Origin of the sequence: Polaromonas sp., from assembly GCF_012927415.1 — a bacterium.
Taxonomy (GTDB): domain Bacteria; phylum Pseudomonadota; class Gammaproteobacteria; order Burkholderiales; family Burkholderiaceae_C; genus Polaromonas.
In genome coordinates this window covers 1-45,893 of sequence record NZ_JABBPF010000213.1, presented here as the reverse complement: position 1 = coordinate 45,893, position 45,893 = coordinate 1, and the positions used below count along the sequence as shown (strand labels likewise).

46 protein-coding genes and 1 pseudogene are annotated in these 45,893 nt (G+C 60.2%); 21 read left to right on the top strand and 26 right to left on the bottom strand.

Annotation, left to right across the window (positions count from 1 at the left end; all coding sequences use genetic code 11):
* Together HHJ19_RS17635 and HHJ19_RS17630 are read right to left on the bottom strand one after the other, a co-directional pair.
* The coding region (locus HHJ19_RS17635) for a DHH family phosphoesterase (protein WP_296909159.1) at positions 1 to 1,008 on the bottom strand (1,008 nt) is incomplete at its 3' end.
* 46 nt (positions 1,009 to 1,054) lie between these two features.
* The gene (locus HHJ19_RS17630) at positions 1,055 to 2,050 is read right to left on the bottom strand and encodes a hypothetical protein (RefSeq protein WP_296909158.1); all 996 of its coding nucleotides are present in this window, start codon (positions 2,048 to 2,050) and stop codon (positions 1,055 to 1,057) included.
* A 33-nt stretch (positions 2,051 to 2,083) separates the two neighbouring features.
* On the opposite strand from HHJ19_RS17630, the gene HHJ19_RS17625 reads away from it, so the two are divergent.
* Positions 2,084 to 3,340, top strand: a complete 1,257-nt coding sequence (locus HHJ19_RS17625) for a lipoprotein-releasing ABC transporter permease subunit (protein WP_296909157.1) — start codon at positions 2,084 to 2,086, stop codon at positions 3,338 to 3,340.
* Entirely contained in the window at positions 3,333 to 4,013 is a 681-nt protein-coding gene (gene lolD, locus HHJ19_RS17620; RefSeq protein ID WP_296909156.1) for a lipoprotein-releasing ABC transporter ATP-binding protein LolD, read from the top strand. Before HHJ19_RS17625 ends, lolD begins: the two co-directional genes overlap by 8 nt.
* A 499-nt stretch (positions 4,014 to 4,512) precedes the next feature.
* Here lolD and HHJ19_RS17615 read toward each other — a convergent pair whose 3' ends face one another.
* From HHJ19_RS17615 to HHJ19_RS17575, 9 genes are all read right to left on the bottom strand, one after another.
* Complete coding sequence (locus HHJ19_RS17615; RefSeq protein ID WP_296909155.1) at positions 4,513 to 5,061, bottom strand: sterol desaturase family protein; 549 nt, start codon at positions 5,059 to 5,061, stop codon at positions 4,513 to 4,515.
* 187 nt (positions 5,062 to 5,248) lie between these two features.
* The gene (locus HHJ19_RS17610; RefSeq protein ID WP_296909154.1) at positions 5,249 to 6,310 is read right to left on the bottom strand and encodes a VWA domain-containing protein; all 1,062 of its coding nucleotides are present in this window, start codon (positions 6,308 to 6,310) and stop codon (positions 5,249 to 5,251) included.
* Between the two features lie 21 nt (positions 6,311 to 6,331).
* Complete coding sequence (locus HHJ19_RS17605) at positions 6,332 to 7,324, bottom strand: DUF58 domain-containing protein (protein ID WP_296909153.1); 993 nt, start codon at positions 7,322 to 7,324, stop codon at positions 6,332 to 6,334.
* Between the two features lie 161 nt (positions 7,325 to 7,485).
* Positions 7,486 to 8,505, bottom strand: a complete 1,020-nt coding sequence (locus HHJ19_RS17600; protein WP_296909152.1) for a MoxR family ATPase — start codon at positions 8,503 to 8,505, stop codon at positions 7,486 to 7,488.
* Positions 8,506 to 8,514: 9 nt separating this feature from the next.
* On the bottom strand, positions 8,515 to 9,495 hold the full coding sequence (locus HHJ19_RS17595; RefSeq protein WP_296909151.1) for a trypsin-like peptidase domain-containing protein: 981 nt from the start codon (positions 9,493 to 9,495) through the stop codon (positions 8,515 to 8,517).
* Positions 9,496 to 9,622: 127 nt separating this feature from the next.
* Positions 9,623 to 10,483 carry an ABC transporter permease gene (locus HHJ19_RS17590; RefSeq protein ID WP_296909150.1) on the bottom strand — a complete coding sequence of 287 codons (861 nt, stop codon included), beginning with the start codon at positions 10,481 to 10,483 and terminating at the stop codon, positions 9,623 to 9,625.
* A 166-nt stretch (positions 10,484 to 10,649) separates the two neighbouring features.
* The gene (locus tag HHJ19_RS17585; protein WP_296909149.1) at positions 10,650 to 11,552 is read right to left on the bottom strand and encodes an ABC transporter permease; all 903 of its coding nucleotides are present in this window, start codon (positions 11,550 to 11,552) and stop codon (positions 10,650 to 10,652) included.
* 4 nt (positions 11,553 to 11,556) lie between these two features.
* Positions 11,557 to 12,663 (bottom strand): ABC transporter ATP-binding protein, encoded by a 1,107-nt coding sequence (locus tag HHJ19_RS17580; RefSeq protein WP_296909148.1) that lies wholly within the window; start codon positions 12,661 to 12,663, stop codon positions 11,557 to 11,559.
* Positions 12,664 to 12,684: 21 nt separating this feature from the next.
* The gene (locus tag HHJ19_RS17575) at positions 12,685 to 13,752 is read right to left on the bottom strand and encodes an extracellular solute-binding protein (RefSeq protein WP_296909147.1); all 1,068 of its coding nucleotides are present in this window, start codon (positions 13,750 to 13,752) and stop codon (positions 12,685 to 12,687) included.
* Positions 13,753 to 13,914: 162 nt separating this feature from the next.
* Here HHJ19_RS17575 and HHJ19_RS17570 point away from each other — a divergent pair, with 162 nt between their 5' ends.
* The 11 genes from HHJ19_RS17570 to HHJ19_RS17520 all read left to right on the top strand — a co-directional run bounded on the left by HHJ19_RS17570 (position 13,915) and on the right by HHJ19_RS17520 (position 24,693).
* A complete protein-coding gene (locus HHJ19_RS17570; protein WP_296909146.1) occupies positions 13,915 to 14,763 on the top strand; it encodes a TatD family hydrolase in 849 nt (282 codons plus the stop codon).
* A 5-nt stretch (positions 14,764 to 14,768) separates the two neighbouring features.
* Positions 14,769 to 15,344, top strand: a complete 576-nt coding sequence (locus tag HHJ19_RS17565) for a DNA-deoxyinosine glycosylase (protein ID WP_296909145.1) — start codon at positions 14,769 to 14,771, stop codon at positions 15,342 to 15,344.
* Complete coding sequence (locus HHJ19_RS17560) at positions 15,345 to 16,118, top strand: spermidine synthase (protein WP_296909144.1); 774 nt, start codon at positions 15,345 to 15,347, stop codon at positions 16,116 to 16,118.
* Between the two features lie 43 nt (positions 16,119 to 16,161).
* Entirely contained in the window at positions 16,162 to 17,964 is a 1,803-nt protein-coding gene (locus HHJ19_RS17555; RefSeq protein WP_296909143.1) for a GspE/PulE family protein, read from the top strand.
* A 149-nt stretch (positions 17,965 to 18,113) separates the two neighbouring features.
* Positions 18,114 to 18,602: a tripartite tricarboxylate transporter TctB family protein gene (locus HHJ19_RS17550; RefSeq protein WP_296909142.1), complete on the top strand. Its 489-nt coding sequence runs from the start codon at positions 18,114 to 18,116 to the stop codon at positions 18,600 to 18,602.
* A 10-nt stretch (positions 18,603 to 18,612) separates the two neighbouring features.
* Positions 18,613 to 20,124 carry a tripartite tricarboxylate transporter permease gene (locus HHJ19_RS17545; RefSeq protein WP_296909141.1) on the top strand — a complete coding sequence of 504 codons (1,512 nt, stop codon included), beginning with the start codon at positions 18,613 to 18,615 and terminating at the stop codon, positions 20,122 to 20,124.
* 370 nt (positions 20,125 to 20,494) lie between these two features.
* Positions 20,495 to 21,427, top strand: coding sequence for a DMT family transporter (locus HHJ19_RS17540; RefSeq protein WP_296909160.1), 933 nt, complete (start codon positions 20,495 to 20,497; stop codon positions 21,425 to 21,427).
* A gap of 92 nt (positions 21,428 to 21,519) precedes the next feature.
* Complete coding sequence (locus tag HHJ19_RS17535) at positions 21,520 to 22,314, top strand: SDR family oxidoreductase (RefSeq protein WP_296909140.1); 795 nt, start codon at positions 21,520 to 21,522, stop codon at positions 22,312 to 22,314.
* 27 nt (positions 22,315 to 22,341) lie between these two features.
* Positions 22,342 to 22,791, top strand: coding sequence for a hypothetical protein (locus HHJ19_RS17530; protein WP_296909139.1), 450 nt, complete (start codon positions 22,342 to 22,344; stop codon positions 22,789 to 22,791).
* 106 nt (positions 22,792 to 22,897) lie between these two features.
* Entirely contained in the window at positions 22,898 to 24,262 is a 1,365-nt protein-coding gene (locus tag HHJ19_RS17525) for a YncE family protein (protein WP_296909138.1), read from the top strand.
* Positions 24,259 to 24,693 (top strand): DUF305 domain-containing protein, encoded by a 435-nt coding sequence (locus HHJ19_RS17520; protein ID WP_296909137.1) that lies wholly within the window; start codon positions 24,259 to 24,261, stop codon positions 24,691 to 24,693. The genes HHJ19_RS17525 and HHJ19_RS17520 overlap by 4 nt, the downstream gene beginning before the upstream one ends.
* Before the next feature lie 10 nt (positions 24,694 to 24,703).
* On the opposite strand, the gene HHJ19_RS17515 is transcribed toward HHJ19_RS17520, so the two are convergent.
* Positions 24,704 to 25,603 (bottom strand): DMT family transporter, encoded by a 900-nt coding sequence (locus HHJ19_RS17515; RefSeq protein WP_296909136.1) that lies wholly within the window; start codon positions 25,601 to 25,603, stop codon positions 24,704 to 24,706.
* A gap of 144 nt (positions 25,604 to 25,747) precedes the next feature.
* Here HHJ19_RS17515 and HHJ19_RS17510 point away from each other — a divergent pair, with 144 nt between their 5' ends.
* The gene (locus tag HHJ19_RS17510; RefSeq protein WP_296909135.1) at positions 25,748 to 26,743 is read left to right on the top strand and encodes a quinone oxidoreductase; all 996 of its coding nucleotides are present in this window, start codon (positions 25,748 to 25,750) and stop codon (positions 26,741 to 26,743) included.
* Positions 26,744 to 26,964: 221 nt separating this feature from the next.
* Here the strand turns inward: HHJ19_RS17510 and lspA are convergent, their stop codons facing one another.
* From lspA to HHJ19_RS17495, 3 genes are all read right to left on the bottom strand, one after another.
* Positions 26,965 to 27,465 (bottom strand): signal peptidase II, encoded by a 501-nt coding sequence (gene lspA, locus HHJ19_RS17505; RefSeq protein ID WP_296909134.1) that lies wholly within the window; start codon positions 27,463 to 27,465, stop codon positions 26,965 to 26,967.
* Positions 27,465 to 30,311, bottom strand: coding sequence for an isoleucine--tRNA ligase (gene ileS, locus HHJ19_RS17500; RefSeq protein WP_296909133.1), 2,847 nt, complete (start codon positions 30,309 to 30,311; stop codon positions 27,465 to 27,467). The genes lspA and ileS overlap by 1 nt, the downstream gene beginning before the upstream one ends.
* A 125-nt stretch (positions 30,312 to 30,436) precedes the next feature.
* Positions 30,437 to 31,462, bottom strand: coding sequence for a bifunctional riboflavin kinase/FAD synthetase (locus tag HHJ19_RS17495; protein WP_296909132.1), 1,026 nt, complete (start codon positions 31,460 to 31,462; stop codon positions 30,437 to 30,439).
* A gap of 172 nt (positions 31,463 to 31,634) precedes the next feature.
* On the opposite strand from HHJ19_RS17495, the gene HHJ19_RS17490 reads away from it, so the two are divergent.
* The gene (locus tag HHJ19_RS17490; protein WP_296909131.1) at positions 31,635 to 32,192 is read left to right on the top strand and encodes an HNH endonuclease; all 558 of its coding nucleotides are present in this window, start codon (positions 31,635 to 31,637) and stop codon (positions 32,190 to 32,192) included.
* Between the two features lie 24 nt (positions 32,193 to 32,216).
* Here HHJ19_RS17490 and HHJ19_RS17485 read toward each other — a convergent pair whose 3' ends face one another.
* Positions 32,217 to 33,086: a tripartite tricarboxylate transporter substrate-binding protein gene (locus HHJ19_RS17485; RefSeq protein ID WP_296909130.1), complete on the bottom strand. Its 870-nt coding sequence runs from the start codon at positions 33,084 to 33,086 to the stop codon at positions 32,217 to 32,219.
* A gap of 379 nt (positions 33,087 to 33,465) precedes the next feature.
* On the opposite strand from HHJ19_RS17485, the gene HHJ19_RS17480 reads away from it, so the two are divergent.
* Both HHJ19_RS17480 and HHJ19_RS17475 read left to right on the top strand, forming a co-directional pair.
* Positions 33,466 to 34,539: a helix-turn-helix transcriptional regulator gene (locus HHJ19_RS17480; protein WP_296909129.1), complete on the top strand. Its 1,074-nt coding sequence runs from the start codon at positions 33,466 to 33,468 to the stop codon at positions 34,537 to 34,539.
* A gap of 364 nt (positions 34,540 to 34,903) precedes the next feature.
* Positions 34,904 to 35,434, top strand: a complete 531-nt coding sequence (locus HHJ19_RS17475) for a hypothetical protein (protein WP_296909128.1) — start codon at positions 34,904 to 34,906, stop codon at positions 35,432 to 35,434.
* Positions 35,435 to 35,606: 172 nt separating this feature from the next.
* Here the strand turns inward: HHJ19_RS17475 and HHJ19_RS17470 are convergent, their stop codons facing one another.
* The 3 genes from HHJ19_RS17470 to HHJ19_RS17460 are packed head-to-tail and all read right to left on the bottom strand — an operon-like array spanning position 35,607 to position 38,679.
* Complete coding sequence (locus tag HHJ19_RS17470) at positions 35,607 to 36,722, bottom strand: acyl-CoA dehydrogenase family protein (RefSeq protein ID WP_296909127.1); 1,116 nt, start codon at positions 36,720 to 36,722, stop codon at positions 35,607 to 35,609.
* Between the two features lie 29 nt (positions 36,723 to 36,751).
* Complete coding sequence (locus HHJ19_RS17465; RefSeq protein ID WP_296909126.1) at positions 36,752 to 37,948, bottom strand: acyl-CoA dehydrogenase family protein; 1,197 nt, start codon at positions 37,946 to 37,948, stop codon at positions 36,752 to 36,754.
* Between the two features lie 50 nt (positions 37,949 to 37,998).
* A complete protein-coding gene (locus HHJ19_RS17460; RefSeq protein WP_296909125.1) occupies positions 37,999 to 38,679 on the bottom strand; it encodes a YceH family protein in 681 nt (226 codons plus the stop codon).
* Between the two features lie 17 nt (positions 38,680 to 38,696).
* On the opposite strand from HHJ19_RS17460, the gene purN reads away from it, so the two are divergent.
* Positions 38,697 to 39,281: a phosphoribosylglycinamide formyltransferase gene (gene purN, locus HHJ19_RS17455; protein ID WP_296909124.1), complete on the top strand. Its 585-nt coding sequence runs from the start codon at positions 38,697 to 38,699 to the stop codon at positions 39,279 to 39,281.
* A 226-nt stretch (positions 39,282 to 39,507) separates the two neighbouring features.
* Complete coding sequence (locus HHJ19_RS17450; RefSeq protein WP_296909123.1) at positions 39,508 to 40,062, top strand: fasciclin domain-containing protein; 555 nt, start codon at positions 39,508 to 39,510, stop codon at positions 40,060 to 40,062.
* Between the two features lie 116 nt (positions 40,063 to 40,178).
* Here the strand turns inward: HHJ19_RS17450 and HHJ19_RS17445 are convergent, their stop codons facing one another.
* From HHJ19_RS17445 to HHJ19_RS17425, 5 genes are all read right to left on the bottom strand, one after another.
* Positions 40,179 to 40,550 (bottom strand): MauE/DoxX family redox-associated membrane protein, encoded by a 372-nt coding sequence (locus HHJ19_RS17445; RefSeq protein WP_296909122.1) that lies wholly within the window; start codon positions 40,548 to 40,550, stop codon positions 40,179 to 40,181.
* Between the two features lie 222 nt (positions 40,551 to 40,772).
* The gene (locus tag HHJ19_RS17440; RefSeq protein ID WP_296909121.1) at positions 40,773 to 41,534 is read right to left on the bottom strand and encodes a succinate dehydrogenase iron-sulfur subunit; all 762 of its coding nucleotides are present in this window, start codon (positions 41,532 to 41,534) and stop codon (positions 40,773 to 40,775) included.
* 29 nt (positions 41,535 to 41,563) lie between these two features.
* Positions 41,564 to 41,902, bottom strand: coding sequence for a succinate dehydrogenase, hydrophobic membrane anchor protein (gene sdhD / locus HHJ19_RS17435; RefSeq protein WP_296909120.1), 339 nt, complete (start codon positions 41,900 to 41,902; stop codon positions 41,564 to 41,566).
* A complete protein-coding gene (gene sdhC / locus HHJ19_RS17430) occupies positions 41,899 to 42,291 on the bottom strand; it encodes a succinate dehydrogenase, cytochrome b556 subunit (protein WP_296909119.1) in 393 nt (130 codons plus the stop codon). Before sdhC ends, sdhD begins: the two co-directional genes overlap by 4 nt.
* A gap of 15 nt (positions 42,292 to 42,306) precedes the next feature.
* Complete coding sequence (locus tag HHJ19_RS17425) at positions 42,307 to 42,762, bottom strand: CBS domain-containing protein (protein ID WP_296909118.1); 456 nt, start codon at positions 42,760 to 42,762, stop codon at positions 42,307 to 42,309.
* Between the two features lie 237 nt (positions 42,763 to 42,999).
* Between HHJ19_RS17425 and HHJ19_RS17420 the strand changes: the two genes are divergently transcribed.
* Complete coding sequence (locus HHJ19_RS17420) at positions 43,000 to 43,428, top strand: hypothetical protein (RefSeq protein WP_296909117.1); 429 nt, start codon at positions 43,000 to 43,002, stop codon at positions 43,426 to 43,428.
* Between the two features lie 108 nt (positions 43,429 to 43,536).
* Here HHJ19_RS17420 and HHJ19_RS17415 read toward each other — a convergent pair whose 3' ends face one another.
* The gene (locus HHJ19_RS17415) at positions 43,537 to 45,153 is read right to left on the bottom strand and encodes a peptide chain release factor 3 (RefSeq protein WP_296909116.1); all 1,617 of its coding nucleotides are present in this window, start codon (positions 45,151 to 45,153) and stop codon (positions 43,537 to 43,539) included.
* Between the two features lie 43 nt (positions 45,154 to 45,196).
* The gene (locus HHJ19_RS17410; protein WP_296909115.1) at positions 45,197 to 45,433 is read right to left on the bottom strand and encodes a DUF1653 domain-containing protein; all 237 of its coding nucleotides are present in this window, start codon (positions 45,431 to 45,433) and stop codon (positions 45,197 to 45,199) included.
* A gap of 54 nt (positions 45,434 to 45,487) precedes the next feature.
* On the opposite strand from HHJ19_RS17410, the pseudogene HHJ19_RS17405 reads away from it, so the two are divergent.
* A pseudogene (locus tag HHJ19_RS17405) lies at positions 45,488 to 45,893 on the top strand (SAM-dependent methyltransferase); the annotation flags it as partial.

The following is a 45,893-nucleotide window of genomic DNA, read 5'->3' as shown; positions in this document are numbered from 1 at the left end:
CGCTTCAATGTCACGGCGTTCGCGGTTGATGCCGTCGAGCATCTGGGCCAGCTCTTCGGCGCGCGCGGCGTCGTCAGTGAGCAGGCATTCGATGCCCAGTGTCATGTCGGCGAGGCGGCCCGCCGCATTGATGCGCGGGCCGAGTGCGAAGCCAAAATCAAAAGTGGTGGCCACTGGTGCGTCGCGGCCCGCCGCTTTAAAAAGGCTGGCGATGCCCGCAGGCAGATGACCCGCCCGGATGCGCCTGAGCCCCTGCGCCACCAGCCGGCGATTGTTGGCGTCGAGCCTGACGACATCAGCGACCGTGCCCAATGCGACCAGTGGCAGCAACGTGTCCAGCTTCGGTTGTGCGGCGGCTTCGAACACACCCCGTTCGCGCAACTCGGCGCGCAGCGCCAGCAGCACATAAAACATCACGCCTACGCCAGCCAGGGCTTTGCTCTCGAAGCTGCAACCGGGCTGGTTGGGATTGACGATCACATCCGCGTCGGGCAGCCATATTTGTCCATCCGTGAGCGCCGGCAGGTGATGGTCGGTCACCAGTACCTGCATGCCCAGCGCCTTGGCCCGGGCAACGCCGTCGATGCTGGCAATGCCGTTGTCCACCGTGACAAGCAGGTCGGCGCCGCTGGCCTTCACGCGTTCGGCAATCGGGGCGGTCAAGCCGTAACCGTCAATCACCCGGTCGGGCACCAGGTAGCTGATATTTTTTGCGCCCAGCAGATGCAGGCCGCGCAAGGCCACGGCGCAAGCGGTGGCGCCGTCGCAGTCGTAGTCGGCGACAACGCAAATTTTTTTGTCGGCGGCGATTGCGTCGGCCAGCAGCCGCGCGGCTTGCGGCGCGCCCAGCAACGATGCAGGTGGCAATAGTCTGGCCAGCCCGTCGTCAAGTTCCTCAGCGGCATGGACGCCGCGCGCGGCATACAGCTGGGCCAGCAGAGGGTGAATGCCCGCCTGCTGCAGCGCCCAGACGCTGCGCGGGGGCACGTCGCGTACCTGAATTTTCATGATGTGTGCTTGAAACCGTTTTTGGACTGATGTAATGCTATGGTTCTTATAGCTGCTGGACCACGTTCAATATGGACGTGGGGGCAAAAAAGCTTGAAATCCTGGCGAAGAAGCCTGTTTGACTGGTTTCGAAAGTCTGGGCGCTTTGCTCCCCGCAAAGAGTCAGGCGCACTGACTCGCCCGCGCGCTGGCGAGCCAGCAACTGCGTAATGGCGCCGCTATCCAGTCGTCCCCAAGCCTCGCCATAGGCGATCCAGTCCTCCTTGAAAACTGCTTGGGCCAGATCGCGTGGCGCGCTGATTTCCGCCTTGCCTGGCAGACAGGCCGCCGGCAAGTCTCCCGTGCCACTGAGCCAGAAGGAATTGACCGGCAACTGTCGATTGGCATCCCTCGCATCATTGAAGGGATGGGTGTAAAGCAGCATCTGCATTTCATTTTGCAGCCGGCGCAGTGGCGCGGCATTTGGCGAATCGGGCAGCCAGGCATCCACATTGCGCGCCAGCACCCGGTCCAGCGAGGCGGTGGGAAGCTGGCGAAAAAGCTCGCCTTCAGCCAGCCAGCGTTCGGGCGTCAGATAGTGCAGTCTGATGCCATCGGTTTCAAAATAGGCTTGCATGATGGCCAGCAGGGCGCGCGATTCGTCTTCCCGCAAGGCCAGCGCCGCCGGGTCGCTCAGGGTGGCGTGTAGGTGGCCCATGGCCCAATGACAGGGCGTGATCCAGGCCCAGGCCTTGCCCGCCTGCTCACTGCCAGGCTGCAATTGCTCGGCGGCGTCGCTCGCAGCCCAGGGGATCAGCCCGTCGGGGGTCTCGTCACTTGCGAGATCAAGAGCCTGCGCCAGGGCCCGCTCGTGCGGCGGGGAGAGTGTCGCCGCGTCGCGCGTATCCGTCTGCACGAGTGCCATGCCCTGCAGCAACCGCGCAAGCTGGGGCAGGTTTTCGCGCTGTAGTGCCTGCATGGCCGGGAGCCAGCCTTCGGCGCTGCAACTGGCAAAAGGAATGATCAGGTGGCTGGAGGGTAAAAAAGGCGAGATGACTGACATGGCTCTATTGTCCGGGATGCCACAATTGCCGACATGCAAATCCCCTACGAGCTGATTCTGGGCTGGCGCTATACCCGCGCCGGCCGCGCTACGCGGCGCAATGGCTTTATTTCTTTTATTTCGGGCGTCTCAATGCGGGGCATTGCGCTGGGTGTGGCGGCACTGATCATTGTGTTGAGTGTGATGAACGGCTTCCAGAAGGAAGTTCGCGACCGCATGCTGGGCGTGATCTCGCACATCGAGGTGTTTGCTCCGAATGGCACGGCCCTGGTCGACCCGCAGAAAACCCTGGCCGAAATCAAGGCCAATCCCGAGGTCGTCGGCGCTGCAACTTTTATAGCGGCACAAGCTCTTTTGGCGCGCGGTGAAGACATGAAAGGCACGATGGTAAGAGGTATTGATCCGGCGCTGGAAGGACAGGTGACTGACCTGGCCGTCGAGCTTGAGAAAACCGCCTTTCCAAAACTTGTCAGCGGCGGCTTTGGCGTGGTGCTGGGCGGCGAGCTGGCGCGCGCCATGGGCGTGCGCGAAGGGGACACGGTTACGCTGATTGCGCCCAGCGGTCAAGTCACCCCCGCCGGCGTGGTTCCGCGGCTCAAGCAGATGACGGTGGTGGGCACCTTCGATTCAGGGCACTTTGAATACGATTCGGCGCTGGTCATGATGCACCAGGACGACGCCGCCAAGATTTTCCGGCTCGAGGGGCCGACCGGCATTCGCATCAAGCTCAAGGATTTGCACAAGGCGCGGGACGTGGCGCAGGAACTGTCCAAAACCCTCAGCGGTGACTTGCTGATCCGCGACTGGACGCGGCAGAACAAGACCTGGTTTTCTGCGGTGGAGCTGGAAAAACGCATGATGTTCATCATCCTGACGCTCATCGTCGCCGTGGCGGCTTTCAATCTGGTCAGCACGCTGGTCATGACCGTGACTGACAAACGCGCCGATATCGCCATCTTGCGCACCCTGGGCGCCAGCCCGAAAAGCATTATGGGAATCTTCATGGTTCAGGGCGCCATGGTCGGCGTGATTGGCACGCTCTCGGGCTTGCTGCTGGGCCTGGGCATCGCTTTTAACATCGACGTGATCGTTCCGGCGCTGGAGCAGCTGTTCCACGCCAGTTTCCTGCCCAGGGACATCTACCTGATCAGCCGCATGCCCAGCGAGCCGCAGTACAGCGACATCATGCCGATCGTCGTCATTTCGCTGGTGCTGTCTTTTCTGGCAACCATCTATCCGAGCTGGCGCGCCAGCCGCGTGAACCCGGCGGAGGCCCTGCGCTATGAGTGAAGTAGTTTTGAAAGCCAGTGGCCTTACCAAGCGTTTTAGCGAAGGCCGACTCGATGTGACCGTACTCAAAGGCGTTGATCTGCAGGTGCATCGCGGTGAAACGCTGGCCATCGTCGGCGCCTCGGGTTCTGGCAAAAGCACCTTGCTTCATCTCATGGGCGGGCTTGACGCGCCGACGGACGGCCAAGTGGAAATCAAGGGTCAGCTGTTGTCGTCGCTGTCCCCCACCCAGCAGGGTGATCTGCGCAACCAGCACTTGGGGTTTGTCTACCAGTTTCACCACCTGCTGCCCGAGTTCAGCGCGCTGGACAATGTTGCCATGCCCCTGTGGATCAGGCGGCAGGCCCGCGAAAAAGCGTCGGAAGTAGCGATGAAAATGCTGGCGACGGTGGGCCTGGGAGACCGCATTCATCACCGCCCTTCCGAGCTTTCAGGAGGCGAACGCCAGCGGGTGGCAATAGCCCGCGCACTCGTGACGCGACCGGCTTGCGTGTTGGCCGACGAGCCCACCGGCAACCTGGACCGGGCCACCGCTGACAGCGTGTTTGAACTGATGCTGGAACTGGCTCGCGAGCACGGTACGGCGTTTGTCCTGGTGACGCACGACGAAGCGCTGGCGGCGCGCTGCGGGCGTCAGCTCAGGCTGGTCTTGGGAACGCTGTCGGCGGCGTAAAAGGCATTGTTTTGCCAAAGGCTGAAATACCGACGCCAGCCTTTGGTATGGGCTCTCAAAACAAGTAGTTTTCGCGCAATTTGACGGCGGCGTGTCTGCCATCGCTGAGCGGTTTGTTGCGGGCTGCCCACAGCGGCACAGCGTGACGCGGTTGCGCTCCTCGTCCACCATCCCATCCGTTGCAATCACTGGCATTTCGCCGCGCAGCCAGAGAGGTCCCCTGTATTACTGTTGCGGGTCTTCAGCGAAGCCGATAGATGCCTGCAGTTCCGGCTCCACGCAATCAGCAGCGCTCTTGTCGATGGCTGCCAACCGGCTTCAAGGGAACTGATCGCCAAGAGCCTAACTTACGAATTGACAGACCATTGTGCCTTCAGCCAGGGAAGGCGCTTGTAAAGCGCGGCGCCATTCATGTCTGTTTCAACTCAATTCAAAAATCCAAATTCTGCAAAAGTCCAGACATCATCGCGGCGTAATTGACGAAAAACAACCGATTGAATTATCGGTGTTGACTTCCAAACACGTGATCCCAAAACGCGCTGGTCACGCCATAGTGGCCAGGTTTAGCGAGAGAACTATGGTGCAGCGCATGCCAGTGTTTGCGCCGCTTCAGCCAGGCATGGTTCGCGCGCCAGTGGTGTGATGCATGGTGGGCGACCGAATACGCGAGGTAGCCAGTCAATACGCCAAATGTCAGGGCGCAGGCGCGCCACAGGCCGCCCAGAATCAGCTCGGGAAGAAACACCAGTGTTGCAATCAGCGTGGCGCTCAGGATTGTCGGTGTGCTGATCAGTGCCGCTGGACGCCGATGGTGCGTTGCATGCCAGGTGCTGAATGGGCGCAAACCGTGCAGCACGAAGCGGTGCAAGGCATACTCGATGAGCGTCCAGCTCGCCAAGCCAATTAGCGCAAAGGCCAAGATCTGAAAATGCTGCTCACGCGGCGCTGCGATCATCAGAAAAGCTGCCAGGGCCACCGAAGCGGTCCCGTACAGTGCGAAGTCGGCGCGGTACGCCAACTTGCTGTGCTCAAGCGTAAAGAAATGCATGCAGTTCATAGTTTAAATCGCCAGTCGGTATTGCATCAGCAGTGCAGAATCATTGGCGAGCCCTGGAATGGCGCGACTGGTCGTCACGCGACGGGTTTGGGCTGCAGCGTATCACTTTGGTAGCTGCTTCGGCGCGGATGAGCCGGCTTCGCTTTTTTGACCAACCGTCACGACGACGCTGCCTGCCTCACAAAATCCGATTAAACCAGAGCAGCGACAAGGCCGCCGAGGCAAGCGCCAGCGCCGCTGCCACCAGAGCCAGCAATCCCGATATTTCAGTTTTCTTTTTCTCGACGGTCAGCCTGGCGCTGAGCGTTTCATAGACCTTCTTGAGGTCGCCTGCCGTACCTGCGTAAAAGTATTCGGCTTGCGTGGCGCGGGCAATGCTTTTGAGGGTTTCCTCGTCGAGTTTGACGCGCATGGACCAGCCTTCGAAGCCGATCGTTTCGCCCTCCACCGTGCCCACGCCGACCGTGTAGACGCGCACGCCGCGGTCTGCCGCCACCTTGGCGGCGTCGAGTGAATCAATTCCAGTGGTGCGTTGACCATCGGTCAACAAAATTATCGCGGCCGACGTGTAGGAGCCGGGAGCCAGTGGTATGAATTCCTTTTTCACATTCCTGGCATCTGCGCGGTTTGCGAGAGACTGGTCCAGCGAGGTGCCGCGCGGCCGGTCGCGGCCATATTGCATCGACTCCAGATCAATCCCCGCATCGGGGAAAAGCTCGGCCAGCGACACCACAATACCGTTGCCAATAGCCGTGCCGCGCTGCAACTGGAATTTATCAATGGCCGTCGTCAGGTCTTCGCGGTTCAGGGTGGGCGGTTGCACCACGGCGGCGGTACCGGCAAAGGCAACAATACCGACCCGGACCTGGTGCGGTAACTCGGCCAGGAAAGCCTTGGCGGCGTTCTGCGAAGCGACCAGGCGGTTGGGCAACACATCCGTCGCCCGCATACTGCCCGACACATCCATGGCCAGCATGATGGTTTCGTTTTGCGAGGGCAAGGAGATTAAGGCAAAAGGTCGGGACGCAGCCACCAGCATGGCGGCAAGAGAAAGTAAAAACAGCAGCGGCGGAATATGCCTGCGAAAGCTCTGGCCTGCGCCCATGGCTTCCCGCACGATGGACAGGCTGGCGTAACGCAAAGCCATTTTTTTCTTGCGGCCAAGCAGCCAGACGTACACTGCGACCAGCACCGGAATGGCCAGCATAAGCCAGAGAAACTGGGGCCAGAGAAAGGTCATGGTGCTTCCTTGGTGTGCGCCTCAGGCGTGGCTCAGTTGGACAGGCACCCTGCGGCCCGCCGCGGCCTGGGCTCCTGACACACGGCTATGGCGTTTGCGCAAGTCGCTAAACCGCAGGATGGCGTCGACCAGATTGTCATCGGTTGAAAGCTCCAGCGTATCCACACCGGCCCGTGCCAGCGTCAGCCGCAACTCAGCTTCGCGCTGGGCCGCGATGCTGGCAAAGCGCATGCGAAAACCGGAGTCATGGGTGTCAACCAGCAATTGCTCGCCTGTTTCAACGTCGCGGATCGGAATCAGTCCCAGGTCGGGTAGCTCCAGTTCCAGTGGATCAAGCAGGCGCACGGCAAGCACATCGTGGCGTTGGGCAAGCAAGCCCAGCGGCTTTTCCCAGCCGGGTTCGCTAATGAAATCGGACACCACAAACAGTGTGGAGCGCCGGCGCACCGCATTGCTGGCGGACTGCAGCAGCTCGCTTAAGCGGGTCGCACCAGTGCTGCCGTCGTCTGCCATCGGCTGATGCTGCAGCGCGTGCAAAAGCCGCAGTACGTGGTTCCGGCCACCGCGCGCGGGAATGATGGTGTCGACACCTGAGCCATAAAGCACCGCGCCGACCCGGTTTCGGTGACGAGTCAACAGGCGCGCCAGCACGGCGACGAATTCGGTGGATACCTCTCGCTTGTGCTGCTCGCCAGAACCGAAATCCATCGACGGGCTCAGGTCAAGCAGGAACCACGCGCTCATTTCGCGATCCTCGGTGAAGACGCGAACATGCGCCTGCTGCAGTCGGGCAGTGACGTTCCAGTCGATGTGGCGTACATCGTCGTGATGCTGGTACTCACGCAGGTCAGCCAGGTCCATGCCGGTACCGCGCATCAGGGTGCGGTAGTCGCCCTGCAGCAGCCCGTCGAGGCGGCGCACGACCGACCACTCCAGCCGGCGCAGTAATTGTTCGGCGCCTTCTGCCGGCGCTGAGCCTGCAGGCAGCCGCGAGGCAAGCGACAGCCTAGGCACGGGTGACTTCCCAGTTATCGCCTGATATCTCGGGACGCACAGGCAAAATTTCCCGACCTTGCAGGTTATGGCCGCAGAACCGGTTTGGCCAGGCCGCAGGCGGGGTGGCCCCCTCAGGGGGAAGCGGCGCGTACAACGGCGGATCGTGGCGACGCATATCGTTAGGCAGCGAGTTTTTCATGGGCGAGAGGTTTGGCGGGCGGTTGCAGTCTGGCCATGATCTTGCCGATGATCTGGTCGGCCAGGAGACCTTCGGACAGCGCTTCGTAAGACAAAACCAGACGGTGGCGAAGCACGTCGGGTACCAGGTCCGTCATGTCTTCCGGCAAGGCATAACTGCGGCCGCGCAACATGGCGAGCGCACGGGCACCTTCAGTAAGGTTGATGGTGGCACGCGGACTGGCACCAAACGTGATGAAGCGTTGCAGGTCGTGCAGCCCATGTTTCGCGGGATTGCGGGTGCTGGAAACCAGCCGCACCGCATACTGCACCAGCGAAGGGTCAACATAAATGCGTCTGCATTCAGCCTGCAGGGCGGCCAGTTGCCCGGTCGTGGCTACGGCTGACACGGCAATAGCAGGGCCGGTGACGCGCTGCACTATGACAAATTCTTCCTCGTCGGTCGGGTACTCCACCAGCACCTTCATCATGAAGCGGTCTACCTGCGCTTCAGGCAGCGGGTAAGTGCCTTCAGTCTCGATCGGGTTTTGCGTCGCCATGACGAGGAAAGGCGAGGGCACCCGATGGGTTATGCCGGCAATCGTCACCTGCCGCTCCTGCATCACCTCCAGCAGCGCGCTTTGCACCTTGGCGGGCGCTCGGTTAATTTCGTCAGCCAGCAGCAGATTGGTGAAGACCGGGCCCAGCGAGGTGCTGAATTCGCCAGTTTTCTGGTTGTAGATGCGCGTGCCTATGAGATCGGCCGGCACCAGATCAGGCGTGAACTGGATGCGCTTGAATTCGCCCTGGATGGTGCTGGCCAGCGTTTTCACAGTCAGGGTCTTGGCCAGGCCTGGAACACCCTCCACCAGCAGATGGCCTTGCGCAAGAATAGCCACCATCATGCGTTCGAGAAAACGGTCTTGTCCAACTACCACGCGTTTGACTTCGTAGAGAATTTGTTCCATCAGCTGCGCGGTGCTGTCGCCGCCCGGAAAATGATCCGGGGTGGTTGTTTCCATATGGATCTTTCAGAAAGGCGGCATGCCGGCCGCAGATGCGGCGCTTTCAATCGGCACGGCAAAACCGATGCCGACAAACGTGCGCTGGTGGTTGGGGTTGTAAATGGCAGTGACGATGCCCACCACCGCGCCATCCATGGTGACCAGGGGGCCGCCGGAATTTCCCGGATTGGCCGCCGCGTCGAACTGGATCAGGTTGGTCATCTGCTGCTTGCCTTCGGGCGAGCGAAACGTGCGTTGAAGTCCGGACACGATGCCGGCTGAAGCTGAGGGACCAATGCCAAATGGATAGCCGACTGCCATGACCTGATCGCCTGGCACCAGTTCGGCGGTGGAGCGCATGGTGGCGGCTGCCAAATCGTCGGGAATTGTGTGCGCCTGCAAGACCGCGAGATCGTTTTCCGCCTGTATGCCGGTAATTGTGGCGATGGACTCCAGTCCGTCCGCGAAGGTGACCTTGATGGTTTCCGCTCCCTGCACCACATGCAGGTTGGTCAGGATGATGCCCTTGTCCACAATGACCACGCCGGTACCCACGCTGCGCTCGGCGTCTTCCTTACCGTCCTTGCCCTTGACGCTTTTGTTCAAACCCACCACGCGCACGACTGAAGGAATGATGGCGTCGTAGGCCCTGGCTGCAGGCGAGGGCAGCGGGCTGGTTTCCAGCGTTTTCAAAACGGCTGCGTCAATATCACTCTGGGTAAGCCGCAGGCCCGCGGACCGCAGCGGAAAGAAAAAACTGATCGCCAGCAACAGGGCCAGCAGGCCGACCAATGACCAGAGCAGATACAGCTGATGGTCCGCCAGACGTCTGGCAAGGCGCGACAAACTGGAAGGACGGGGATGAGAGGCCGCTATGGCAGAAGTGGCCGCATCAATAGAAGCAGGTTGCGAAAACGATGACTCGTTCCGGTCACTGCCCGTGGCAGCGCTCGCGTCGATGTGCTGCACCGGACGGCTGGAGCTGCTGTAAAGGGCGGGCCTTCGCATCCGTTCACCTGTGAGGTAAATGTCAAGAACTGTGGATCAAGCACTGCACCGTATCACGATTTTTAAATTTCTGCACGGCTCGGAGGCAGCGCCAAAAAATCGCTGTAACCGCCGGTTTCCAGTGTTTTCAAGCCGCTTCGCGGCGAACCTGCATGCGCATCAGCGCCAGCGCCAACGCGGCAGTAGCCAGCATGAGAAAAAGACTGACGGCATTGAGCACCGGGGTGGCCCCTTCGCGCATTCGACCGTACATCATGACGGTGAGCGGGGAGTCCGAGCCGACCAGCATCAGCGTGGTGTTGAAGTTTTCGAAAGACATCAGGAATGAAATGGCGGCGGCTCCGACCAGCGCAGGCTTCAGGGCCGGCAGCGTGATGGTGAAAAATACCGCTGCGCGGGAAGCGCCAAGGCTGTAGGCCGCCTCTTCCAGCGTGATGTCCAGGCGTTTCAGGCGCGCGGTGATGATGAGCGTGGCAATCGAGACGATGTAGGAAAACTGGCCTATTACTACCAGCGGCAGGCCGGGGCGCAGGAAGTCAAGTTCTAACCCCCACAGATCCTCCGCAAACTGCGCCATCCGGCTGGCAAAAGCCAGGATCGAGATACCCAGAATCACGCCCGGAATCACCAGCGGCGCCAGCATCATCAGCGACAGCGCCTGCTTGCCCGGAAACCGGCCGCGTTCGATCAAAAAGGCGTTACTGGTTCCCACCAGTAAGGTCAGCAGCGTGACCCAGCAGGCCACCACCACGCTGGTCCAAAGGCTGGCTAGCAGCGGGCCGTCGGCCAACAGGCCGGTGCGCTCGCCATGCCGGCCAAAAAACCAGTCCAGCGTGAAACCGCGCCAGGGCGGCGCGGGGTAGGGCGCGTCGTTGAAGGCAAAAACCGCCACCACCACCAGCGGCAGGAAAAGAAAGGAGAAAAACAGCACGGCGTAGGCCACTGTGCTGACGCGCAGCCAGGCAGGGCGGGGCAGGGAGGCAATCATGCCGAAACTCCAACGGCCAACGCCGTGGGTACTCGCGCGGTTGCAAACAGACTGCCCGCAACGGGGATATCCAAGTGACCGCGCGGAACCGGCTTTGCCGGGCCGCAGCGGTTTCCCCCTTCAAGCGGGGAGGACGCTACACGAAGTGAGCGGCAACGGGGGTGTGTCATGTCCTGTTCATCACTTCGCCAAACTTCTGGCCGGTGAGCTTCAGGCCCAGCCAGACGATGGCGGTGGACAGCCCCAGCAGCAAGAAGCCGAAAGCCGCGCCCTGTTCCCAGTTGAAGCGGGTAATGAACTGCGTGTAAATCTGCTCGGTAAACCAGAGCGAGTTTTTGCCGCCGAGCAAGGTGGGTGTTAGGTAATTGCCCAGCGTCAGCATGAAGACCACGATGCAGCCCGCCAGAATGCCGGGCGCGGCGTGCGGAATCACGATCTGGCGCAGGATGGACAGGCCGTTGCCGCCAAGGTCGTAGGCTGCTTCAATCAGCGCGTCATCCAGGCTTTCCAGTGCGCTGATCAGCGGCACCACCATGAACAGCATGGAGGTGTAAACCAGTCCGACCAGAATCGTCGTGTCGCGGTAGAGCATTTCCACCGGCACCTCAGTAATCCCGAGCCGGATCAGGAACGCCGGCAACACGCCCGACTCGCGCAGCAAGATCATCCAACCCAGCGTTCGCACGGTTTCACTGACCCAGAAAGGAATCAGGCACAGCACCAGCAGCAGGGATTTGGTGCGGCCACGCACCAGCTTGGCAATCGTCCAGGCAATAGGGAAGGCTAGCAGCAGCGTGATCAGCGTCGCCAAGATGGACATGAGAGCGGTGCGTACAAACGTGTGCCAATACAGCGGCTCGTCGATGAAGGTGCGGTATTGCGCCAGGCTGGGCACATACTGCCTTGGCGCGACGCGCTCGCGCAGCGAGATAATCGCCAGGTCAATATGCGGCAGCACGATCAGACCCACCAGCCAGATCAGCGCTGGGGCCAGCAGCAGCATAAGCATGAGCCTGGCCTGCAAACCTGAGGCGCCGGCGCCTCCGCTTGGTGCCGTGGTGGTAGTCATCAAATCAGGCGCTTCCGGTGGCGAAACAAACCGCGTGCCGGGGGTCAAAAGTGAAGGCGACGGTTTCACCGATGCGCAGGTCGGAAAATTTTCCGGTTTGCGGCAGGGCGATTCGAAATTCCGTGCGGCTTGTCGCCTCGCGCAGCAGCACGGCTGAGTTGGCGCCGTCAAACAGCAGGTTTTCGACCTGACCCGCATGCCGAGGATGCTCCGCTGGCAGTTCAGCCGCATGGCGAGCCAGGCTGACAGCCTCCGGCCGGACAAAAGCTTCGACGGCCTGGCCGGCGTCAACCCGACCGACAGCGCGGGCATGCAGGGCCAGCCCCTGCGCGGTCGTGAAGGACACCAGGCCATGATTGGCAACATCGGTCGGCATCGCGCGTCCTGCAAACTTGTTGTTGGCGCCGACAAACCCGGCCACGAATGGCGTTTGTGGCTGGTAGTAGAGCTGCTGCGGTGTGCCGACCTGCTCAAAACTGCCGGCGTTCATGACGGCGACATGGTCGGACAGAACCAGCGCCTCGGACTGGTCGTGCGTGATGTAGACAAAAGTCGTGCCGAACGACGACTGCAACTGCTTGAGCTCGATCTTCATGTGCTCGCGCAGCTTGAGGTCAAGCGCCCCAAGCGGTTCGTCGAGCAGCAGCAGCGTTGGCTCGAGCACCAGGCTGCGGGCAATCGCCACCCGCTGTCTTTGTCCGCCAGAAAGCTGGTCGACGCGCTTGTGCTGCATGCCGGCCAGGCTGACGCGTTCGAGGATGGCACCCACTCGTTGGGCGATTTCGGCGCGCCTCAAGCCGCGCCTGACCAGGCCATAGCCGACGTTTTCGCCGACCGACATCATGGGAAAAAGTGCCAGGTGCTGGAACACCATGTTGACCGGTCGCCGGTTGGGCGGCACGCCATTCATGGGCTTGCCGCCAATATGGATCTGGCCGGTATCCGGCTCCAGAAACCCCGCAACCATTCGCAGCAGCGTGGTCTTGCCGCAGCCCGAGGGGCCGAGGATGGAGAAAAAACTGCCGCGCTCGACGGTAAAGGACAAGTCCTTCACCGCAAGCTGACCTGCGTAGCGTTTACCGATGTGCTCGGCCTGAAGGTCGACAGGCACCGTTTGCGTCGCGGCCAGGCCTTACTGCGCGGCCTTGATGCGGTCGAGTACGCGGCCTTCGATGTCTTCGATACCAGCCGGCACTGCGGGGTACCATTTCACGTTTTTCAGTGCCGCTTCCGGGAAGCTGGCGGCGAACTGGGCCTTGAGCTTGGCGTCCATCAGCTGGTCAGCGCCTTTGGCGGCGGTGAAGTTGCCGGCGGAACCCGCCACCTTGGCGGCGATTTCGGGCCGCATGTTGAAGTTGATCCAGGCGTAGGCAGCCGCATCGTTGCGGCCCTTGGCGGGAAGCGCATAGGTGTCGATCCAGCCGAGTGCGCCTGACTTGGGCGCGATGTACTGGATCTCGGGTTTCTCGCTGTTGAGCTTCCAGCCGCCAGTGTCCCACATCATGGCGCCTACCACTTCACCGGCGCGCATGCCGTTCAGCAACTGGTCTTTGTTGTCCCAGTAAAACCTGATGTTGCTCTTGCAGGCCACCATGGTTTTGCCGACTTCGTCCATCAGCGCGCCATAGGCCTTGGGGTCGTTGTACAGCGCAAACGGATCTTTGCCCGAGGCAAAGGCAAACGCCAGCAGGGTCGGGCGTTTCAGGCGGACGGCGGTTTTGCCCTTGACATCGGGCTTGCACAGGTCGGGATAGTCGTTCATGGTGGTGAGTTTGGTGTTCACGACCAGGCCGTCAGTGCCCCAGATGTGCGGCAGGCCATAAACCTTGCCGGCCAGCGTGGTGTTCTTTTTTGTGGCGTCCAGCATGGCGGGGATGAACAGCTCGGTCTTGATCTTGGCTAAATCCATCGGCTTGTAGATACCAAATTCCTGCTGCGGTCCAGTGATGCGGTCCTGCGAGGGCTGGGCCAGATCAAAACCTGCGCCGCCCGTGGCGCGCAGCTTGGAGATCATTTCCTCGTTGTTCGACAGCGTGACCTCGACGTCAATGCCGGTTTCCTTCTTGAACTGCGCCACCACCTCTGCCGGCACATAGTCGGCCCAGCTGATCAGACGAAGTTTCTGGTCCTGTGCCCACAAGGGGCTGGACAGCGTGGACGCCACAAGACTGGCGCCAATGATCAGGCGAGATAATTTCATTTTGGTTTCCGGGTTGAGCGATGACAAACGCAAAAGAAGTCAGAGTTAAAGACCCCAAGCGGGCGAGGGCATTTCGTTCCAAAAAGCATAGCGTGTCCTTGTTTCATTTGTGTGTCAATATCTCCGGCCTAGGTACTTTTGCTCCCCTCACTGCGTGATTGAATGAACTTCTGGATTGATACACATTGTCACCTTGACGCCGCTGAGTTCGCGCCCGATCGGGCTTTGGTGCGCGCGCGCGCTGTTGATCACCAGGTCGCCCATTGTGTGCTGCCCGCGGTGGCGGTGAGCAATTTCGAGGCGGTTCGCCTGCTGGCCCACGAATTTTCCGACAGCTACGCGCTGGGTATCCATCCGCTTTGTGTGCCCGGGGCGCAGGACACTGACTTGCAGGCGCTGGACGCGGAACTCGGCCGCAGAAGGTCAGACCCGCGCTTGGTCGCGGTGGGAGAAATCGGACTCGATTATTTTGTACCTGAGCTGATGCAAAGCGCCATGCGAACGCGCCAGGAGTATTTCTACCGCGAGCAACTCAAACTGGCGCGCAAGCACCGCCTGCCGGTCATTCTCCATGTACGGCGCTCCGCCGACAAACTGCTCAAGCATTTGCGCGAACTCGTGCCAGAAGGCGGCTGGAGCGGTACTGGCCACGCTTTCAACGGCAGTTCGATCCAGGCGCGCGAATTCATCAAGCTCGGCTTCAAGCTTGGTTTTGGCGGCACCGTCACGTTTGAGTCGGCCTTGCAAATCAGGCGCCTGGCCGCCGAGCTGCCGCTGGACGCGCTGGTGATGGAGACCGACTCGCCGGATATTCCTCCGCACTGGCTTTACAAAACCGCGCAGCAACGCGCCGACGGGCAGGCGCAGGGCCGCAACGAGCCGGGCGAGTTGCCACGCATTGCCGGCGTGCTCGCAGGGCTGCGCGGTATTCCGGCTGAGGCCCTGGCGGCCGCCACCACGGCGAACGCGTTGCAGGCTTTCCCAAAACTCAGGGGTTTGCTGCAGTGCTGACCGGCTTGCCGCCGCTCATCAGCAGCGATACCCGCCTGCTGATTTTGGGCAGTTTTCCCAGCACCGCTTCGCTGGCCGCGCACCAATACTATGGTCACCCGCAAAACCAGTTCTGGCCGGTTTTGCAAGCCGTTTTTCCGTCTTGTCCAATGAGTACGGTAACAAGTAGCTATCAAATTCGTAGCAAGTGGTTGCTCTCGAAGCAGCTTGGCGTGTGGGATGTGTACGCGGCCTGTGAGCGCAAAGGCAGCCTGGACAGCCATATCCGCAACCCGGTGGTGAATGATTTTGCAGGCCTGAGGCGGCTTTGCCCCGCGCTTGAGGCGATTGCGCACAACGGCGCGGAGAGCTTCAAGCATGCGCGCCATGTGAGCGCTGCGCTGGTGGCGGGCATCGAAAGCAGCGCCGGGCCGCCCCCAGCTAGTTCAGAACCCCTGGGGGGCAGCGCATTACACGACGTGAAAGGCGTGGGGATTCTATTTCACAGGCTACCGTCGACCAGCCCGGCCAATGCGTCTTGGTCGTTCGAGCGAAAACTTGCCGCCTGGCGTGAAATTTTTGAAAAACATGGATTGGTTTGAATGTCGAAAAAAGAGATAGAAAAAGCGTCTTTGCCTTTGGATCTGCCGGAAGTCAATTTTTCCGATTACGGCGATGTGCGCTTTCTGCACCTGGGTACCGAATGGGTGCAGGGCTCCATGCTGCGCGATGCGCCTTATGACATTGAGCTGGAGTACGTGCAGCGCATGATGGCCGGCCTGCTGTTCACCGATGCCGAGTCCATCGCCAAAAAGCACGCGATGCAGCTGGGCCTGGGTTCGGCGGCGCTGACCAAGTTCTGCTACAAAAAGCTGCGCATGAAAACGACCGCGATTGAAATCAATCCGCAGGTCGTCACCGCGTGCCGCATCTGGTTCAAGCTGCCGCGCGATGATGCGAGGCTGCACGTCATTGAAGCCGATGCCGCCGCAGAGATTCAAAAACCGGTGCACCAGGACACGGTTGACCTGTTGCACGTTGACCTGTACGACCACGAAGCGGCTGCGCCGGTGCTGGACGACGCCGATTTTTATGCCCACTGCCGCGGCCTTCTCACCGAGGACGGGGTGATGACCGTCAACCTTTTTGGCCGCGATTCCAGCTATGAGCAGTCGCTGGTCAAAATGGCAGAGGCGTTTGGCCCCGAGTCGATCTGGGCGTTCCGTCCGACGCGCGAGGGCAACACGGTGGTCTTGGCACAGCGCGAGCCGAGCCGGCCGGAGCGCGCCGAGCTCCTTCTGCGGGCCGGCGTCATCGAATCGCGCTGGGACTTGCCAGCCAAAAAATGGCTGCGACTTTTCACGCCGGTGATCTGAAACGACGGTTTCGCCACGCTGCGGATGGGGTAAAGTGCTTTTCATGAGTGCCGTGATCCCCCCCAAATTCCCAGTCAGCCCCCATGGTCACAAGCTTTACACGGGGCCGCTGGACTGGCGCCAGCTGGTGGAATGGCTTGACGAGGACGGAGTGATCAGCAATGCCGAGGCGCAGCGCACCATCGCCCGTTGCTCGCAGGTGCAAAGCGCCCAGCATCCCCTGGTCAGGCTGGCCAGTGTCGGCATGACGCGGGTGGCCGATGGAAGGCCGCTGGACATTGAAACCATTTCCCGCTGGCTGGCCGGGCGCGCGGGGCTGAGTTACCTGCGCATAGACCCGCTCAAGGTGGACGTCGGCAAGGTCGCCGAAAGCATGTCCGCCTTGTACGCCGAGCGGCACAAGGTGCTGCCGGTGAAGGTGATGCCGCACGAAGTGGTGATCGCGACTGCCGAGCCTTTTATTACCGACTGGGTGTCCGAAGTTGAACGGCAATCAAAACGCAGCGTGCGTCTGGTGGTTGCCAGTCCGCTGGAAATTGCCAAGTTCACCGCCGAATTTTTCGCACTGGCCAAATCGGTCAAGGCTGCGGCCAAGGCGGGCGGCGGTTCCGGTTCCGCCAGCTTTGAGCAGCTGGTCGAGCTCAACAAGAGCAACAAGCAGCTTGACGCCAACGATCAGGGCGTGGTGCAGGTGGTGGACTGGCTCTGGCAATACGCCTTTGACCAGCGCGCCAGCGACATTCATCTGGAGCCGCGGCGCGAGCAGGGCGTGATTCGTTTTCGCATTGATGGCGTGCTGCATCCGGTGTACCAGCTGCCGATGGGCGTTCATAACGCCATGACGGCGCGCATCAAGCTGTTGGGCCGCATGGACGTGGTTGAAAAACGCCGGCCGCAGGATGGCCGCATCAAGACGCGCAACCCGCGCGGCGATGAAATCGAAATGCGCCTGTCGACCTTGCCGACGGCCTTCGGCGAAAAAATGGTGATGCGTATTTTTGATCCCGATACCACCGTCAAGAGTCTCGATGCGTTGGGGTTTTCCCAGCATGACGCCGAGCGCTGGGAGCAGTTGGTCAAACGGCCTTACGGCATTGTGCTGGTGACCGGCCCGACCGGTTCTGGCAAGACCACCACGCTGTATTCCACGCTCAAGCGGCTGGCAACCGAAGAGGTCAACGTCAACACGATTGAAGACCCGATCGAGATGATCGAGCCTTCATTCAACCAGACGCAGGTCCAGCCGCACCTGAATTTTGATTTTCCTGAAGGGCTGCGCGCACTGATGCGGCAAGACCCCGACATCATCATGGTGGGCGAAATCCGTGACCTCGCAACCGCCGAAATGGCTGTCCAGGCTGCGTTGACGGGCCACCTTGTGTTCAGCACCCTGCACACCAATGACGCGCCTTCGGCGGTGTCGCGGCTGATGGAACTCGGTGTGCCGCCCTACCTTATCAGTGCCACCTTACTGGGCGTTTTGGCGCAGCGGCTGATGCGTACGCTGTGCAGCAACTGCCGTGAACCCGATGAAAATGCCGAGCGCGAAACCCTGACGGAGCTGGTCAAGCCCTGGCAGATCAGCGGCGGCTACCGGCCCTTCAAGCCGGTGGGCTGCGTGGATTGCCGCATGACCGGCTTCAGGGGACGCATGGGTTTGTACGAGTTGCTCACGGTAACGGAGGGCTTCAAGGAAAAGATTTCAAAAGAGCCCAATATCGACGCGCTGCGCCGCCAGGCGATTACCGAGGGCATGCGCCCGCTGCGGCTGGCAGGCGCACTGAAAGTGGCAGAAGGACTGACCACGGTGGAAGAAATCCTGGCCTCCACGCCGCCGCTGTCCTGAGGCGCTGCGGCATGCGCAACCCCGGCCGAACCGGCGGTTTCGTGTTCTTCAGGGCCGCATAGGTGAAAGCCACATGCTTTTTGCCGTCAATTGAAAGCAAAATGAAAGATTGGTCCGCCGGATCAATCTTTTCAGCGAGGAGACAAACCGTGAATATCAAGAGTCAAAAAGACTTCTTTTCCGGGCTCATGTTCATGGGCATCGGGGTGGCCTTCGCATGGGGCGCCACCACTTACAACGTCGGCGAGGGTGCCCGCATGGGCCCCGGCTATTTCCCGCTTTATCTGGGCGTATTGATGACCATTCTGGGAGCGGTCATCACTTTCAAGGCGCTGGTGGTTGAAACCGTGGGCGGCGACAAAATTGGCAAGTGGGCCTGGAAGCCGCTCTTCTTCATCATTGCCGCCAACCTGGTCTTCGGCGTACTGCTTGGCGGATTACCCTCAATCGGCCTGCCCGCCATGGGAATGATCGTGGCCATCTACGCGCTGACCTTTATCGCCAGCATGGCGGAAACCGGCTGGAGGGTGAAGGCGACCTTCATTCTGGCGTCGATACTCGCCGCTGGCAGTTACGTCGCTTTCGTGCTTCTGCTCAAGCTGCAGTTCCCGGTATGGCCCACCTTCATCACCGGTTAAGGAAATAAAAATGGAACTGCTTTCCCATTTGTCGCTGGGTTTTGGCGTGGCGTTCACGCCCATAAACCTGCTCTACGCCTTTATTGGCTGCCTGCTGGGCACGCTGATTGGCGTGCTGCCGGGCATCGGACCGGTGGCCACGATCGCCATGTTGCTGCCCGCCACCTACGCGCTGCCGCCAGTCTCTGCCCTGATCATGCTGGCCGGTATTTATTACGGTGCGCAATACGGCGGTTCGACGACCGCCATTCTGGTAAATTTGCCGGGAGAATCTTCTTCGGTGGTCACCTGCATTGACGGTTACCAGATGGCCAGAAAGGGTCGAGCTGGGCCAGCGCTGGCGGCTGCCGGTCTGGGCTCGTTCTTTGCGGGCAGCGTCGGCACCCTGATTCTTGCGGCGTTTGCCCCTCCACTGACCGAACTGGCATTCAAATTCGGTCCCGCCGAATATTTCGCGCTGATGACGCTGGGCCTGATTGGCGCCGTGGTGCTGGCTTCCGGATCGCTGCTCAAAGCCATTGCGATGATCGTGCTGGGTCTGCTGCTGGGCCTGGTCGGCACCGATGTGAACTCGGGTGTTGCACGCTTCAGCTTTGACATTCCGGAGCTGACCGATGGCATCGGTTTTGTGGTGATTGCCATGGGCGTGTTCGGCTATGGCGAGATCATCAGCAACCTGGCGCAGCCAGAGAGCGATCGCGAAGTGTTTACCGCCAAGGTGACCGGTCTGTGGCCAACCAAGCAGGATTTCAAGGACATGACGCCGGCCGTGCTGCGCGGAACCTTTCTGGGTTCAGCGCTGGGCATTTTGCCAGGCGGCGGCGCCTTGCTGGCTGCCTTCGCTGCCTATGCACTGGAGAAAAAAATCAAGATGAAGCCGGGCGAAGTGCCTTTCGGCCAAGGCAACATTCGTGGCGTGGCTTCGCCCGAGTCCGCCAACAATGCCGGCGCGCAGACCTCCTTCATTCCGCTGCTCACATTGGGGATTCCGCCCAATGCCGTGATGGCCCTGATGGTGGGCGCTATGACGATTCACAACATCCAGCCCGGCCCCCAGGTCATGACCAGCAACCCTGAGCTTTTCTGGGGCCTGATCGCCTCGATGTGGATCGGCAATGCGATGCTGATCATCCTGAACCTGCCTTTGATCGGCATGTGGATCAAGCTGCTGACGGTACCCTACCGCTATCTGTTTCCGGCGATCGTGCTGTTTTGTGCCATTGGCGTGTACTCCACCAACAACAACACCTTTGACGTGTGGATGGTGGGTTTGTTTGGCGTGATCGGTTATATCTTTGTCAAGCTGGGTGCTGAACCCGCGCCCTTGCTGCTGGGCTTCATTCTGGGCCCGATGATGGAGGAAAACCTGCGCCGGGCGCTGCTGCTGTCGCGTGGTGACTGGAGTGTCTTTGTGACCCGCCCGATTTCTGCGGGCCTGCTGGCGGCGGCGGTGCTGATGCTGGTGATCGTGCTGCTGCCGGCCATCAAAAGCAAGCGTGAGGAAGCTTTTGTCGAAGACTGATTTTTAATTTTCGACCAGCTTGCAAAAAGGCACCTTCGGGTGCCTTTTTGATGTGCAGCATCAATTCGCATGGCCTGCGTCTGCGTCTGCGTCTGCGCGGCTCAGGCCGCGGCACCGTCAGCGAGCCCCGGCGCTGATAACGCATCATTTGCCGGAGCGTCCATCGTGGCCGTCGTCAGTGACGGTGGGCGCCGCGCAAAAGCTCGATGACGCCACTTCCGCTTCCGTGCCAAACTCGCATTCACGAAGCCAGCGCGGCATCCGGTTGCGGCTGTTGATCGCGGTGGCGCCGTGGCGTCAATCATGGCTGCCGTCCCGGGTCTGCGGGTCCGGCGCTTGCCGGTTTAATGAAGAAGTACCCTTGAACTCCATTTCAGAACAAAACAAGCCCCGCGTCCAGAGAGAACGGTCATTGGTAGCTACTAAAAGCATAGCGCCGGGCTTGCTGCTCGCCGGCTTTGGCGCGATTGCGTTCAGCGGCAAGGCGATCATCGTCAAGCTGGCCTACCGCCATGGCGTCGATGCCGTCACCCTGATCATGTACCGCATGCTGTTTGCGCTGCCGATTTTTGCAGTCATGGCCTGGTGGGCGAGCCGGGGCAAGGCGCCGCTCACGCGCAAGGACTGGCTGGGTGTGTTCGGGCTGGGCTTCACCGGCTATTACCTGGCCAGCTTTCTGGACTTTGCAGGGCTGGCTCATATCAGCGCCTCGCTGGAGCGGCTGATCCTGTACCTCAATCCGACGCTGGTGCTGCTGCTGGGGCTGCTGCTGTATCAGCGCCGTATCACCGCGCACCAGATCGTCGGCATGGCGATCAGCTATTGCGGGATCGCGCTGGTGTTCAGCCATGAAGTTACCCTGCAAGGCGCTGACGTGGCCTGGGGTGCCTTGCTGGTGTTTTTAAGCGCGGTCAGTTACGCGGTCTACCTGGTGTATAGCGGCGAAATCGTCAAACGCCTTGGCGCCATGCGGCTGGTCGGAATGGCGACAACAGTGGCCTGCCTCTTTTGCCTGCTGCAGTTTGTGCTGCTCAGGCCGCTGAGCGCCGCCGCGGTGGCGCCCGAGGTGATCTGGCTGTCAGTGCTGAACGCCACCCTTTGCACCGCCGTTCCGGTGCTGATGGTGATGATGGCGATTGAGCGCATCGGCGCCAGCCTCGCCGCGCAGACCGGCATGCTGGGGCCGCTTTCCACGATTCTGATGGGGGTGATAATTTTGGGCGAACCCTTCACGGCCTGGATCGCGGCCGGCACGGTGCTGGTGATTGCCGGGATATTCGTATTTACCAGGACCTTGCGCTAGTTCTCCTGGCACCTGAGCCGACCAGTGTGGCTTCTTGGCGGCCGCTATCATGAGTTGATTTTCGTCCGCTCTATGCGGATCAAGGAGCCAACATGGATTTAGGTATTTCCGGCAAGTGGGCACTGGTGTGCGGCGCCAGCAAGGGGCTGGGTTTGGGCTGCGCGCAGGCGCTGGTGCGCGAAGGCGTGCATGTACTGATCGTGGCACGGGGCGCCGGCGTGCTGGAAGCTGCCGCCAAAAAATTGATAGCTGACAGCGCCCGGCCCGCAAGTGCGGAAGTGCAATTTGTTGCCGCAGACATCACCACGGTCGAAGGCCGGGCCGCCGTCTTTGCAGTTCGCAGGGATTTCGACATTGTGGTGACCAATGCCGGCGGCCCGCCGCCTGGCGATTTCCGCGACTGGGACCGTGACGCCTGGATCAAGGCGGTCGATGCCAACATGCTGACGCCGATTGAACTGATCAGGGCGACGGTTGATGGCATGGCCGCGCGTGGCTTTGGACGCATCGTGAACATCACCTCCAGCTCGGTGAAGGCGCCGATCGATGTTCTTGGGTTGTCCAACGGCGCCCGCAGCGGACTGACCGGTTTTGTTGCGGGCGTGGCCCGCACTCCGCTCGCCGCGAAGGGTGTCACGCTCAATAACCTGCTGCCCGGCGTGTTCGACACCGACCGGATCAAGGGCATGCTGCAGGCGACTTCGGACAAGACCGGCCAGCCGGTGGAGGCGCTGGCCGATGCGCGGCGCAAGAATATTCCAGCCAGGCGTTTTGGTACGCCCGAAGAGTTCGGCGCGATCTGCGCTTTCCTGTGCAGCGTGCATGCCGCCTACATGACCGGCCAGAACGTGCTGGCCGATGGCGGAGCGTATCCGGGAACTTTTTAAGCGGGGAAAATTTCTTCAGGAAATATTTTGCAGAAATCTTACGCCGCCGACGGCAGTGGCAACAACTTCAACACCCGCCTTGCCGCCCGTGCTGACCCCTCAGTGCTGGCCCGCCAGGTCGCAAGCCTGAACGGTTTTGTCCGCCGGGCAGATCGGGTCCATGTGATGTTCAGCCCAGACGCGCGGCGTCCGGTAGAGGCTGGTGCCGAGCAGGAGCAGCAACTGGTGACCTGCCCGTCCAAGCGCCTGGGCACCGAGGTGAGGCCGAGCCTGAAGGCGGTAGGTTATGAACTGATCGGCGGCCGCTTGCTGCCAGGTGATACCGGACCTGTCGCGCAGTGGAGGCACCACGACGGCTTGGGTCAGCGACTGACGCTTTACGTCAGCCGTGAGGTGTCTAGGGTCTCAAGCGGATCGGGCCGCGACGAAACGATGCGGATGTCGAAAGAGGGTTACGACGCGCTCGGCGGGGCTTGAGCTTTCGCCATGCCAAAGCCGCTTGCACCAATTCATCCGCCCACGCCAGGCAACTCCGGATACCTTTTTAGTTTTCAACGCAAGCCAGTTTAATTAAAGGAACGTCATGAATGCCAATCGCCGCGAAATTCTTAAATACACGGCCGCCGCTGCCGCCACTGCCGCAGCATTGCCCGCCAGCTTTGCCCAGAACGCGACAGGTTCGATAGATGCCCGCGACCGCGTTTTCATCACCAATGAAGACTCCAACACGCTGGTGGTGATCGACCCGCGCACCAACACCGTGGAAACCACCATCAATCTGACCAGCTTTGATGAAGATGCGCGCCCGCCGTTTCGCTACATCACGGCGGGTATTGCCCCCACCCATGCGGCCATGATTCACAAACCGCTGTACCACGGCTGCATTGATGCGCACGGCGCCGTGCCGTCACCGGATGGCCGCCTGCTGGCCACCAGCGGGCGCGGCTCCAGCAATATTTACCTGATCGACGCGGTGGAAAAGCGCGTGATCGGCAACACGCCCAATCTGGCGGCCGGACCCACCACCAATCCGGAGCGCCTGTCCAGCGGCATCCTGCTGGGACGCGAGCCGCATGAGCCCACGTTCAGCCGCAACGGCAAAGAGCTGTGGGTCACCCTGCGCGGTGAAGACCGCATTGCGATTCTGGATGTGGACCGGGCGCTGAAGCAGTTGCGCGGCTCCGACGTTTCATCGGTGCGCCAGTTCCTGCCAACGCTCAACGGACCGGCGCAGGTGTGGTTCAACCGCGAAGGCTCGCTGGCTTTCGTGGCCAGCCAGAAGGTGGCCCAGGTCGATGTGTTTCAAGTCAACCTGGGCGCCGACGGCCACTCGCAGCCGAAGCGCCTGACCACGCTCGACATCAGCGCGCAGGACAAACTCGGTTTCACGCCCTTCATGAAAACCACACCCGACGGCCAGGAGGTCTGGTTCTCCCACAAGCTGGCCGATGCGTTGTCATGCCGTTCGACGCGCGAGGGTTTCGATCTGCTCGACAGCGTGTCCCTGGGTGCCATGGGGCGACCCAACCATGTGGAATTCGTGGCCAATGCAAAAGGCAGTGTGGTGTATGCCAGCCTCGCGCGGGTAGACGACAGTGGCCCCGGCGGCGTGGCTTCAAGCCAGATTGCGATCATCGACCGAAGTGCAAAAACCGGCGATCGCAAAATGACAGGCAGCTTTTTCAGCCACGGTCGCGAATCGCATGGCCTGTGGACAAATCCTGAAAACACCTTGCTTTATGTTGCCCACGAGCAGGACGAACTGCCCGGCACGCCAAACGCCGGCCAAACCGTTTGCAGCGCCTTCGATGTCAGCGACCCGTTCAAACCAAACTTCATCGCGCAAATTGCACTGGGCAACCTGGCCTTGCCGTCGGGCGGCCTGCGCAACAAGAAGAGCATCAACCTGGTGTACGTGCGGCCCGGGGTGAAAGGCCAGACGGCATGAACGCTGCCGCCAGGATTCGAACGCGACTCATGCTGGCCGTCATCACGGTCGTGCTGGCGGGCAACGCGATGGCGCAGCAAGCCTCTGGTCATGACCATGCCACCCTACAGGCAAACTCCGCGCCCGGGTTTCAAGCAGCCATGGAGGCGGGCATGGCCCGCATGATGCAGGACATGCATGCGCTGGACTACAGCGGCAATCCGGACGCGGATTTTCTGGCGATGATGATTCCGCACCATGCGGGCGCGGTTGACATGGCGCGGCTGGTGCTCAGGCATGGCCGCGATCCGGCCACCCGGCAACTGGCTGAGGAGATCATGGCCGGCCAGACCCTTGAGATTGAAAGCATGACGCGGCGGCTTGCCGCATTGCGCCAGCCTTCATCCGCCGGGCCCGAGTTTCCGTCGCTGGGCGGAAACCGTGGAAATTGAGTCCAACTGCCTAACGCCGCGCCGACACCACGATCCCGCCCACAATCAGCAAAAATGCCAGCCCATGATAGAGATGCGGCAATTCGCCCAGAAAAGCCGCTGACAGCAGGGCGGCAAACAGCGGTGTCAGGTTGGTGAAAAAACCGGCCATCGCCGGGCCCACCCGCTGCAGGCCCAGGCCCCAGCAGCGGTAGGCCAGCACGGCCGGTCCGATGGCGATGTAAAGCAGCGCTGCCGCCAATGGCCAGCCCCAGCGGATGTGGGCATCGACCAACGACCATTCGCCCGCCGCGAACAGGCCCGACCAGCCCAGGCCGAAAAAAATCTGTGCGAGCAAAAAGGCCGCCCAGTCGCGGCGAAGTTCAGGCGGGTCTTTCGGCTCGGTCAGCAGCCAGCTGTAAAACGCCCAGGCCAGCGTGGCCAGCAACACATACATATCGCCCGGCACCAGCCGCACTGCCAGCAGCAGTGACCATTGCCCGCGCGACAGGACCACCAGGACGCCGGCAATCGACAGCAGCGCCCCAAGCACCTGCCGGCGCGACACCGGCTTTCCGAAGCACAGCGCGCCCACCGCCAGCATCCATACCGGAATGCTGGACGCCACCAGCGTCACATTGAGCGGCGTGGAGGTTTGCAGCGCCAGGTATTGCAGGGCGTTGTAGCAGCCAATGCCCAGCAGACCGAGCAGCGACAGGCGTTTCCAGCCGGTCCACATCGCACTGCCAGGCCGCAGCACCCTCCAGGCCAGCGGCACAAGAATGACAAAGGCCAGCAGCCAGCGCAAGAAGTTCAGCGTCATCGGCGGAATCAACTCATGCACGGCGCGGCCGACCACCGCATTGCCGGCCCAGAGCAATGGAGGCAGCGTCAGCAGCAGGGCGGTGGCGGGGCTCAAGCGTTGCGTCATGGCCGTGACTGTACCAAGCTGCTTTCAAGAGGTTGCCGGTACCGGACTCTTCAGTGCTTGCCCGAAGCAGTCGGTCGTGATTCGTGGCACCATAGTTGCCCACACCTTCCATTGATCCATTGACAGACCGCAAGGAAACACCCGATGACCCAGACAACCTCCAAAGCCGTGCGTATTGACCAGCACGGCGGCCCTGAAGAACTCAAACTGGTGGAGGTTCAGGTCGGCGAGCCCGGCCCTGGCGAAATCCGCATCCGCCACAAGGCCATCGGCCTGAACTTCATCGACGTTTACCAGCGCAGCGGCCTGTACCAGCTGCCGATGCCGCTGCAACTGGGCATGGAAGCCTCGGGCGTGGTCGAGGCCGTGGGTGAGGGCGTGACCCATCTGAAGCCGGGAGACCGGGCCGCTTATGCCAGCCAGCCGCCGGGTAGCTACTGCGAAGCGCGGGTGATGCCGGCCAAATGCGTGTGCAAGCTGCCGGATGCGATTTCGTTCGAGACCGGCGCCGCCATGATGCTCAAGGGCCTGACCGCGCAGTACCTGCTGCGCCGCACCCTGCCGCAGGGCGGGTTAAAGCCGGGTGACTTCGTGCTGTTTCATGCGGCCGCCGGCGGCGTCGGCCTGATCGCCTGCCAATGGGCCAAAGCCCTCGGCCTGCAGCTGATCGGAACGGCTGGGTCGGACGAGAAATGCGCACTGGCCAAATCGCTGGGTGCGGCTTTCGTCATCAACTATGCGACGGAAGATTTTGTCGCCCGCGTCAAGGAAATCACCGGCGGCCAGGGTGTCAAGGTGGTCTACGACTCGGTCGGCAAGGACACCTTTGATCGTTCGCTCGACTGCCTTCGCCCCTTCGGCTTGATGGCGAGCTTTGGCAATGCCTCCGGCCCGGTCGCGCCGTTTTCGCCCGGCATCCTGGGACCCAAGGGCTCGCTCTACGTGACGCGCCAGACCTTGTTCAGCCACATCACCACGCGGGAAAGCACGCAGGAAATGGCCGATGACCTGTTCGAGATGGTCAGCAGCGGCAAGGTCAAGATTCGCATCGATCAGCGCTTTGCCCTGGCTGATGTGGCCGAGGCGCACCGCGCACTGGAAGCGCGCAAGACCACGGGTTGCACGATATTGACGCTTTGAAGGCGTCTGCCGCAAAAATCACTGGCAAATAACCGGCTGGCGAGCCCGACTACCTGTTTCAAGACCGTTTTGGTATCCAATCCGCTTCATGTCCAATACTTTCGGTCATGAGTAGCTATTAATTAAGTAGCAGCCAGCGCCCCGCACAGAGCACCGTGGGCTGTTGCGGAGCGGAAGAACCCCGAGCGCGGGCTCGGGCAAGGCTGGCCGCAGGGGTGGCTTTACTTGGCGCGTCTGACTCGCAGAAGCTCATCGAGCACAAGGCAGATGGCACCGACGGTGATCGCGCTGTCGGCGATGTTGAAGGCCGGAAAATGCCAGCCGCCATAGTGGAAGTCAAGGAAGTCCACCACGTAGCCGTGCAGCGTGCGGTCAATCACATTGCCCACAGCACCGCCCAGGATGCAGGCCATGGCAAACGAAAAAAGCTTTTGCCCGGCATGGGACTTGAGCATCCAGATGATAAAGACCGCAGCGGCCAGACCGATGGCGGTAAAAAACCAGCGCTGCCAGCCTGAAGCCGACGCCAGGAAGGAAAATGCCGCGCCCGTGTTGTGCACCCGGACGACATTGAAAAAACTGGTGACATAGGTCGAGTCCCCCAGGCGGTAGTAGCCCAGAATCAGTACCTTGGTGAATTGGTCGGCGATCAGCAAGATCAGCGCTAGGCCCAGCCAGGGCAGCATGCTGCCTGCCGTTTTTTTGAAGCTGGTCTTGGCCATTATGCGAACTTCCGGACTTCACCCGTGCCGAACAGGTTGCTGGTGCAGCGGCCGCAAATCGTTGGATGCGCCGGTTCAACGCCCACGTCATCGCGGTAGTGCCAGCAGCGTTCGCATTTGACGGCAGCGCTGGTGCTGACATTTGGCCGCAGGGCGGCGCCAGCAACCAGATCAATTGCGGAGGTGATGAAGACAAACTTCAGGTCATCTCCCAAGCTGGCCAGCAGCGCATGGTCGGCGGGACTCACTTCAAGCGTCACATTGGCCTGCAATGACGAGCCCACCTTGCCGTCGGCGCGCAAGGCTTCAATGTCCTTGTTGACCGCGTCGCGGATCTCGCGGATGCGCGACCATTTGGCGAGCAGCGCTTCATCCGGTGCCGGGATTTCGGTGTAGGTTTCGATGAAGATGGAGTCAGAGTTGCCAAAAATCTTCCACGCTTCTTCCGCCGTAAAGCTCAGGAAGGGCGCCATCCAGCGCAGCATCGCGTGCGTGATCTGGTGCAGCGCGGTTTGCGCGCTGCGCCGTGCCAGCGACTTCGGCCCGGTCGTGTAAAGCCGGTCTTTCAAAATGTCGAGGTAGAAGGAGCCCAGGTCTTCGCTGCAATAGATCTGCAGCTTGGAAACGACCGGTTGGAACTCATAGACCTCGTAATGCGCCAGAATGCCTGCCTGCAACTGCGCCGCGCGGCTCAGTGCATAACGGTCGATCTCCAGCATGTCTTCATACGGCACTGCGTCTGTCGCCGGGTCGAAATCGCTGACATTGGCCATCAAAAAGCGCAGTGTGTTGCGGATGCGGCGGTAGGCGTCAACCACGCGGGCCAGAATCTTGTCGTCGATGGCGAGGTCGCCCGAGTAGTCGGTCGAGGCGCACCAGAGGCGGATGATTTCGGCGCCCAGCTTGCCTGAGACCGCTTGCGGCGCCACCACATTGCCTTCGCTCTTGCTCATCTTGCGGCCCTTGCCGTCGACCGTGAAGCCATGCGTCAGCAGGCCCTTGTACGGCGCGTGGTCATACATGGCGCAAGCCGTCAGCAGCGACGAGTGAAACCAGCCCCGGTGCTGGTCGTGGCCTTCAAGGTACAAATCCGCCGGCCAGGTCGATTGCGCCGCGTGGCTGTGCCGCAGCACATGGTCGTGCGTCGTGCCCGAGTCAAACCACACGTCGAGAATGTCGGTGCTTTTGATGTAGTCGGGCGCGTCGGCACCAATGATCGATTCGGCGCTGGCCTTGCTCCAGGCCTCGATGCCGCCGGCCTCAACCATGTCGGCGGCCTGGTCGATGATTTCCATGGTGCGCGGATGCAGTTCGCCGGTGGCGGTATGGATGAAAAAGGGCAGCGGCACGCCCCAGTTGCGCTGGCGGCTGATGCACCAGTCGGGCCGGCCGGCAATCATGCTTTGCAGGCGGAGTTTGCCGTTTTCCGGGTAGAAGCTGGTTTCTTCAATGGCGGCCAGCGCCAGCTGGCGCAGCGTGCTGCCGGCCTTGTCTTTTGTAAACACGCCCTGGGTGCCCGATGTTTCCTCGTCCATGCGGATGAACCACTGCGCGGCGGCGCGGTAAATCACCGGCGTTTTGTGGCGCCAGCAGTGCGGGTAGCTGTGAAGAATGTCGTGCGTGGCAAACAGGCGGCCGTGTTCGCGCAGCTTCTCAATCACCAGCGGCGCGGCTTTCCAGATATTGAGTCCGCCAAACAGCGGCAGTTCATCAACGTAGCGGCCATTGCCCTGCACCGGGTTCAGGATATCGTCAGTCGCAATGCCATTGGCCACGCAGGAGTTGAAGTCTTCCACGCCGTAAGCGGGCGAGGAATGCACGATGCCCGTGCCGTCGTCAGCGGTCGCGTAGTCGGCCAGAAACACCGGGCTGAAACGCCGGTAGCCGTAATTGCCCTCGTCATCTTTGACGTCGTAGAACGGATGCTGGAAATTGAGCAACGCCAGGTTTTTCCCTTTCGTGGTGGCCAGAAGGGTCCCGCCGAGCTGGTAGCGCTCCAGGCATTTTTCGACCAGCACGGCGGCCAGCAGCAGGATGCCGCGCCCGGTGTCGACCAGCGCGTAGTCCAGTTCGGGGTTGAGGTTGAGCGCCTGATTGGCCGGAATGGTCCAGGCGGTGGTGGTCCAGATAACCGCGAAAGCGTCTTTCGCCAGTGTTCCCAAGCCAAACGCGGCAGCCAGCTTTTCAGGCTCGGCGCACTTGAAGCCGACATCGAGCGTCTGCGATTTTTTGTCGGCGTATTCGATTTCAAACTCGGCCAGCGAGGAGCTGCAGTCAAAACACCAGTACACCGGTTTCAGGCCGCGATAGACAAAGCCGCGCTCGATGATGCGTTTAAGGGCGCGAATTTCATTGGCTTCATTGCCGAAATCCATGGTGCGGTATGGGTTGTCCCATTCGCCCAGCACGCCCAGGCGCTTGAAGTCGGCCATCTGGCCGGCGATCTGCTCGGTGGCAAAGGCGCGGCTTTTGGCCTGCACTTCATCGCGCGGCAGGTTGCGGCCATGAAGTTTTTCAATTGCATTTTCAATCGGCAAGCCATGGCAGTCCCAGCCTGGCACATAGATCGCGTCCAGCCCCTTGAGCTGGCGCGCCTTGACGACCATGTCCTTCAGAATTTTGTTGACGGCGTGGCCGATGTGGATATTTCCGTTGGCGTAGGGCGGACCGTCATGCAGCACAAACTTCGGCGCGCCGCAACGCGCAGCGCGCAAGCGTTTGTAGCGGCCCCCGTCTTCCCATTCCTTGACCCATTCCGGCTCCCGCCTGGGCAGGTCGCCACGCATGGGGAAGGGGGTGTCTGGCAGGTTCAGGGTGCTGCGGTAATCGGTTTTTTTATCAGGCATGAGGTGTTTCGATGGCGCTTTTGGGGCTTCGGCCTGAAAAAACAGGGCCGCTGGATGAGGGCGAAAACGAAGCCGTTCGCAGGCGAGGCTGGAAGCAAAGATAAAGGCAACGGGGATGAGATCGTCTAAATTCGGTCCCGCGTGGTCTGGCGGGTGGTCTCAATATGCATCGACGCTGGAAGCGGCTGGGCAAAAAATGTCCGGGCATCACGACAATCCTGGGCAATGCCTTTTTTCAGGCTTTCCAGACCCTCGTATTTCAATTCGTCGTGCAGTTTGTATAGCAGTTCCACGCGGATGATCTTACCGTATGCCCCTTCTGCGCCAAGGCTGGCCGGCCAGGCCAGACAATGCGTCTCAAGCAGCACGCGACCGCCGTTGACGTCTTCGGAATCGATTGAAGGCCTAATGCCCAGATTGGCAACGCCGGGCAGGGGCTGCTCAGCCAGACCATGTACCTGCACGGCAAAAATTCCGCTGGCAGCCGGCTTCCAGTGCGCAAACCGCAGGTTGAGGGTGCGACAACCCAGCTCCCGCCCCAGCTTGCGCCCATGCACCACATGGCCGGATATGCTGTAAGGACGGCCCAGCAGTGCAGTGACCCGCGCCATTTCGCCCTGCGCCAGCGCGTCACGTACGGCCGAGCTGGACACCCGGCTGTTGCTCACCTCATAACTGTTCATGCGCGCCACATCAAACCCAAGCCGTTCGCCAGCGGCGTCCAGCATGGCGTAGTCGCCGGTGCGCCTGGCACCAAAGCGAAAGTCGTCACCCACCAGAACGTATTTCGCGCCCAGGCCCTTCAGCAGGACTTCCTGAATGAAAACCTCGGGCAGCTGCGACGCCAGGCGGGCATTAAAGGGCAGGATTACGCACTGGTCCATGCCGCAGTGCTCGAGTTCGCCGAGCTTGTCCCGCAGTGTGGCGATGCGTGCCGGAGCCAGCTCGGGTTTGTGCGCGAGCGCCGCAAAATAGTCACGCGGATGCGGCTCAAAGGTGACAGCGCAACTGGGAACACCGCGGTGCCGAGCCTCGTTTTTCAGCAGTGCCAGCATGGCCTGATGGCCACGGTGAACCCCGTCGAAATTGCCGATCGTCAGGGCGCATTGCGCTGCGAGCTCGGGGTTTTGGTAGCCGCGGAAGATTTTCATGGAGTCAATTATCGTTTTTATAGCTGTCCAGCCCGCCGGTGCGGTACGGGGCGGGGGGTAAAGCGTGGGCAAGCATCAATTTAGCGCGGTTTTCATGTTGCTTTCATGGTTTCGCGGTATATTGATCCATTGACAGTTCGATGCCGTTTTTCCATTCCCATGGAGGTTCGTTTTGAAGGTCCTGAAACTCTCAGCCCAGGGGTTGCCACAAGCGTGGATCAGCCTTGAACTGGCCGTGCTGCATTACGCGGCTGACGAAGTGCGCTGGGAGATGGGCGCGCGGATTGCCACCTTTCATGGCGGTCACAACGCCGTTACCGGCGAGCAATCCATCATCACGGTCAACAGCATCATAGGCACCAAGGGCGTACCCAACATCAACCCCTTCGACCTGATTCCGGGGCTAACCAACGGCAAGTTGTTCGCGCGCGACCGCAATGTTTGCGCCTACTGTGGTGATCCACTGCACGAAGAAGACCTGACGCGCGAGCACATCATTCCGCTCGCGCAACAGGGTGTTGACAGCTGGATGAACGTGGTTACGGCCTGCCGCGCCTGCAACCATCGAAAAAGCAACCGCACGCCCGAGCAGGCCCACATGCCGCTGCTCTACACACCTTACGTTCCCAGCCTGTGGGAAGACTTTATTTTGCGCAACCGCCGGATTCTGGCGGACCAGATGGAGTTTCTGATCGCCCACGTTCCCAAGTCATCACGCCTGCTCAGCTGAAAAAAGGCAGCGTTCGTTTGAGCCTCAAAACGGTTCGACATAGCGCTCGAATTCCCCCTCCTTGAGGATGTAGCGCGCGTGAAAAGGCAGCTCTTCGACAATTTTCTTCATGGCATCAAGTTCGCCCTGCATGAACGCGCCGGCGCTCTTTCCTGGAACGTAGCTGTTGCTGAACGCTGCCTTCTGCTCTAGAAAGCTGCTGTATTGCGGCATCACCGCCACCTTGTCGAGCGCGTCGGACAGCACCTTGACCTTTGCCGGATCGGTGCCGGCCCTGACGACGATGGCGCGGAACTGGTTGCGCCCACTGCCAAAGCCCAGTTCACCGGACGCCGGCACGTCCTTGAAGCCGGCAAGGCGCGCGGCGTTGAACACGATGATGGGCCGCAGCTGCTTCGCGTCGATAAGCGACTGTACGTCACCGGGCTGGTCGTACAGCGCATCGGCTTGTCCGTTGAAGGGCGCGCGGTAGCGCTCCTCGGGATTGGACAGCGGAACCGGAGCAAGGCGGATGCCTTTGATGGCCAGCTGCTGCAGCATCAGGTAGTCTGGACTGCCCAGCCCGCTGATCGCGACGTGCAGCTTGTCGGGGTGCAAGCGCGCTTCTTTCTCGAAGTCGGCCCAGGTTTTGAAGTGGCTGTTTGCTGGCAGGAAAAGCGCCGAAGGCTGCTTCATCATGATCGCCAGCGGGATGACATCGGCCATTTTCCAGCCCGGGTTCAGGTACGCAAGCAACGAGAACGTATCGGCGGTCAGCACCGCCATCGTGGTGCAGTCATTCGGTGCGGCCATCAGCTTGGCCATGCCGGTGTTGCCGGTGGCGCCGGGAACGTTCGTCACGGTCACGGGCGCAGCCAGAATGCCGGTAAGAAGCTTCGCGCTTTCGCGCGCCAACTGGTCCGCGCCACCGCCAGGTCCGAACGGAACAATGAGTTCCAGCGCGGTGGCATTCGGCTTTTCGTCTGCCCGCATTGGTGTGGTGACGGCGCATGCGAGCACGATTACCGGAACGCAAAACACAGATGAAAGCCGCCTCGATTGCAATAAGGGGTACATAACAATTTCCTCAAGTGCGTGTCAAATGTAAGAGGGCACGCGAACCATAGTTCCTGACCAGTAAAGTTGCTATCCTTCTCAGGGAGGGGATCGTAGTGCCGTGCGACAAGATACGGCGGCGACTTTCTGACCGGTATTTGGCCTTAGTGGCTGACGGCACACAGCGCACGCGTCTGCTCTCGTGCGATCACAATGCAACGCGTGGGGAGGGCCCGCAATGTTCAAAAAAGCCGGGGAAATGGCGCGGCTACGTCAGACCTGCTGTCTGGGATTGACATCGTCCATCGTCATGCCGCAAATTTTGGCTGATCTTCATCAGGTCGTGATGTCGGACCGGATACATTTCGCCTGGACCGACAGACTGGGTAATGTGGTCAATGGCTACTTCGAAAAACCGGATGCCAGGGCGCTGGATTACTTCAAGCACCATCACCTGCGCTTTTTTGATGATGTCGGCCTGTCCTTTCGGCAGGCCCTGCTGTTCGGGAAATCGACCGGCAACTTTCGCTGGCCCTTTAGACCCGGGTTCGAAGGTACCGAGAGCCATGAGCGGCTTTTTGGATCGCTTGGACTGGAACATTCCCTTGATGGGGTGCTCCGGGATCGCTATGGTCCGCTCGGGCTGATTTTTCTGCTCAGGCGTAGGGGCGAAGCTGATTTCAGTGCCGAGGACGAAGCCAATCTTGCGCAGACGCTGCCGTATATCGCCCATGCCATCTCGCATGAAGCGAAAACACCCGAGTCCTTTATCGAAGCGGGCGATGCGGGTTTGATGGTGTTTGATTTTGAAGGCCAGTTGAAATACCAGTCGGCGCATGCCAGGGAGTTATGTCTTTACGCGCTGGCTGACAACATGGCACCTGGATGGGAGGCGACGATTGGTATCCACGACATGGAGCTTGCGCTGTGCTCGCTGTTTGATCGCGTCAGGCGCGCGTTCGATGAAAACTTGCTTGCTGACCCGCCGGCGTGGATCATTGCCAACAAGTGGGGCGAGTTTCAGCTTCGGGCCTACGCGCTGCAAGAAAGCACCGGCAAGCCTTCTTCCTACGGCGTCATCGTGAAAAAAAAGCTTCCGATCGAGGTTTGGCTACTGCAAAAAATCAAGGAAATGCCGCTTTCGAACAAGCAGCGCGAGGTGTGTTTTTTGCTGGCCCGGGGCGTTGAAACGTGTGAAATTGCCAAGCAGCTCGGCATTGGCCAGACAACGTTGAAGGAACACATCCAGACGGTCTATCGCAAGCTTGGCATCCACAAGCGCGAAGAACTGCTGCGGCTGGTGCTTTCATGAAGGCCTAAGCCCGAAACGGTTCAAAAAATTCCTCTTGGTTCCTGACACCTTAATCCTGAGTTGAACCGCTGCGACAGTTGCCTGTCGATTGACCAAAACAAAAAATGTGTCGAAAGGGCCGGCATCCTCCTGCGACATCACAGTGGCACGCGTTACGAAGGAACAGGGTTGGGCGCTCTGTGTCTTGACCGCCTTGCAGGGCATCGTACGCCGTCCCCGCGTTTTCGCGCACGGCGCGCATACGATTCCCTCCTTGGGGAGGATGGCAACGCCTCTCGCCCACAACTATCCTTGGCCTGTCACCGCAAATAGCCGCCCCTTCTTGGCATGACAAACCGAGCCCCCACTTTTTCAGGAGATTGTTATGAACTTTGTTCCAACCCCCGGTAAAACTGCGCGCGCCGTGCTCGGGGCGCTCGCGCTACAGACGCTTTGCCTGGTGTGGACCAGTGCGTTGGCCGCTCAGCCACCCGAGCAGGTAACCGTTATCAATGGCCCGGCGAGCCCGGTTCCGGTTGCGGTTTCGGGTACGTTAAACGTTAATCCTGCGCCACAAGTTTTGAATCCCTACCAAGAAATGAAGTCGATCTCGGATTCTTCAACCTGTGCCCCGCATTGCATCATTACTTTCAATGCGGTGCCCGTCGGGAAACGGTTGGTCATTACCCATGTTACTTCCCAGATCGGCACGGTGATAGATGCGTTCGTCATTGAAGGCAATGGAAACACGATCTTCATCCCGAAGGCATACCCGACCGCTGGCGTGATATCTGCACCGGTGACGACCTATTTCGAGGCTGGGAGCACCCCAACTGCCCGCTTCTTTGCGCAAGATACGACGCAACACACCTCCCTGATCGTCACTTTCGTCGGGTACTTCGTTCCACTGAAGTAAGAGCCCGACGGGCTTTCAGCGAGCCTTGCTGTTCGGCAAGTCGGCCGGCAACTTTCGCCGGCCGTTCAAGCCGGGGATTGACGCACCGAAACTCATGAGCGGCATTTGGATTGCTCGGGCTGGATCACGGCGACAGCGGGCGAGATCGGTGAGTACTTGATGTCCCCAAACCCTAGGCAAACACGCCCGCCGTGTCCTGCATCTGTCTGGACACCTCGCCCAGATGGTGCAGCATGTCGCCAAAGGTCATTTCAAGCTGGGTCAGCTTCTTGAAATAATGGCTCACGATGTACTCGTCGGTCACGCCAATGCCGCCATGGAGCTGCACCGCCTGCTGGCCGATAAAACGCATTGAAATGCCCAGCTGGTACTTGGCCCTGGCCAGCGCCCGGCGGCGTTCGTCGGCCGGAGCATTGAGTTTGAGCGAAGCGTAGTAACTCATCGAGCGGGCTAGCTCGAGCTGCATCTTCATGTCGGCGACGCGGTGGCGCAGCGCCTGAAAACTGCTGATGACCACGCCAAACTGCTTGCGGGTGTTCATGTAGTCGACCGTGATGGACAGTGTCTTGTCCATCACGCCGACGGCTTCGGCGCAGCTGGCGGCAATGCCGATGTCAATGGCATGCTCGAGCGCGCTCAAGCCATCAAGGGTAATCAGGCTGGCGGGCGCATTGTCGAGCCTGACTTCTGCCGCGCGCGCGCCATCTTGCGTGACATACCCCTGCGTGGCGACGCCCGCCGATTGGCGTTCCACCAGAAACAGCGCCAGCGCGCCATTGGCCATGGCGGGCACGATGAAGGCGTCTGCCTGGTCGCCAGCGGGTACTATGCTTTTTGTAGCAGTCAGTGACCATGAATCCTGGACGTGAGCCGCTTTTGCATCACATTTTTCGAAATGGTAGCGCGCTGCGCGCTCCTGGTAGGCCAGCACCACCAGGCTTTCACCCGAAGCTATTTTGGGCAGCCAGGCCGTTTTGACAGCCTCTGGCGCATAGCCCGAAAGCACGCCGCCCGCGATCAGCGTCTGCACAAACGGCTCGAGAACCAGGCCACGACCCAGCTCTTCCATGACAACCATGGCTTCAACCGGCCCCATGCCCAGGCCGCCATCCGCTTCGGGGATGTAGAGGCCGGGCAAGCCCAGTTCGGCCAGCTCGCCGTAAGCTTCGCGTGAAAACCCGCTCGCGCTGGCGATGCTGCTGCGGCGCCCGAAGTCGTAGCCTTTGTCAACCCACTTGCGAACCGCGTCGCGCAGTTGTTGCTGGTCGTCGGTGAAATCAAAATCCATGATTGCTTAGTCCTTTAAATCTTGCTTCTTCAACCGAGTACGACCTGGGAAACTATGTTTCGCTGCACTTCGTTGGAGCCGCCGTAAATCGTCGTCTTGCGCAGGTTGAAATAGGTCCCGGCCAGTGGCGCGTTGGCGACCGCGCCGCCGGGGAAGTTGCCTTGCCAGCCCGCTTCCATGGCCTCTTCAATAAACGGCAGGCTGAACGGGCCGGCGGCCAGCATCATCAGCTCGCCGTAGCGTTGCTGGATTTCGCTGCCGCGGATTTTCAGCAGGCCGGCAATATCAAGCGAGTTCTTGCCTGATTTTTCGGCGGAGAGCACGCGCAGCACCAGCATTTCGAGTGCCACCACGTCGACTTCAAGCTTGGCGATTTCGTCGCGAAAACGGCTGTCTTCATAGACGCCTTCGGCTTTGGCGATGCGCTTGAGGCGTTCAAGTTCGCGCTTGGAACGGTTCACGTCCGCAATATTGGTGCGCTCGTGGCTGAGCAGGTGCTTGGCGTAGGTCCAGCCCTTGTTTTCCTCGCCGATCAGGTTGTCGGCCGGCACTTCAACGTTGTCGAACCAGACCTCATTGACCTCGCTCTCGCCGTCAAGTAGTTTGATCGGGCGTACCGTCACGCCGGGCGACTTCATGTCGATCAGCAGAAACGAGATGCCGGTCTGCGGCTTGCCTTCGTTGCTGGTGCGTACCAGGCAGAAAATCCATTCGCCGTACTGGCCCAGCGTGGTCCAGGTTTTCTGGCCGTTGACGATGTAGACCTCGCCCTGGCCTGGTATTGTTTTTCTTTCTGCCTTGCACTTGAGCGATGCCAGGTCGGAACCCGCGCCCGGTTCGCTGTAGCCCTGGGACCACCAGACATCGCCGCTGGCAATGCCAGGGAGAAAGCGCTGTTGCTGTTCCGGGCTGCCAAAGGCCATGATGACCGGTGCCACCATCACCGGGCCGAAAGGAACGACGCGCGGCGCTCCGGCCAGCGCGCATTCTTCTTCAAACAGATGTTTTTGCACGGCGTTCCAGCCCGGACCGCCAAACTCCTTGGGCCAGCCATGACCCAGCCAGCCTTTTTTGCCCAGAATCTTTGCCCAGCGCTGCATGTCGTCACGAGACAGGCGCAGTGCGTTGTGCACCTTGTGCGAAATATCGCCCGGCAGGTTGGCATGGACCCAGGTGCGAATCTCTTCGCGAAAGGCCTGCTCTTCGGGGGTGAAAGCTAAATCCATTTTGAGTTCTCCAATTGGTGGTTTGTAGCACGGCCGTTTGCGCGGCGCTGTCAGGATTGAGACAGTCCCAGCTCTTTGTACAGGTGCATCAGCTGGCCTTGCAACTGCGCCAGCTGGCTTTCGAGTGACTCAATTCGTTGCTGCAGGCGCTCGGCCTGGCCCACTGAGACCGGTTCTGCATCAGCATCCACGGTCTCGTTGCCTGAACCGGGCTGCCGCAGCGTCAGCGGCGCGTCGCCGCAAAGCAGGTGCACCCAGCGCTGCTCCCGCATGCCCGCGGCCCGTGGCAACTGCGCCACCATGGTCGCGCCGCTGTCGTCACCGCGCGCCTTGAGCTCGGCCAGCGCGTCCTCCACGCTGGCGATGTCGGGGAATTTGTACCAGCGTTCACTGCTGGTGCGCAATTCCCCGGGTGTTTGCGCTCCACGCAGCATCAACAAACCCAGCAGCACGGCCTGCGGCTCGCTGACCGCAAAGCCGCGCTGAAAATTGTGCTCAAAACGCGGTACGCGGCTGGAACTTGCTTCAAACACCAGACTTTGCGTCTTCAGTGCGTCAATCGACTCCTGGGCTTGCGCCTCTGTCATTTCCATCACCGGGTCACGGCTGGATTTCTGGTTGCAACCGAGCAGTAGCGCGTTGAGTGACAGCGGGTAACTGTCGGGCACGGTGCGGGCCTTTTCCATCAGCGTGGCCAGCACGCGGGCTTCGTTCGGGGTAAGGGTTCTCATGGCGATAATCTTAATCAATGAAGAACATCGTCATCCTGATTTCAGGCAGTGGCTCCAACATGGCTGCCATTGCCCGTGTCGCAAAAAAAGAAAACTGGCATGAAATGCCGGGGCTGCGGCTTGCCGCCGTTATCAGCAACAAGCCTGAGGCCACGGGGCTGGTGCTAGCGAGGGGTTTGGGAATTGCGACCGATGCAGTGCCGCACCTCGATTTCGCTTCGCGTGAAGCTTTCGACGCCGCGCTGATGGCGCGCATCGAGGTGCATGCCCCGCAGCTGGTGGTGCTGGCCGGCTTCATGCGGATTTTGACGCCGGAATTTGTCAAGCATTACGACGGGCGGCTGATCAATATTCACCCTTCGCTGTTGCCCGCTTTCACGGGCCTTGATACGCACCAGCGCGCCATCGACGCCGGTTGCAAAGTAGCTGGCGTGACGGTGCATCAGGTGACGGCAGCGCTGGACCACGGCGCAATTCTGGCGCAGGCGGTGGTGCCGGTCTTGCCCGGCGACACCGCCTGCGCGCTCGCGGCCCGGGTGCTGACGCAAGAGCATCTGATTTATCCGCGCGCCGTTCGTGCATTTTTTGAGCGCAGCGCCTGATTTGCGACGCTGCGTCTGCCAAAAAACTCCGGTCTCCGTTTTTTTTGACCCTGGGGGTGGCGCGCTTCGCCATCTTTACCGGGGCGCGGCAAGATTCGGTCTGATTGTTGAAACAAAACTGAATCCGGTGGGTCATGCGCGCCGTATTGCTTGAAGCCGCTTGAATCGTTAACCCCATGTTCCGGTTTCGGCTTTTGTTTTTTACATCAATCTCAAAGGAATGCTCATGCAAACGAAATTCAAACTCGCGTCTGTTGGTCTTGCCATGGTTTTGTCATTGGCCGCCTTGCCCTCGTTCGCCCAGGTCATGGTCGGTGGCGCGCCGATGCTCGCGTCGAAAGACATCATCGACAACGCTGTCAACTCCAAAGACCACACCACACTGGTGGCAGCCATCAAGGCGGCCGGACTGGTGGAAACGCTCAAGGGACCAGGTCCCTTCACTGTTTTTGCACCTACCAATGAGGCTTTCGATGCCCTGCCAGCCGGTACGGTAGACACGCTGCTCAAGCCTGAAAACAAGGCCATGCTGTCTGGCATCCTGACCTACCACGTCGTGGCCGGCAAGATGGATGCGGCAGCGCTGACCAAGGCGATTAAGGCGGGCAAGGGCAAAGCCACGCTGAAAACCGTGGCTGGCGGCAATCTGACAGCCACCGCAAAGGGTGGTAAGGTCATTGTGACCGATGAAAAAGGTGGTTCGGCCAAAGTGACCATTGCCAACGTTTACCAGTCCAATGGTGTGATTCATGTGGTCGACAAGGTTTTGTTGCCCAAGTAATTCCCGCGCGACATGAGCCCGACGAGTTAGCGGCTCATCATCGCGTGGTAAGGCTGGATGGGGTTTACCGCCGCATGCAGCCTTTTTGCGTCATGGCGCTGGTTTCATGACCGGCGTCAACGCGGGTCGCGGGTATAGCACCAGGCCCAGACAACAGGCAGCAGCTGTAGCGGCAAACGCAGCCACAAACCGAGCGGACTGAACTGCGTGAACAATTCCGGATGCAGCGCCATTTGCACGTTGGCGGGAAATACCGCAATCGACACCGCAATGATTCCCCAAGCGCCAGCAACCTGCCATCGCCGAACCAGTATCAAGGCACCAACGCCAGCTTCCGCAAGGCCGCTTGCATAGACCAGCGACTCATGCCACGGCAGATAGGGCGGCATCATTGCAATGTAAAAAGAACGGTGCCAAAAGTGATTCAGCCCTGCACCAATGAACAAAACGCCGAGCAGGTAACGGGAGAGCGTTTTTAAATTCGGCATTTGCGGATTATTCAACAATCACTCATACTATAAAAATGATAGCTAACTATGAACGTATTATTTGGACAAGCGCCCTAAAGCATCACATCTTTGGCTGAAACAACAGCACAGCGAGTTTGCGCAGCGCATGGAACCTGATTTTGGGCCTCAATTGCGCACTCCCAAGCAGGGCTGCGGCAGACCAGGCGGCTGGATGGCAACGCGAAAGAAAATAGACCAAATTCAGGCGCTTTCGTCCGGCTTGATTGACGAGGTAGAGTGCGTTGGCAACTTGCCGTCGATCTGCACATCCAGCATCCGCAACCTTATTTTCTCGATGGCATGAGAAGGCTCCAGGCCTTTCGGGCACACCTCGGAGCAGTTCATGATGGTGCGGCAGCGGAATAAGCGGTAGGCGCCAGCCAGGTCGTCGAGCCGCTGGGCGGTTGCGCGGTCCCGGCTGTCGGCAATAAAGCGGTAGGCCTGTATCAGGCCTGCAGGGCCAACAAATTTTTCCGGATTCCACCAGTAAGACGGGCACTGACTGCTGCAGCACGCGCAAAGAATGCACTCGTAGGCACCATTGAGCCGGTCACGATCCAGCGGTGACTGTAGGCGTTCTTTTTCCGGCGGAGGCTCTGCGTTAATCAGGTAGGGTGATATCGAATGGTATTGCTTGAAGAAGTTGGTCATGTCGACGACCAGATCGCGAATGATCGAAAATCCTGGCAAGGGGCGAATCACGACCGGTTGTTTTAAAGCCTTGAGTCGCGTCACGCATGCCAGGCCGTTGCTGCCGTTGATGTTCATTGCGTCCGATCCACAGACGCCTTCACGACATGATTTTCGCAGTGTGAGCGTATTGTCCTGTTGCTTGAGCCGGATCAGCACATCGAGCAGCATGTGATCGGTCGCACCGATTTCGATGGTGTAGTCCTGCATGTACGGCTTCGCGTCAAGCTCGGGGTTGTAGCGGGAAATGGAAAGCTGCATGAATGGCTCCATTGATTTGACGGGTGGCTGCTATCGCCTGGCTAGGTCTGCGCCCGAAAAAGTATCCAGACCAGCCAGACGCCAACCCCTGCCAGCGCAATACCCAGAACATTAGCCAGCAGTGGCCGCAAGCGTGCTGGCTGCACATAGTCGAACACCACGTCGCACAGACCCACCCACATGTGCGACAGCAGCGCCACAAAAAAAACAAACAGGGCAACGCTAATGGCGGGTTTTGCCACCCATTCCCGCCACTCCGGGTAAGAATGAATGGGGTAAATCAAAAAATAAAAGAGAAAAGACAAGACGAACAACAGCATGTAAGCCGCACCCACGCGCTGCGCAAGCCAGGTCCCAAGCCCGGCGAGCTTGCGGTTCACAGCATGGCCCCCGCCGCCAGCAACGCCAAAACCAACCCGCCAATGTTCACCGACCAGGCGCTGCGGCGACCGCTGTGAAGCGTTGAACCCACGTTGACGTCAGTCAGCATGTGACGAATGCCAGCCAAAATGTGGTGTGCCAACGCCCAGACCAGAAACACCATGGCCGCCTTGAAAGCAAGGTTGCCGAACAAGCCTGCCACCCTTGCAAAGGCCTGCTGGTTTCGAAGCGAAAGATCCAGCAGATACACCGCAAAGGGAACACCTACGGCCAGACAAACGCCGGTGATCCGGTGCAAGATGGATGTCAGCGCACCGACGGGGAGCTTGATCTGCGCGAGATTAAGAAAAACCGGTCGGGCCGGAAAGTCGACGGAATACTTTTTCACAGAAGATCCTGACCCTTACTGGTAGCCGATGCCCATGACGTAGTTTCGCAAAAGAGACTCTTCGTATTGCTCCTCTTTCATCAGTAATCGGAGCGCATCTCGCGCATTGACGACTCCCACCGGTTTGCCATCGCCGTCAATCACCGGAAGATGGACCAAGCCTTGTGTCTGCATCTTCAACAAGACGTCGGCCAATCTGTCGCTGGCCCGGCAAAAGGTCACTTGCTGGGTCATTACGTCCGCCGCTGCGGTCTGGCAGGCGTTTCCCGCGCAATGACCAATCTGCCGGACGACATCCGATTTGGTGATGACGCCGGCCATCGTCATGTCTGGGTTGCAGACCACAACCAGGCCGATCTGGGTCTGCCTCAGCAATTTCGCCACATCGATCAGCAGCGCATCACTTGCAGTTGTTGCCAGTCGCGAACCGGCGATTGCGCCAATGCTGCTGACAAGCGGAATACTGCCCATCGGTTTTTCCTTTTTTGGTGACCGCGACTGGTCAAGTTACGCCACCTGGCGAACGTGGCTTGTAGGGCAATATCGTTTGTTGGAGATTTCAACGCGAGCTCTGAACTTTTCCAGACAAGCGGCAGGTTTGTCGGGGATGAGGGCGCCACGACTTGCCCAAAAAGCCTTGCAGTCAGCCTCTTTGCCGCAGAATGGCAGAATTTGCGTGTTTGTACGCCACTTGCTCAGGAGTCGTTTATGCCAGACAGCAAAAAAGTCACCCGGGAACGCGCCCAGCTTCTTTTTAAAGCACTTTCAAGATGGGACTACGAAGGCGGCGCGGGACCTGACCACCCGGGCCTGGTGCCAGGTGAGGTGCAGCCCAATGTCCCGCCGCTGGCCAATGCCGAACTGGTGCAACTGCAGACCCGAGTCATCGCACTGGAAAATCTGGTGATCGCGCTGCTTGCAGATGCGTCAGATTGGCAAATCGAGCTTGCCCGGAAAGGTGCGGCCTTCATTAGCCCCAGGCCTGGCTGTACCCCGCATCCCCTGACGATCAACGCCGCAAACCAGATGGATCATCTGGTACAGCGAAGCACGCTATTCCGCGTCGACGGCAACCCTAGCGCTCCGGGGCAAGCCAGCCTCGTTGCTTCGCGGAATGGAAATGTTTCTTTCCCGTGATTGAAGTCCGTGCTCAACAAAATGCGCATCGTGACCCTGAAAAAATCAGAATGCTATAAAAATAATAGCTAACTAGATCTGTATTGCCGGGACAAGAGCCCTGAAACACTACATCTTTGCCTGAAATACCAGTCCGGCGTGCTCGCGCAGCGCGTGAAACTTGATCTTGGGCCACTGTTGCTCGACCGCGCGCAAAGTGGCGCTGTGATCGACCAGCAGGGTCGGCGCATCGACGGCATCGAGCGCGACCCGGTGCGCATTGGCGTCCATGAATTTTTTCAGCTCGTTCGCATCGTCGCACGTCACCCAGCGCGCCAGGTTGAAGTTGCTTGGCATGATGCGGGCCTTCACGCCGTATTCGTGCTCCAGCCGGTGCGCTACCACCTCGAACTGCAACTGGCCAACGGCGCCCAGCAGAAGCAGCGAGCCGGCAATCGGGCGGAACACCTGAATTGCACCTTCTTCACCCAACTGCGTCAGCCCGGCGCGTAACTGTTTGCTGCGCAGCGGGTCAGCCACTTCCACGGCGCGGAACATTTCCGGTGCAAAAAATGGCAGACCGGTGAACTGCAGGGCCTCGCCTTCGGTCAGCGTGTCGCCGAGCTGCAGCACGCCATGATTGGGAATGCCGATGATGTCGCCGGCAAAGGCGGTATCAAGCAGTTCGCGGCGCTGGCTCATGAAGCTCACCACCGTGTTGGGCCGTAATTCCTTGCCGCTGCGAACCACTTTAAGCTTCATGCCGCGGGTGAATTCGCCGCTGGCGACGCGCAAAAAAGCAATCCGGTCGCGGTGTGCGGGGTCCATATTGGCCTGGATCTTGAAGACCACGCCGGAAAACTTCCTTTCGTCCGGATGCACGATGCGCTGCATGGCCGGGCGGTCGGCGGGGGCTGGCGCCAGATCGACCAGCGCATCGAGCACTTCCTGCACGCCAAAATTGTTGATGGCCGAGCCGAAAAACATCGGCGTCTGTTTGCCATTGAGAAATTCTTCGCGGTTGAATTCGGGCGAAGCGCCGTTCAGCAGTTCGAGCTCGCCCTGTGCCTGGGTGAATTCCGCGCCAAAGCGTTTGCTGGCCTCGGCATTGTCCAGCCCGGCCAAAATTTCATCGTCGCCGCCGGCCTTGTCCTCGCCGGGGCTGAAAACGCGCATGCGCTTTTCGCGCCGGTCATAGACGCCGTGGAACAGCTTGCCCATGCCGACCGGCCAGGTAAAGGGAACGACCGCCATGTCGAGCTCGCGTTCGATCTCGTCCATCACGCTCATCGGGTCCTGCACCTCACGGTCCATTTTGTTGACAAAGGTCAGGATCGGCGTGCCGCGTGCACGGCAGACCTGCAGCAGGCGGCGGGTTTGCGGCTCGACGCCGTTGGCTGCGTCAATCACCATCAAGGCGGCATCGACGGCGGTCAGCACGCGGTAGGTGTCTTCGGAGAAGTCCTGGTGGCCGGGCGTATCCAGCAGGTTGATGACGCAGTCGCGGTATTCCATCTGCATGACCGAGCTGGCGACGGAAATGCCGCGCTGCTTTTCAATCTCCATCCAGTCGGAGGTGGCGTGGCGCGCGGCCTTGCGGGCTTTCACGCTGCCGGCAATCTGGATCGCGCCCGAGAACAGCAGCAGCTTTTCAGTCAGCGTGGTCTTGCCCGCGTCGGGGTGGGAAATGATGGCAAACGTGCGGCGGCGCTTGACCTGTTTGGCGATTTCAGTATTTTCGGACATAACCCGTGATTATCGGCGACGCCGATACATGGCCGGGCAATGTTCAGTCTGGTTGCCTGGCAAAGCGCGGCTGGCTGATGCCGTCCATCACCACGTCTTCGTTGAACATGGCAGCCGGCCGCACCCACAGACCCTGCTTGCCATACAGCGCCCGGTAAAGTGTCATCGGCTCCAAGCTTTCGCTGTGGCGCGCGGTGCCGACGACTTCATAAAACAGGCCCTTGTAGTGGCGGTAGCGGCCAGGCGGAGTTTCGATCAGCAGGGGAAGGTGTTCTGGCATGGTCAATCAGCGCTGCAATCAGTAGCGGGCCGTCTGCAGTGGGACAATAGAGTCATGCATCCTAACGCCTTACTCGACTGTTGTTCCGAGCTTCTCAAGCAGGTTCTCAAATTTGACCATCCCGCCGACATGGTGGTGTCACGCTATTTTCGCGACATGCGCCTGGGCCCCCGTGAGCGAGCCACCGTGGCTGAAACGATTTATGGCGTATTGCGCAAAAAAAATCTCTACAGTTACCTGGACCAGCATGGCAGCGGCCCGCAGGAAAGGCGTTTGGCCATTTTGGGTTTCGCCGCCCCGCGCGATTTTTTACACGGCGCGCTGACCGAGCAGGAAGAGGACTGGCTGTCCCGCTGCGACCAGGTGAAGCCGTCGGATCTGATGGAATTGCATCGGCACAACCTGCCGCAGTGGCTGGTAGAGCCGCTCAAGGAGCAATTGGGCGAAGATTGCTGGCCGC

Coding starts and splice junctions, on each gene's coding strand:
- HHJ19_RS17630 (WP_296909158.1), bottom strand. CDS start 2,050: ATGTCAGTCATCTCGCCTTTTTTACCCTCCAGCCACCTGATCATTCCT.
- HHJ19_RS17625 (WP_296909157.1), top strand. CDS start 2,084: ATGCAAATCCCCTACGAGCTGATTCTGGGCTGGCGCTATACCCGCGCC.
- lolD (WP_296909156.1), top strand. CDS start 3,333: ATGAGTGAAGTAGTTTTGAAAGCCAGTGGCCTTACCAAGCGTTTTAGC.
- HHJ19_RS17615 (WP_296909155.1), bottom strand. CDS start 5,061: ATGCATTTCTTTACGCTTGAGCACAGCAAGTTGGCGTACCGCGCCGAC.
- HHJ19_RS17610 (WP_296909154.1), bottom strand. CDS start 6,310: ATGACCTTTCTCTGGCCCCAGTTTCTCTGGCTTATGCTGGCCATTCCG.
- HHJ19_RS17600 (WP_296909152.1), bottom strand. CDS start 8,505: ATGGAAACAACCACCCCGGATCATTTTCCGGGCGGCGACAGCACCGCG.
- HHJ19_RS17595 (WP_296909151.1), bottom strand. CDS start 9,495: ATGCGAAGGCCCGCCCTTTACAGCAGCTCCAGCCGTCCGGTGCAGCAC.
- HHJ19_RS17590 (WP_296909150.1), bottom strand. CDS start 10,483: ATGATTGCCTCCCTGCCCCGCCCTGCCTGGCTGCGCGTCAGCACAGTG.
- HHJ19_RS17585 (WP_296909149.1), bottom strand. CDS start 11,552: ATGACTACCACCACGGCACCAAGCGGAGGCGCCGGCGCCTCAGGTTTG.
- HHJ19_RS17575 (WP_296909147.1), bottom strand. CDS start 13,752: ATGAAATTATCTCGCCTGATCATTGGCGCCAGTCTTGTGGCGTCCACG.
- HHJ19_RS17570 (WP_296909146.1), top strand. CDS start 13,915: ATGAACTTCTGGATTGATACACATTGTCACCTTGACGCCGCTGAGTTC.
- HHJ19_RS17560 (WP_296909144.1), top strand. CDS start 15,345: ATGTCGAAAAAAGAGATAGAAAAAGCGTCTTTGCCTTTGGATCTGCCG.
- HHJ19_RS17555 (WP_296909143.1), top strand. CDS start 16,162: ATGAGTGCCGTGATCCCCCCCAAATTCCCAGTCAGCCCCCATGGTCAC.
- HHJ19_RS17545 (WP_296909141.1), top strand. CDS start 18,613: ATGGAACTGCTTTCCCATTTGTCGCTGGGTTTTGGCGTGGCGTTCACG.
- HHJ19_RS17535 (WP_296909140.1), top strand. CDS start 21,520: ATGGATTTAGGTATTTCCGGCAAGTGGGCACTGGTGTGCGGCGCCAGC.
- HHJ19_RS17525 (WP_296909138.1), top strand. CDS start 22,898: ATGAATGCCAATCGCCGCGAAATTCTTAAATACACGGCCGCCGCTGCC.
- HHJ19_RS17520 (WP_296909137.1), top strand. CDS start 24,259: ATGAACGCTGCCGCCAGGATTCGAACGCGACTCATGCTGGCCGTCATC.
- HHJ19_RS17515 (WP_296909136.1), bottom strand. CDS start 25,603: ATGACGCAACGCTTGAGCCCCGCCACCGCCCTGCTGCTGACGCTGCCT.
- HHJ19_RS17510 (WP_296909135.1), top strand. CDS start 25,748: ATGACCCAGACAACCTCCAAAGCCGTGCGTATTGACCAGCACGGCGGC.
- lspA (WP_296909134.1), bottom strand. CDS start 27,465: ATGGCCAAGACCAGCTTCAAAAAAACGGCAGGCAGCATGCTGCCCTGG.
- ileS (WP_296909133.1), bottom strand. CDS start 30,311: ATGCCTGATAAAAAAACCGATTACCGCAGCACCCTGAACCTGCCAGAC.
- HHJ19_RS17495 (WP_296909132.1), bottom strand. CDS start 31,462: ATGAAAATCTTCCGCGGCTACCAAAACCCCGAGCTCGCAGCGCAATGC.
- HHJ19_RS17480 (WP_296909129.1), top strand. CDS start 33,466: ATGTTCAAAAAAGCCGGGGAAATGGCGCGGCTACGTCAGACCTGCTGT.
- HHJ19_RS17475 (WP_296909128.1), top strand. CDS start 34,904: ATGAACTTTGTTCCAACCCCCGGTAAAACTGCGCGCGCCGTGCTCGGG.
- HHJ19_RS17470 (WP_296909127.1), bottom strand. CDS start 36,722: ATGGATTTTGATTTCACCGACGACCAGCAACAACTGCGCGACGCGGTT.
- HHJ19_RS17465 (WP_296909126.1), bottom strand. CDS start 37,948: ATGGATTTAGCTTTCACCCCCGAAGAGCAGGCCTTTCGCGAAGAGATT.
- HHJ19_RS17460 (WP_296909125.1), bottom strand. CDS start 38,679: ATGAGAACCCTTACCCCGAACGAAGCCCGCGTGCTGGCCACGCTGATG.
- purN (WP_296909124.1), top strand. CDS start 38,697: ATGAAGAACATCGTCATCCTGATTTCAGGCAGTGGCTCCAACATGGCT.
- HHJ19_RS17450 (WP_296909123.1), top strand. CDS start 39,508: ATGCAAACGAAATTCAAACTCGCGTCTGTTGGTCTTGCCATGGTTTTG.
- HHJ19_RS17445 (WP_296909122.1), bottom strand. CDS start 40,550: ATGCCGAATTTAAAAACGCTCTCCCGTTACCTGCTCGGCGTTTTGTTC.
- HHJ19_RS17440 (WP_296909121.1), bottom strand. CDS start 41,534: ATGGAGCCATTCATGCAGCTTTCCATTTCCCGCTACAACCCCGAGCTT.
- HHJ19_RS17425 (WP_296909118.1), bottom strand. CDS start 42,762: ATGGGCAGTATTCCGCTTGTCAGCAGCATTGGCGCAATCGCCGGTTCG.
- HHJ19_RS17420 (WP_296909117.1), top strand. CDS start 43,000: ATGCCAGACAGCAAAAAAGTCACCCGGGAACGCGCCCAGCTTCTTTTT.
- HHJ19_RS17415 (WP_296909116.1), bottom strand. CDS start 45,153: ATGTCCGAAAATACTGAAATCGCCAAACAGGTCAAGCGCCGCCGCACG.
- HHJ19_RS17410 (WP_296909115.1), bottom strand. CDS start 45,433: ATGCCAGAACACCTTCCCCTGCTGATCGAAACTCCGCCTGGCCGCTAC.